Below are 55,520 nucleotides of genomic sequence, written 5' to 3'. Positions count from 1 at the left end.
GGGGCGACCCCCGCGTGCCGCAGCGCGCGCTGCCACGGCCACAACGGGGGCGCCACCGCATCCCGGGGGCAGTGGCCCCGTACGACAGTGAGGCCCGCTGGCTCGGCGTGGCGGCGCAGCGCCTCGGCCGCGAGGGTGCTCTTGCCGATGCCCGCCGGACCCGCGAGCAGCAGCACCGATCCGGTGCCGTGCGCCGCGGCCTCGATCCGCCGGGCCAGGGACGCGAGCTCGGCCGCCCGCCCGACGAAGTCGCCTGCCATCCCAGCAGTATCCCGCGAGCGGGGGCGGTCAACACCGCTTCTGCGTACCGGGGTTCAGTACCAGTACTGACGCCCCGGGCGACGTACGGGGGCCATCGTGGGCGTACCGAATCCGGGGCCCCGCCTTTGCCGGAACCCCGCCGTCCGTCACTCGAAAGGAACCCCTCATGAGCATGAGCCCCGCCGCCCGACGCACCGGCTACGGCCTGGGCGCAGCCGCCTCGGTCCTCCTCGCCATGGCCCTGGTCAACTCGTCCCCGGCCGACGCCGCGGTCTCCCACCCGCTCGTGAAGTCGAAGTACTTCACGACGGGCAGCGCGACGATCACCTGCCCCGCCGGCTGGGTGGCCACAGGCGGGGGCATCGGCGCCGACCTCACCGCGAGCATGTACGTCGCGCGCACCGAGCCCTTCCGGAACTCCTCCGGCACGCCCGTCGGCTGGAAGGGCACCGTCACGAAGAAGGCCAACGGCTCCGGGGGCAGCGGCACCCTCTACGTCGTGTGTGCCCGCTGACGCGCCGACGGGTGCCGACCGGTCACGGCCGGAGCGATCCTGCCGTGACCGGCCTCGTCGTCATCGCGAATGACCGCCGCGGCGATGCCGGTCTCACCGGCTGGGCGGTTCCAGCATGGGGTTCCACTCCGTGACGCCTGTGACGTCGTGCTCGCGCAGGGCCTGCAGGTATGTGCCGATCTTCGCGGTCTTGACGCTTCCGTGGTGGCAGGCGAGCGTCCGCGGATGGACCGCCTCGATCTTGTCGAGGGCGCTGTCGAGGTGGGCTCGGGAAGGGAAGATGCCCACCGTCTTGTACGTCTCGATCATCGCCTCGGTCTGATCGGCATCGGTCATCGCACGCCCTTCTTCAGGGCCGATGAAGACGTCCGAGCAGAAGATCGTGCCGGTGGTGGGGTCGTACGGGAGCATCGACTCCCACGTGTGGACGTATGGCGTGATCAGGAAGCGGAGCCGGTGCGTGCCCAGGTCCAGTTCGCTGGAAGCGTCGACCGGGAGCGGGTCGCGCAGGGCGAAATCGCCGAGGTTGACCGCCACGCCGATCGGCGAGGCCACGGGGACGGCATGCGGCGCTTGGTCAAGGTAGCGGTTGAGCGCCCCGCACTCGTCACCCTCGAAGTGAGGGACGACGAGGTAGCGCAATGTGGAGGGGTCAACGACGCGGGACAGGGCTTGCCGGGTCTCGTCGAAGGAAAGCCGGAATCCGGTCTCGACGAGCGTCGGGGCCTCGTCTCGGATGACGAAGAAACTGGTCGTGAAGTCCTGGTCCGGCTCGGTCATCACCGTGATGCGGAAGATGTCCGGTGCGATCTCATCGACGGCGGCCATGGCGGCCTCCTCGCTGAGGGGTTTTGTTCAACGGTAGTCCCGGATCGCGTCGCCGGCCCATGGGGGGCTGAAACGGTGGTGGGCGGACGGTCGGGCTACGCCGTCGCGCCGGGCTTCGTCGGTCGTCGGGGTGTCCGGCGGATGAGAGCGCTGCAGGGCCTTTACGCATCAGGGAGGGACGCGGGGGGATCCGGCGGCCCATGGTCGTCCGGTCGGAGGTGGTCGGTGACGGCGACGGCCGTCAGGACGGCCGTCATGGCCGCCATGGGTGCCCAGCCGGCGAACGAGGTGGCCCAGCCCAGGGGGACCGCGGCAGTGGCGCCGAGGAGTCGGTCCCTGACCCGCCCGGTACCGAGTACGGCTCTGAGCGCGGCGTGGCCCAGGAGGAAGAGGGCGGTTCCGCAGCCGAGCCACCACGGGTGCGCGTGGCCGCTGAAGTGGTGGAGCGCGTCGGTGATCCCCGCGGCGATCAGGACGATCCCGATCACCATCACGAGCAGGACGATCCCGAACAGCCAGGCCATCGTCTGCCGCCGTGACAGGCCGGCTCGTTCCAGCGCCACGGCGACGCGGTCCTCGTCCTCGTCGAAGTACACCCACCAGACCCCCGCGGCGAGCGCGATGCCGAGGGTGACACCGATGGCCAGCCGGAGGCCGACGGCCTGTCCGCCCGCTCCGATACCGATGGCGACGAGGGATTCGCCGAGGACGATCAGGAGGATCAGTCCGTACCGCTCCACGAAGTGGCGGGGTTCGACCACGAAGCCCTGCATGCGGACGAGGACGGGCTGGAGGTAGAGGACGAGGACGGCGATGCCCCAGCACGCCCACGACCAGGCGGGCGGCACGTACAGCGCCAGCAGGATCAGCAGCCCGGCCGCCGTGTTGAAGGGGAAGCTGTAGCGGATCGCGCGACGTGCGGAGGGCTCGCTGGAGGTGAGGTAGAGCAGGAGGTGGATGAGGACGACCGTCAGATAGGCGAGGGGGAAGGCGAGGCCGCTCCGGTCGAAGGCGAAGGGCAGGTCGAGGCCCAGAATGAAGAACGCGACCATGGCCAGCGTCAGGACGAGCCGCACCTCGACGGCGTCGGGTCGCACCGCGTTGGTGAGCCAGCCGAAGCCCAGGAAGATCCACCACACGACCACCAGCGGCAGCAGGGCGTGCAGGAGCCCTTCGGCGCCAGGATGCGCTTCCACCTCGTGCGTCACCTGGGTGATGACGAACACGAAGACCAGGTCGAGGAACAGCTCGGCTCGGGTCACCGTGCCCTGGGCCGCTTCCGAGCGCCACCGGGGGCGCCGGGGTGGGTGCGCGTGCATGTGCCAGTCCTCGTCCACTCCCGTATCGCGTGGTGCTGCGGCCCGTGGGACGCCTCAGTGCTGTATCTCTACGTGTCCGGCGAGGCGGCTTGTCGCTCCCGCCCGGCTTTTCCCACGGATGGCTCCAGCACTGCTCTGCGCCGCCGGCACAGACCCGCGGTGTCCTTTTGGCCTTGCGGACCGAGAGCCGCAGCCGGGCGCGCGGGTTGACTCGTGCCACATTCCGAGTGACGGGTGAGGCATCGATGGACGACCTGATTGGCGCGTGGGTCCTCAAGGAGTTCTCGGCCGGACGCGAAGGCGGGATCACCCGGCCCCTCGGCGAGCGGCCCGGCGGGGTGCTGCTGTACACGGCGGGCGGCTGGATGAGCGCCCTGCTGACGGCGGACCCGGCTCTGCCGGGTGGGGCCGCCGGTGTGCCGGGGGAGCCGGGAGGGACCGTGGCGTACGCCGGGCGGTGGGAGCGGACCGCGAACGGGGCGGTGCTCCATCACGTCGAGGCCAGCCACCACTCCCCGTGGGCGGGAGTGACCCTGGAGCGCGCCGTCCGTCTGAGGGGCGACGACCTGGAGTTGAGCGCCCTCACGGCGAAGGGCTCCCGGCTGCTCATGCGCTGGTGCCGGGCCTCGGACCGATAGCCCCGCACGCGAATCTCTCAGCCCCCTTTCCCAAGACTTTCCCAAGCCCGACTCCCGCGGAGGTGTGCCATGCGCACAGCCAATCTCGATGGCCGACTCGTGCTCGTCGACGACGACGGTGCCGTGGACGTGCACGATGCCAGCGGCGGACTGTTCCCGTCCGACCCGCAGGCCGTGTTCGACCGCTGGGCCGAGTTCCTGGACTGGGCCCGGTCGCCCGGGACGGCCGGCCACGCGCGCGTACCGTTCGAGGAGCGGCGGCTCGGCGCCCCGGTGCCGCGGCCGCGACAGGTCTTCGCCGTCGCGCTGAACTACTCCGACCACGTGGCGGAGTCGGGGTTCGACACCCCGGCCCAGCCGTCCGTCTTCACGAAGTACCCCACGTCCCTCGCCGGTCCCTACGACACGATCGCGCTGCCCAGCGCGCTCGTGGACTGGGAGGTCGAGCTGGTCGCGGTGATCGGGGCCGAGGCGCACCGGGTCGCGGCGGCGGACGCGTGGCGCCACGTGGCCGGGCTCACGCTCGGCCAGGACCTGTCCGAGCGCCGGATCCAGTTGCAGGGACCGGCGCCGCAGTTCGCGCTGGGCAAGTCGTTCCCCGGGTTCAGCCCGACCGGTCCGGTGCTGGTGACCCCCGACGAGTTCGACGACCCCGATGACCTCGCCCTGGGCTGCGCGGTCGACGGGGAGACCATGCAGGAGTCCCGCACCAGCCGGATGATCTTCTCCGTGGCCGAGCAGATCGCCTGGATCTCCCGGATCTGCCCGCTCCTGCCCGGCGACCTGGTCTTCACCGGCACCCCGGCCGGTGTCGGCGGCGCCCGCGACCCGCGACGGTTCCTCGCCCCCGGTGAGGAGCTGCATAGCTGGATCGACGGCATCGGCTCCCTCCGCAACCCGCTGGTCGCCGGCCCCGGCCACCCCGACGGCCCCCACGCACTCTGACCCCCGAAGGAGCCTGCCATGGCCCTGCACCGCCTCGCCCGCATCACCATGGGCGTGCCCGAAGTCGACGCGACCGCCGCCTATTACGCCGACTTCGGCCTCACCGACCTCGGCGGCGGCCGTTTCGCCTCCACCGACGGAGGCGAGCAGTTGAAGATCGTCCACGCCGCCCGCCGCCGTCTGGAGGAACTGGTCGTCGCCGCCGACGACCCGGACGACCTGGGCCGCATCAGCGCCGCCCTGGGCAAGCTGGAGGTGCCCTTCGTCCGCGACACCCACGCCCTGCGCGCGGTGGACCCCGGCACCGAGGTCACCGTCACCGTCGAGGTCCAGCCCCGCGTCGTCCAGCCCGCGCCCGCCCCGGTCCCGTACAACTCACCGGGACGCCCCGAGCGGCCCGACGTCCGCGCTCCGGGCGTGCTCCGCGAGGGCGCCGTGCGACCGCGCAGGCTGGGGCACGTGGTGCTCGGGTCGACCGACCAGGAGGCGTCGCAGCGGTTCTTCACCGAGGGGCTGGGCTTCAAGGTGAGCGACCTCGTGCCCGGCGCGGCGTTCCTGCGCTGCTCGACCGACCACCACAACGTCCTGGTCCAGCAGGCCCCGATCGCGTTCCTGCACCACTCCTCCTGGCAGGTGGACGACGTCGACGAGGTCGGCCGCGGCGCCACCCGGATGCTGGAAGGCCGCCCGGAACGGCATGTGTGGGGGCTGGGCCGGCACCACCTGGGCTCCAACTTCTTCTGGTACCTCAAGGACCCGGCCGGCAACTTCTCCGAGTACTTCGCCGACATGGACTGCATCGTCGACGACCAGTTGTGGACCCCGCGCGTATGGGAGGACGTCCGCGCCCTCTACAACTGGGGCCCGCCCGTGCCGCCCTCCTTCCTCCACCCCGAAGACCTCGCCGCGCTGATGACCGGCTCCCACGACGCAGGCTGACGCGGAGGAACGAAATGCAAAACGCATACGACTACGACGTGCTGGTCGTCGGCGCGGGTCCCGTCGGGCTCACCACGGCCATCCAGCTCGGCTCGCGCGGCCGCCGGGTCGGCGTCGTCGAACGCTGGCCCGAGCCCTACCCACTGCCGCGCGCGGTGGTCTTCGACCACGAGGTCGCCCGCATCCTGGCCTCACTCGGGCCGGCCGACGTGCTGCCCACGCTCAGCGAGCCCGCCGAGGACTACGAGTGGCGCAACGGCGAGGGTCAGACCCTGCTGCGCCTCGCCTTCGACGACACCAGCCACTCCGGCTGGCCGTTCATGAACGTCTTCACCCAGCCCCGCCTCGAAGCCGCCCTGGAGGACCACGCCCGCGCCCTGCCCGGCGTCGACATCCTGCGCGGCTGGGAAGCCGTGGACATCGACGAGCGGCCGGCCGCCGTGCACCTGACCGTGGCGGCGAGCGCCGGGGACGAGCCGCTGCTCCGCGACGGGGTCCGTGAGCGCCGCACGCTGCGTGCGGCGTACGTCGTCGGCTGCGACGGCGCGAACAGCTTCGTACGGTCCCGCATGCGCACCTCGATCACCGACCTCGGGTTCCAGTACGACTGGCTCGTCCTCGACGTCGTCCCGCACGACCGGGACCGGGTGTGGTCGCCCCGCAACCTCCAGGTCTGCGATCCGGCGCGGCCCAGCACGGTCGTCTCCGGCGGACCGGGCCGCCGCCGCTGGGAGTTCATGCGGCTGCCCGGCGAGACGATCGCCGAGCTCAACCGGGCGGACACCGCGTGGAAGCTCCTCGCGCCGTGGGACCTGCACCCCGGAAACGCCACGCTGGAACGCCACGCCGTCTACACCTTCCAGGCCCGGTGGGCCGACTCCTGGCGCGAAGGGCGCCTGCTGCTGGCCGGTGACGCCGCCCACCAGATGCCGCCGTTCGCCGGCCAGGGCATGTGCTCGGGCATCAGGGACGCCGCCAACCTGACGTGGAAGCTGGACCTCGTGCTGTCCGGAAGCGCCGACGAGGCGCTGCTGGACACGTACACCACCGAGCGGTCCCAGCACCTGCGGCACGCCATCGAGCTCTCCGTCCACCTGGGCCGGATCATCTGCGAGCCGGACCCGGCCGCCGCGGCGGAGCGCGACGCCCGGATGCTCGCCGACCAGCGGGCCCGGCGCGACCCGCTGGCCGGCATGCCGCCGCAGACCCTCACCGGCGGGCTGCTCGCCCGCGGCGCCGACGGCGCCCCGCAGGAACCGGCGGGCCGGCTCGGCCGGCAGGGACGGGTGTGCCACCAGGGCCGTACGGGCCTGTTCGACCAGGTCGTCGGCACCGGCCTGACACTGCTCGCGACGGGCGACCCCCGTGGCGTGCTCGACGACGAAACCCGCGCCCGGTGCGAGCGGCTCGGCATCCGCCTGCTGACGGTCACCGGCGACCCCACGGCCGACGGCCCGGCCGATGTCGTCGACCTGGACGGCACCTACCGTTCGTACCTGGGCGGGATGGGCCAACAGGCTCTGCTCCTGCGCCCCGACCACTACGTCTTCGGCGGCGCCGCCCGCATGGAGGACGTACCCGGCCTGGTGGCGGCGTTCTGCGACCAGCTCTCCATGGGCACGCTCGCTGGCCGGGCCGCCGCCGACGTGATCACCTGACGGTAGCGGTACGCGACAGAGGGATGGGAGGGCACGGCTCGTGACCCGGCAATGGATCCTGCGGCTTCGTCCCGACCCGCGTCGGGAGGTCCACCCCGTACTCCCGGCGACGACCGGGGCGACGACCGGGGCGGCGGCGCGGGCCCTCGGCGCGGGCCCGGTCGGGTGGGCGGTGCGGACCGCCGACGCCATGGCGGCCGAGATCCTCGAACAGGTCCCCGAGCACGGTGGTGGCCCGTCCGCTGTGACGACCCTGCGGCGCTCCACCGAGTCGGCCGTACTGGGCGCGCTGCGGCTGCTGCTGGCCGAATCACCACCGCGCCTGGTCACGCTGACCGACGAAACGGCGGAGGGATGCCGCGAGTTCGCCCGCCGCGGCATCCCCCTCGACCGGGTCCTGCGCGGTGTGAGGCTCGGGCACGCGCGGCTGGCGCACGACCTGGCGGCCGCCATCGAGGAACACGTACCGGACGACATGCGCCTGGCGGAGCTGCGGCGCGTCAGCGACCTGCTGTTCACCTACGCCGACGCACACGCCAGTCTGATGGCCGAGGAGTACATCGCCGAACGGGACCGCTGGCGCGGCAGCGACGAGGCCGCCCGCCGCGCGGTCGTCGACGACCTGCTCGCCGGACGCCCGGTCGACGCCGGGGCCGCCACGCGCCGGCTGCGCTACGACCTCTCCCGTACCCATGTCGCGGCCGTGCTGTGGTGCGACGACGACACGGGGGCCACCGTGCCCGCCGCGCAGCGGCTGCACCGTACGGCGACGGCGATGGCCCGCGTCATCGGCTCGGCCGGAATGCTGCTGATCGCGGCCGGTGACACGAGTGCGTGGGCGTGGTTCGCCCTCGCCGGCGAAGACGCCCCCGACCGGGCCGAGCGGCTCAGGGCGGGGGTCGAGGCCCCGCACGGGGTGCGCGTCGCCCTCGGCCCGGCGGCGCAGGGCCCCCAGGGGATGCGCCGCAGTCACCTGTGCGCCCTCCAGGCCCAGCGCGTCGCCCTCCTCGCGGCCGGTGACGACTGGCTGTTCGACTACCGCCACCACCGGCTGGTGGCCCTGGCGACCGCGCAGCCCGAACAGGCACGCTGGTTCGTCCAGGACGTCCTCGGCCCGCTCGCCTCCGAGGGCGCCCGGATGCGGGAGCTGCGCGAAACACTGCGCGTCTACATCGACGAGGAGCGCGGTCTGAAGGCGGCCGCCGAGCGCCTTCACGTCGCCCGCAACACCGTCACCTACCGCGTCAAGCGCGCGGAGGAGCTCCTCCCCGCGTCATCCGCGCCGCGCAGCACCCTGGAACTGCGCATGGCACTGGAGATGGCGCAGACGGCCCCCTGGCCGGGTGACCTCAACTGATGTGTACGCATGGCGACTTGTAGCCATGCGCGGTCCGTCGCAGGCTGCTCCGCGGCACGTTCGCCTTGCCCCCGCTGTCAGGAGGACCTGTCCTACTGGAATTCTATTAATCCCAACGAGTGGCTCGAATTCAGATTGTCGGCGGCCACGCACAAGAATGACGAACCTCCCGGCCGTTGGAGGTCTCGTGTCCCGTCCCACCTCGTCCCCGTCGAACATGACCACCCTGGGGTGCGCCCTGTTCGCCACCCGGTGGCTTCAAGCGCCGCTGTACTTCGGGCTGGTGGCCGCGCAGGGCGTGTACGTCTACAAGTTCTTCAACGAGTTGTGGCACCTCATCCACCACGTCATCAGCGGGCACGCGGACGAGACGCACGTGATGCTCGCGGTGCTCAAGCTGGTCGACGTGGTGATGATCGCCAATCTGCTGATCATGGTGATCGTCGGCGGGTACGAGACCTTCGTCTCCCGGATCGGCCTCCAGGGGCACCGCGACCAGCCCGAGTGGCTGTCGCACGTCAACTCCAACGTGCTGAAGGTCAAGCTGGCGACCGCCATCGTCGGGATCTCCTCGGTGCACCTGCTCCAGATGTTCGTCGACGTCCACCACACGCCCCGGCACGACCTGCTCTGGGGGACGGTCATCCACATGGCGTTCATCGCCTCCGCGGCGATCCTCGCGTACATGTCCGGGCCCATGGCCGCGCACGAGGCGAAGGTGCACACCGTGAAGGAGGCGCCGGCGGCGGTGGTCATCCCCGGGCAGCGGGACAACCGCGCGGAGGGGTCCGAGGCCGGGGCGGAGGCGCGGATCGAGGCGGCCGGGTTCCCGGCCCGGAAGGTGCTGGAGATGTTCGACGACGGGCATCTGCGGGCGCCCGGGCCGCAGGTGATCGCCCGGCTGGGGAAGGTGGACTTCGTCGAGCGGAAGGCGAACGTGGTGCTGCTCGGCGGCCCCGGCACCGGCAAGACGCACCTGGCCATCGCGCTCGGCGTACGGGCCTGTCAGGCCGGCCACCAGGTGCTGTTCGGCACCGCCGCCGAGTGGGGCGCCCGGCTCGCGGACGCCAAGGCCGCCGGGCGGTTGCGCAAGGAGCTGGCCCGGCTGGACGCGTATCCGGTGCTCGTCGTGGACGAGGTCGGCTACGTGCCCTTCGAGCCCGAGGTGGCGCACCTCTTCTTCCAGCTCGTCTCGCGCCGCTACGAGCGGGCCTCGCTGATCGTCACCAGCAACCGGCCGCTCGGCCGCTGGGACGAGGTGTTCGGCGACAGCGCGACGGCCTCCGCGACGGTGGACCGGCTGGCCCACCACGCGGAGGTCATCACGCTCGACGGCGACAGCTACCGCACGCGCCGGCTGGACATGACCGTCACTCGATGACGAGCTGGACGGGGATGTTGCCGCGCGTGGCCTTGGAGTAGGGGCAGTACGCGTGCGTCTTCTCCAGCAGGTCGCGGCCGGCCTCGCCCTGGAGGTGGTCCGGCAGCTCGACGCGCATCACGACCGCGAGGCCGAAGCCCCCGTCGGTGTCCTTGCCGATGCTGACCTCGGCGGTGACGGAGGCGTCCTTGACGTCGATCTTCTCCTGGCGGCCTATCGCGCCCATCGCGCTCGCGAAGCACGCCGCGTACCCGGCGGCGAAGAGCTGCTCGGGGTTGGTGCCCTGGCCGTTGCCGCCCAGGGCCTGGGGAAAGCCGAGCGGGAGGTCGATCTGGCCGTCGGAGCTGACGGCGCGGCCTTCGCGGCCGTTGGCGGTGGCGACTGCGGTGTAGAGCGCGTCCATGAGGGGTGTCCTCTCGCGGTGGGACTTGGTTGCGTGCCGCATTATTTGTAGCGCACTATTTAGTTGTGCACAACTGAATCGCGTCGCGTTACCCTGAGACCATGGACACACTCGGCACCGTGCGGGACGAAGACTTCCTCCGCCTCGACCACCAGATCTGCTTCTCGCTGCACGCCGCCACGCGCGCCTTCAACGGCGTCTACCGCACCGTCCTCAAGGACCTCGGCCTGACCTACCCCCAGTACCTGGTGATGCTGGTCCTCTGGGAGCACGGCGAGCTGCCCGTCAAGCAGATCGGCGAGCACCTGCGCCTCGACTCCGGCACCCTGTCGCCGCTGCTCAAGCGGCTGGAGGCGGCCGGGTACGTCGAGCGGCGGCGCAGCGCCGAGGACGAGCGGTCCGTCACCGCACGGCCCACCGCCGCCGGGACCGGGCTGCGCGAGCGGGCCCTCGGCGTGCCGCGCCGGATCGCCGCCGCGACGGGGATGCCGCTGGAGGAGGTCCGCGAGCTGCGCGCCCGCCTCGACGCACTGACCGCCGCCCTCGACGTCGCCGGGGCGGGCGTCCTGGCCGAGGACTGCGTCACGGAGGGGTGAGGGCGGGGGCGCCCGTCACACGATGCCGCGTACGATCCCCAGTTCCACCAGGTCCTGGGGGCGCAGGCGGAGCTGCTCGGCCGTGCGCGGGGCCTGGTCCGGCGGGCGCTTGAGGATGGCCGCCGCCGACTCCGGGGCGATCACCGAGAAGTAACTGTCCGGCGTGGCCCACGTGTTGCCCGGCGCCGCCAGCGCCAGCGCGCCGCCCGAGCCGCCCTCGCCGATCAGGAGCGTCGTCACCGGCACCCGCGCCCCCGCGACGGCCGCGAACGCCTCCGCGATGGCCGCCCCCGCGCCCGCCAGCTCCGCCTCCGCGTCGTTCGCGGCGCCCGGAGTGTCGACGAGGGTCAGCACCGGGACGCCGAGCCGGTCGGCGAGGCGGATCACCCGGGCGGCCGTGCGGTACCCGGCCGGCCGGGTCGCCGTGCCGCACTGCGCCACGTACGCCACCGCCCCGCCCCCGGGGCGCAGCCCCACGCCGCACAGCAGCCCCGGGTCCGTACCGCCGCAGCGGTCACCGGTGAGCGGCAGCCGGTCCGTGAAGTACGCGTCCAGGTACGCCTCCGCCCGGGGCCGCCCGGGATCGCGGGCCTGGAGCACCGCCTCCCAGCCGCTGCCGGGCAGGGGCGTGTCCGAAAGGGCGGCGGGCGGCGGGACCTCCGGGGCGGGCCCGGTGAGCGCCGCCACCCACGCCGCGACCACCCCGCGCAGCTCCTCCGGCCGTACGACCGCGTCGACGTGCCCCGCCGCCGACTGGCCCTCGGCCGTGTACGCGGCCGGGTCGGCGTCCGGCGGCCGCACCCGCGACCCGGCGAACCCGATCTGCGCCCCGGGCAGCGCCAGGATCACATCCGCGCCCGCACCCACCGTCGCCCAGCCGCCGCCGGTCGCCGGGTCGCGCAGCACTGCGATGTGCGGTACGCCCGCCTCCCGAAGCAGCACCGACTCGCGGGCCACCCGCTGGAGCTGGGTGAGCGCGACCATGCCCTCCTGCATCCGGCTGCCGCCGGTCGCGACCAGCGAGACCAGCGGGACGCGCTCCTCGCGCGCCAGCCGGTACGCCGCCTCCAGCCGGTCACCGGCCCGCTCGCCCAGGGAGCCGCCGAGGAACCCGAACTCGAAGGCCAGGACCGCGCAGCGGCGGCCGCCGACGGTCGCCGTGCCGTACACGACCGACTCCGCCTCGCCCGTGCGGTCGGCCGCGCGGGCGCGCGAAGCGCCGTAACCCTCCCAGCCCAGCGGCCCGTCGGGCGCGCACGTCCGGGCGGGCGGCGTGTGCTCCGCGAAGGAGTCGGTGACCAGCGCGATGACCTCGCGCGCCGAGCTGCGCTCAGCCATGAAGCGCCCGCTTCATGATCTTGCCCATGTCGTTGCGGGGCAGGACGTCGAGGTAGCGGACGGTCCGGGGCCGCTTGTGCGGGGCGAGCTGCGCCGCCACATGGCCGGCCAGCTCCTCCTCGGACGGGGGCCGCGAGGGGTCGGCGGGGACCACCCACGCCACGATCCGCTCGCCCAGGTCGGGGTCCGGTTCGCCGGTCACGGCCGCCTCACGCACGCCCGGGTGGTCGAGGAGGGCGTTCTCGATCTCGCCCGCGCCGATCTTGTACCCGCCGCTCTTGATCAGGTCGGTCGCCTTGCGCCCCACGATCCGTACCGACCCGTCCGCGTCCCGGACCGCCATGTCTCCGGTGCGGAACCAGGTCCCGTCGAAGGCGGCGGCCGTGGCGTCGGGGCGGTTGAGATAGCCGGTGAACAGGTTCGGGCCGCGCACCTGGATCTCGCCGACCGTCTCCCCGTCGTACGCGGTGATCTCGGCCCCGTCCTCCTCGTCCACCAGCCGCAGCTCGACCCCCCGCAGCGGCACGCCGACCGAGCCGGTGCGCGGCTCCACGTCGTCCGCCCGGACGCTGGTGTTCATGAGCGTCTCCGTCATGCCGTACCGCTCGATCACCCGCCGCCCCGTCAGCGCGGCGATCCGCTCGTGGTCGTGAAGGGGCAGCGCCGCCGAGCCGGACACCAGCAGCCGCGCGCCCGCGAGCGCCTTCGCCAACTGCGGGTCGTCGTCCAGGGCTTCGGCGATGCGGTGGTACATCGTCGGGACGCCGAACAGCATGGTCCCGCCGCCCGCCAGCTCCCGCGCCACGCCGCCGGTCGTGAACCTGCCCAGGTGGCGCACCGATCCGCCGCGCCGCAGCGGGCCCAGGACGCCCAGGATCAGCCCGTGGACGTGGAAGAGGGGCAGGGCGTGCACGAGGACGTCGTCGGACGTCCACGCCCAGGCGTCCTCCAGGGCGTCGAGCGTGGTGGCGATGGCGCGGCGGGGCAGGACGGCGCCCTTGGGCGGGCCGGTGGTGCCGGAGGTGTAGACGACGAGCGCGGCGGCCTCCGGGTCGGCCGGCTCGGCGGGCAGGGGCCCGTCCCCGGCCACGTCCGGGGTGACGTCGATCCGGGCCAAGCCCACGATGGGGTCCGGCAGTTCGTCGCCCGGCGCGGCCAGGACGAGTGCGGGCCGGCTGTCGGTGACGATGTGCGTCAGTTCCCGCTCACCCGTCTTCGGGTTGAGCGGTACGGCCGGTACGCCGGCGAGCAGCGCGGCGACCACCGCGACGGCGGTCTCCAGCGTGGGCGTGGCCCATACGGCGACGCGTTCCGCCCCGTCGAGCCGGGCGGCCAACGAGCTCGCGGCGGCGCGCAGCTCGCCGTACGTCAGCGAGCGGTCCCCGAACCGCAGCGCGGGCCGTCCGGAGCCGGCGTCCAGGGCCGGAAAGAGCGAACTCACTCGTCGTCCTCCTCGCATCGCTGCACAAGCCTGTTCATCCGTGGTCACGGGCCCCACCATTCTCCCCGCCGACGCCCGGGGGGAAGCGATGCCACCTGTGCTTTTCGCCGCAGTTCCAGCGCCGCTCATCCCGGGTACGGCCCGCCTTCGAGCACCCCTCCAGGTACCAGAACCGCGAGCGCCGCTCAGTCCGGTTCGGCGCCGTCGCACTGCTCAGTCCCGTTCGGCGTCCGCCCCGTCGTGCGGGGACTGCCACGTGACCGTCGTACCCCGGGTGCCGTCGTCCCGGGTGCCGTCGTCGGTGACCGTGAGGCGGACGCCGGGGCGGCCGTCCGGGAGGGTGGCCGTGGCGTCGACCTGGACGTCCACCGACGTCAGGCCCTCGCGGCGGTGCGCCGCCGCCAGGGCGCCGCGCAGGGCGGCGAGGAGCCGGTCGGCCACCGGCCCGGTGACCAGGGTGTCCACCGGGCCGGTGAAGTGGACCGACGGCTGGAAGCCCAGCGGCACCGCCGCGCCGCCGGTCTCGCGCAGCACCCGGCCCCGGAAGGAGCGGGGCGCCTCGGCCGGGGGCTGTTGGAGCGCGAAGATGGCCGTGCGGACCTCCTGGATGGTGGAGTCCAGCTCGTCCACCGCCCGGCCCAGCAGCTCCGCCGTCTCCGGGGCCGCCCGCCGCCGCGTGGACTCCAGCATCATCTCCGTGGCGAACAGCCGCTGCACCACCAGGTCGTGCAGGTCACGGGCGATCCGGTCGCGGTCCTCGTACACGGCGAGCCGCTCCCGGTCGGCCTGCGCGTCCGCGAGGACCAGCGCGAGCGCGGCCTGGGAGGCGAACTGCGACGCCAGCAGCCGCTCCACCGCCGTGTACGGGGGGCCGCCGCGCCGGCGCGGCAGGGCGAGGGTGCCGATGAGCTGCCCGCCGCTCTGCAACGGCAGCATCATCGACGGCCCGAACCGGGTGCGGACGTGGGTCGTCATACGCGGATCGGTGGCCGAGTCCTCGATGAAGACCGGCTCGCCGCCCAGCAGTTGGACCAGGACGGGCGAGCCCGGCTCGATCGTCGTGCCGACGAGGTCGCCCGGGTCGTGCGGCGTCGAGGCGGCGACGATCTCCATCCCGCCCTCGGTGGTGGGCTGGAGGACCACGCCCGCCGCCGCGCCGGCGAGCAGCCGGGCCCGCTCGGCGACGGTGGTCAGCGCGTCGGCGGCCGCCTCACCGGTCAGCAGCGCCGTCGTCACGGCCGCCGCGCCCTCGATCCACCGCTCGCGCTGCCGGGCCGTCTCGTACAGCCGGGCGTTGCCGATGGCGATGCCCGCCTGCGAGGCCAGGACGCGCAGCATCGCCAGGTCCTCGTCGGTGAAGGGCCCGCCGCGCTTGCCGGTGAGGCGGAGGTGCCCGAACACGTCGGTGTGGACGCGGATCGGTACGGCGAGGTCGCCCGGCTTGTCGGGCAGCGAGTCCGCCTCGCTCATGCCCACCCTGTACACGTCGGCCGGCCGGCCGCGGTCGGGGTCGGGGTCGACGACCGTGAGGGTGCCGGTCCGCGCGTCCGTCAGTTCGGCGGCGGACTCCACGATGCGCTGGAGGGTGGTGCGCAGCTCCAGGTCGGTACCGACGTTCAGTACCGCTTCGAGCAGCGCCGGGAGCCCGCCCGCGGTCACTCGGTGGTCACTCGTCCGTCACTCGCGTCACTCGGCCTCGGCGAGCGGGTCCAGCGTGAGGGGCTCGATGCGGCCCTCCAGCATGGCCCCGAGCCCCAGGACGGCGCAGATGTCGGGCCGTTCCGCGATCCGCACGGGCATCCCGGTCGCGTTGCGCAGCATCTGGTCGAGGCCGGGCAGCAGGGCGCTGCCGCCGACCATCATGATGCCGCGGTCGACGAGGTCGGCGACCAGGTCGGGCGGGCAGTCGCGCAGCACCTTCCCGATGCCGTCGAGCACGGCCGTCAGCGGGGTGTGCAGCGCCTGGCGTACGGCGGCGGTGTCGACGAGCACGGAACGGGCCAGTCCGGTCGCCACGTCCCGCCCGTGGATCTCCGTGGACGCCGGGCCGCCCGGAGTGAGGCCGTTGCCGTGCAGGGCGAGCTGGAGCGGGCGTACGGACTGGCTGGGCAGCATCAGCTCGTGCTGGTGGCGCAGGTACTGGATGACGGCGTGGTCGATGGCGTTGCCGCCGACCGGGATGCGCTCGGCGGTGACGATCGCGCCCAGCGACAGCACGGCGACCTGCGTGGTGGCCGCCCCGCACACCAGGATCATGGTGGCGGTCGGCTGCTCCACCGGCAGACCGCAGCCGACGGCCGCCGCGATCAGCGTGTCGACCAGCTCGACGCGGCGGGCGCCGAGCCCGACGAGCGTCTCGACCGTGGCGCGCTGGGCGAGCGGGTCGCTGTCGTGCGGGGTGCAGGCGGCGGCGCGCAGCATCGGCTTGCGGCGCAGTTGGCGGCGGAGCTTCTCGCCGAGGAGGTGGCGCAGCATCCGCTGGGCCATCTCGATGTCGACGACGCTGCCGCCGGAGACGGGGCGTACGACGCGGATGTAATCGGGGGTGCGGCCGGTCATCTTCTCCGCGAACTCGCCGACGGCGATCAGCGCCCCGGTACGGGTGTTGACGGCGGCGACGCTCGGCTCGTCGACGACGAGCCCGACACCCTTGACGAAGACCCGGGTCCTGGCGGCCCCCAGGTCGACGGCGACATGGCAGCGGCGCAACTGCTCGAGACTGACGGTCACGGTGCGGATCCTCCCAGGAGCGGTACGTCCTCGCATCGTGCGATCACGGGGCGTGCGGCGCGCGCCGGGGGAGCTGACGGGGTGACAGACAGGGGCCGAAGGAGCTACTTCGCGCGGAGCTGGAGGAGCCGTTGCAGCAGCCCCCACGTGAACTCCGCCACGCACGGCTGGCCGTCCGGCGGCGTGAACGCCAGCCGCCACCGCGTCGGCGCGCTGCCCTCCAGCGGGCGGGCCGGCGGGAAGGCGCGGGCCACCTCGTCGACGGTGCAGCTCCAGGGGCGCAGGTCGGCGAGCGTACGCAGCTCGGGACCGGCCGCCCCCGGGGCCCGGACGAGCCACTCGTTCCACACCGGGCCGCCGCCGGGCGCGGCCAGCACCTCGAAGCGGAGGTCCGGCCAGAGCGGCACGGGCCACAGCAGCGCGTCGCACTCCAGGTCGCCGATGGTGCGGCGGGTACGGGACTCGGGCTCGCCGAGCACGGAGCGGTAGCGGGCGAGCGCGCCGCGGGACCTGGGGGAGCGGGTCATGGCCTGCCAGCGGCGGTTGGCCTCCCGCATGTCCGCGATCGACACGCCCAGCTCGCGGCGGGCATCCTCGACGAGGCCGGGCTGGTGGTCGGCCATCCGCCGCAGCAGGACGAGCTGGAAGTCGAGCGGGCCAAATGGGGCGGAGGGCGTGCCGGCGGGCGTCATGCCGACATCCTGCCCGTTCCTCATGAATCGAGCGGCGCGCCGGGCGTTGGCCGTTTCCACACAGGATCCTCACAGGCGCGGGTATCTCCGGTGTCCCGGGGCCGCATAATCTGCGGGCGCCATGGATTACTGCCACCAGTGTCAGAGGCACCTCAACGGCGCCCTGGCCTGTGCCGGGTGCGGTACGCCTGTCGAGGAGCTTCGGCGCGACGAACCGCACGTACCCGCGGCGGAGCACGTCTACGAGCTGGACCGGGACGAGGAGCATCCGCCTGCGGGGCCTCGTCGTGCCCGTGGCCAGGCGCGCCGCGCCCAGCCCGACCGGCGGACGCGCTCGGCGGGGCGCCGGGCCCGCAGGCGGCGGGGGCGCAAGGTGCTGATCGGGGTGGTGTCCCTGATCCTGGCGGCCGGTCTGCTGAGCCTGGCAGAGCTGGCGATCGAGCACCCCGGAGAGAAGGGCGCGGCCACGGCCGTACGGCAGGAGGACCCGGCCGTGCCGGAGCCGCTGCCCGAGCAGCCGGAGGGCTCCCAGGCGCCGGACGGCCCGAGCCCGGTGAACGAACCGGTGTCGACGACCTCCGCGCCGGACGACCCCGAGGACGGCCCCGGCACCGATGGCGAGGCGTCCGGCGCCCCGTCGCGCGCGCCCGGCGCGTCCGTCCCGGGGCGCTCCGGCGAGCCGGGCACCGGCTCGTCGGCCCCGCAGCCGTCGGGCGACCCCGACGAGCCGGGCGCCCCGGACGCCCCGGCGCCGGACGAGCCCGCCCCGGCGGACCCGCCCCCGGACAACCCCGGCAACCCCGACAACCCGGACGACCCCGGAAACCCGGACGACCCGGCCCCGGACGACCCGGCCCCCAATGACCCGCCCCCGGCGGAACCGACCCCGGACCCGACACCGACCGAGTCGTGCGACTGGTTCCTGTGGTGGTGCGTCTAGCGCCCGGTCGGTAGACCCTCCGTCCGCCCCGGGATGCGCCGGCCGGCCCCTACGCCCCCTCCGCCCCCACCATCCGCCGCAGCAGGTCGCGCAGGGCGGTCCGCTCCTCCTCCGAGAGGGCGGCCAGGGGTTCGCGGGCGAAGTCGAGGGCGTCCCGGAGGCGGCGGGCCGTCGCGCGGCCCTCGTCCGTCGCGGCGGCGATCTTCACCCGGCGGTCCGCCGGGTCGGGGCGGCGCTCCACCAGGCCGCGCGCCTCCAGCCGGTCCACGATGCCGGTCACGTTCGACGGCTCGCACCGCAGCGACTGCGCGATGCGCCGCATCGGCGTGGGCTCCAGGGCGAGCAGCCCCAGGACGCGTGCCTGCGCGCCGGTCAGCGCGTGCTGCGCGGCGGCCTGCTCGTACTCCTCGTGGTAGCGGGTCACCACCGTGCCGATGAGCTCGACCACTTCGAGGGTGAGCGGGTCTGTGCGTCTGCTGGACATGCACACCAGGATACCCACTTACTTGACAACCTGAAATATCCAGGCGCATTGTTGTTTCAGGTAATGAAATAACACCTGAAGCAATCCCAGGAGGCACCGCAGCATGTCCGCTCTTCCCGCGTCCGGCCGCGAATGGCACCTCGTCGCCCGCCCGCACGGCTGGCCCAAGCCCGAGGACTTCGCCCTCCGCGAGGCGCCCGTCGCCGAGCCGGCCGAGGGCCGGATCCTCGTGCGCAACCTGCACTTCTCGGTCGACCCGTACATGCGCGGCCGCATGAACGACGTGAAGTCGTACGTGCCGCCGTTCCAGCTCGACCAGCCCATGGACGGCGGCGCCGTCGGTGAGGTCATCGCGTCCCGCGCCGAGGGCTTCGCGGTCGGCGACCACGTCCTGCACGGCCTCGGCTGGCGCGAGTACGCCGAGGTGAACGCCAAGCACGCCACCAAGGTCGACGCTTCCCTCGCCCCCCTCTCCGCCTACCTCGGCGTCCTCGGCATGACCGGCCTCACCGCCTACGCCGGCCTCTTCGACGTGGCGTCCTTCAAGGAGGGCGACGTCGTCTTCGTCTCCGGCGCGGCCGGCGCCGTCGGCAGCCAGGTCGGCCAGATGGCGAAGCTCAGGGGCGCCTCCCGGGTCATCGGCTCGGCCGGCTCCGACGAGAAGGTCAAGCTCCTCACCGAGGAGTACGGCTTCGACGCCGCCTTCAACTACAAGAACGGCCCCGTCGCCGCCCAGCTCAAGGAAGCCGCCCCGGACGGCATCGACGTCTACTTCGACAACGTCGGCGGCGAGCACCTGGAGGCCGCGATCTCCTCCTTCAACGTGCACGGCCGCGCCACCATCTGCGGCATGATCGCCCAGTACAACAGCACCGAGCCGACCCCCGCGCCGCGCAACCTCGCCCTGGTCATCGGCAAGCGGCTGCGCCTCCAGGGCATGCTCGTGAACGACCACCGCGAGCTCCAGCCGCAGTTCGTCAAGGAGGTCGCCGGCTGGCTGGCCTCCGGCGAGCTCAAGTACCGGGAGACCGTCGTCGAGGGCATGGAGAACGGCGTCGAGGCGTTCCTCGGCATGCTGCGCGGTGAGAACACCGGAAAGATGATCGTTTCGCTCACCCGATAGGCTCACCTCCAGTCCGCCGCGATCGTGGGCGCGAGTCGCGGCGCATCACAGGAGGAAACCTCTTACATGTCGATCCAGCAGTCCGACGTCCTGTACACCGCCGTCGCCACCGCCGAGAACGGGCGTGACGGCCGCGTCGCCACCAACGACGGCAAGCTCGACGTCGTCGTGAACCCGCCCAAGGAGATGGGCGGGTCCGGCGAGGGCACCAACCCCGAGCAGCTCTTCGCCGCCGGTTACAGCGCCTGCTTCCAGGGTGCGCTCGGTGTCGTCGCCCGCCAGGAGGGCGCCGACATCTCGGGCTCGACGGTCACCGCCGAGGTCGGTATCGGCAAGAACGCCGAGGGCTTCGGGATCATCGTCAAGATCTCCGCGAAGATCCCGAACGTGAGCGCCGCCACCGCCAAGGAGCTCGTCGAGAAGGCCCACCAGGTCTGCCCGTACTCCAAGGCCACCCGCGGCAACATCACGGTCGACCTCGACGTCGCCTGATCACGCGCCTCGACGCGCTCCCACGTGCGCGTACGCGCCGGAGGGCCGCACCCACCCCGGGTGCGGCCCTCCGCCCGTCCGGCAGGGCCGGACGTCCCGATAGGGTGCACCCATGCGTGATCTCGGGGTGGGCTTCGGCTACGTGATGAAGGGTCAGCGCTGGGTCGGCCGGCACGGCCGGTGGTTCGGGTTCGGGCTGCTGCCCGGACTGGTCACCCTGGTGCTGTACGCGGCCGCGCTGGCCGGTCTGGCGTACGGCGCGGACGACCTGACCGCGTGGGCGACGCCCTTCGCGGACGACTGGTCCTCGCCCTGGCAGGGCGTCTTCCGCGGCTTCCTGACCGCGCTGCTCTTCGCCTTCGGCCTGTTCCTGGCCGTCGTCACCTTCACCGCCGTCACCCTCCTCGTCGGCCAGCCCTTCTACGAGTCGCTCTCCGAGGAGGTCGACCGCACCGAGGGCGGCGACGTGCCGGAGTCCGGCCTGCCGCTCTGGCGCGAGCTGTGGATCTCCGCCCGCGACAGCCTGCGCGTCCTCGTGCGCGTCGCGCTGTACGGCGTCGTCCTCTTCGCGCTCGGCTTCATCCCCGTCGTCGGCCAGACCCTCGTCCCCGTGCTCGGCTTCTGCGTCTCCGGCTTCTTCCTGGCGGAGGAGCTCACGGCGGTGGCGCTCCAGCGTCGTGGCGTCGAGCTCAAGGAGCGGCTCGCGATGCTGCGCGGCCGCCGGATGCTCACCCTGGGCTTCGGCGTCCCGCTGACCGTCGCCTTCCTGGTGCCGTTCGTCGCGGTGTTCCTGATGCCGGGCGCCGTCGCGGGCGCGACGCTGCTGGTCCGCGACCTGGAGGCGCCGCAGGACGCGCCCGCCGACGTGGACGGCGACGCCATCGGGACCCCGCGCGCCTGAGCTGTTCGCCGTCGCCGTCATCACGGCCTCGCGGTCACCGGCCCGTCCTGGTCCGGCCCGGTCCGGCCCGGTGGTGCTCTCCTTCTCCCGCTCCCGGCCGCGCACACCGACGCTGCGTGCCCGGAAGGCCCCCGACCGCGCCATCGGCGCGACGCCGGTGGGGCTGGGGATCACGCCTGGGCGTGGCGTGACGGCCCGCAGCGGCTGAATCCGGCCGTCTCCTTCCGCACGGCCATCCCGTCGGGGAAAGTTGGGCATAAAGAGCGGGACGACGACGGTGCCGGTCGGCATGCCTCGCGGGAGGGCCAGCTCGGATGAACACAGCGGGGACGGGCACCGAGCCGTTGCATCTGCGAGCGCGCCTGGACCGGCGGCCCGCCGCCCTGCTGGAATCGGGCGGCCCGTTCCTCCGCGCGCTCGTCGACGCGCTTGGCTCGCCCCTCAACGTCGTGCTGCCGGACCAGATCGCCGAGAACGTGGAGCGCTTCCGCGCCGTCTTCCGCGGCCACCGGCTCACCGGCCGGATCTTCTTCGCGCACAAGGCGAACCGGTCCAGCGCGCTCGTCCGGCACCTCGTCACCACGGACGCCGCCCTCGACGCCGCGTCGCTCGGCGAGTTACGGCACGCCCTCGCCTCCGGCTGGACGGGTGACCGGATCATGACGACCGGCCCCAAGGACCCCGAGTTCCTGTGGCTGGCCGCCCGCACCGGGGCGATCGTCAACGCCGACGGGCCGGGCGAGGTGGAACGGGCCGCCCGTCTCGTACGGGCGTACGGCCTGCCCCGCCTCCGGGTCGTGCTGCGCCTGTCCGAGTTCGAGGCGACCGGCACCACCCTGCTGTCCCGCCGCAGCCGCTTCGGCTCCCCGGCGAAGTCCCTGAAGGACCTGCTCGGCATGGTCGACCGCCACCGGGACGCGCTGGAGCCGATCGGCGTCGGCTACCACCTCGACACCACGAGCCCGGACGAGAAGGCGGCGGCCCTCGAAGGGTGCCTGAGGGCCATGGAGGAGCTGTACGCGCACGGCTTCACCCCGCGCGCCGTCGACGTCGGAGGCGGCTTCGGCGTCAACTACCTCGCCCACGCCGAGGAGTGGGCCACGTACACCACCGAGCTGACCCACGCGGTCATGGGCCGGCGCCCGCCCATGACCTGGGGCGGCCACGGCTACGGGCTGCGCATGGAGAACGGCACCGTCAAGGGCTCCCTGGGCCTCTACCCGGCCCACCGCCCCCTCGCCGGCGCCGACTACCTGGACGACCTGCTGTCGCGCCCCGCCCCTTCCCTCGGCGGCCGGCCGCTCGGCACCCTGCTGCTGGAGAGCCTCCACGAGCTGTACGTCGAGCCCGGCCGGGCACTCGTGGACCAGTGCGGGCTCACCCTCGGCAAGGTCCTGGACGCACGGCCCACTGAGACCGGGGAGCACCTGGTGACGCTGGCGATGAACGCCGGCGACGTCAGCCTGGAGGACCACGGCGTCCTCATGGACCCGGTCCTCCTGCCCCGCGACGGCACCCCGGCGGAAGGCGAGCCCGCGGTCGTGTACCTCATGGGCAACCTCTGCCTGGAGGCCGACCTGATCACCCGCCGCGCCGTCCACCTGCCCAGGCTGCCGCGCCCCGGCGACCTCCTCGCCTTCCCCAACACCGCCGGCTACGTCATGGACTTCGGCGCCACCCACGCCCAGCGGCAGCCCCTCGCGCGCAAAGTCGCCGTCTTCCAGGAGGAGGGCTCCCAGGAGGAGGGCTCCCAGGAGGAGAGCTCCCGGGACGGCTCCTGGCACTGGTGCCTCGACGAGCGGTACTGGCCGATCACACGACCGGGGGGAGAGCGCACATGAGGTACGACAGCATCACCGACGCCATCGGCGGAACCCCGCTGGTGCGCATCGACCCGGACGTCCACGGGCTGCGCAACATCGACCTGTACGCCAAACTCGAAATGCTCAACCCCTTCGGTTCCCTGAAGGACCGCGCCGCCTGGAACATGGCCCGCCGGGGCCTGGCCGCCGCCAAGGAGCGCGGCGAGACGGTCGTCGAGCTGTCCAGCGGCAACACCGCCAAGGCCCTGGCCCTCATCGCCGGGCTGCACGGCCTGCCGTTCAAGAGCGTCACCAACAGGATGCGCATCCCCGAGATCAAGGACCTGCTCCTGCTGCTGGGCGCCGAGATCGAGGAGCTGCCCGGGCAGTCCGAGTGCCTCGACCCGACCAACACCGACGACCCGCTGACCCTCTTCCACCAGCGGCTGAACCGGCCCGGCAGCGCCCACTTCCACACCGACCAGTACTTCAACGCCCTCAACACCGAGGCCCACGCCTCCGGCACCGGCCCGGAGATCATCGCCGACCTGGACGGCCGGGCCCCCGACTGGTTCATCGCCTGCGTGGGCACCGCCGGCTCGTCCACCGGCGTGGCCCGCGCCCTGCGCGCCCACGACGCGGCGGTGAACGTCGTCGGCCTCGTCGGGGAGAAGACGGACTTCATCCCCGGCATCCGCAACGCCGACGAGGTGCAGGAGGTCGGGCTGTTCGACCCGGCCACGTACGACACGATCGAAACGGTGAGCGCCGACGAGGCCATCGACGGCATGGTGACCCTGCTGCGCCGCTGCGGACTGCTCGCCGGACCGACCGGCGGGGCCGCCTACTACGGTGCCGTACGCCATCTCCGGGCACTGGACGAAGAGCTGACGGACCGGCGGACGGCCGTGTTCATCGTCTGCGACCGGGTGGAGAGCTATCTGGGGTACGTACGGCAGCGGCGGCCCGAACTGCTGGGGCGGCCGCCGGTGAAGAACTCCGTGGCCACGCTGACCGACACGGAGGCCCGTACGGCCACCGTCATCGACGTCGCCGGGGCCCAGAAGTGGATCGCGGAGCAGCGGCCGCTGGTGATCGACCTGCGCGGGCCGTTCGCGTACGCCGCACTGCACATCGACGGCTCGGTGAACATCGTCGACGAGCTGTTCGACGAGCTGCTGCGCGGCGGCCTGCCCTTCGGCAAGCGGCAGCCGGTGCTCCTGGCCTGCCCGGTGGGCGAGAAGTCCGCCCGGTACGCCGCCCTGCTCACCCGCATGGGCCACCCCGACGTGCGCAGCCTGGCCGGCGGTATCGTCGCCTGGCGGGACGCGGGCGCGCCGCTGGTGCGTGACTGACATGTCCGCGTACCACACGGAGATCGAGGAACTGGGGTCCTGGCAGCGGGAGTTGCGCGCCCAGTTCCCGATCGTCACCGGCCATCCGGATCTGGCGTACCTGGACGCCGCGGCCACCGCGCAGAAGCCGCAGCCCGTCCTGGACGCCGTGCGGCGCTACCTCACCACCTCCAACGCCAACGCGGGGCGCGGCTCCTACCCGTGGGCCAACGCAACGACCGCGCTGGTGGAGGGTGCCCGCGACCGGGTCAAGCGGTTCCTGGGCGATCCGGACCCGGACGGGTCGGCCGTGCACTTCACCAGCGGTACCACGGAGGGGCTGCGCACGGTCGCGCGGGACTGGCTGCCCGGGCTGCTCACCGACGGGGACGAGATCGTCGTCCCGTTCCACGACCACCGGGCGAACCTGTCACCGTGGCTGGAGGCCCAGGAGCTGCTGGCCCGCCAGGGGGTCGGCATCCGGGTCCGGGAGCTGCCCTACCAGGCGGGCTCCGGCGACTACGACCCCGACGCGCTCGCCCGGATCGCCGGCCCGCGCACCCGGTTCGTGGCGGTCACGCACGTGCACCACGTGTACGGCGCCGACATGAACGTGCACCGTGTCCGCCGGGTCGTCGGGCCGGACGTCCCCATCTGCCTGGACGCCGCGCAGAGTGTCGGGCACCTGCCGGTGTCCGTGGCGGACCTGGACGTGGACTTCGTGGTGTTCTCCGGCCACAAGGCGCTGGCCCTGCCGGGTACGGGCGCGGTGTGGGCCCGGCGCCGGCGCGGCCCCGACTTCCGGCCGGGCGGCTGGCAGGGCACCCCGAACACGGTCGGCATCGCCTCCCTGGTGGCCGCGCTCGACTGGCTGGACGCGGCCGGGACCGACCGGATCGAACGCTGGACGGTCGCGCTGACGTCCCTGCTGACCGACGGGCTGAGCCGGATGGAAGGCACCTACGAAGTCCTGGGCTGCCGTACCAGCCTCGCCGCCGGCTCAAAGGTGCAGCGCCGGCGGAGCCTGGTGACCTTCCGGCACCGGGGCATCGACGCCCACGACCTGGGCTTCATCCTCTACAGCCACGGCTTCATGGTGCGGTCCGACGGCCACTGCCAGGCCGGGACAGGGGACAAGGACGGCTCCGTACGCGTCAGCCTCCATGTGCACAACACCCCCGAAGAGATGGAAAGGCTGCTCACCGCGCTCGCCAGTCTGCAATGATTTTCAATAGCAGCAGTGAGTCGTGAGGTGCGGAGGACACGAGCGGCCATGGGTGTGAACGCGGTGACGGCCGCGCGATGGGTGGAGCGCTGGGAGGACCAGCAGCAGCGGTACGCGGTCGACCGCGAGGAGAGCTTCACCGTCATCGCGGACGTGGTCGAGCACGTGACGCGCGGCCAGGCGGCGCCGCTCGTCCTGGACCTCGGGAGCGGTCCGGGGTCCCTGGCGGCGCGGCTGGCCGGCCGCCTCCCGGACGCCGAGGTGCTGGCCGTCGACGGCGACCCGCTCCTGCTGGAGCTGGGCAGCGCGTACTACGGCTCGGCGTCGCTGCGCCACGTCGAGGCGATGATCGGCGAGCCGGGCTGGCTCGACGCGCTGGCCCTGGACCGCCCGGTGGACGCGGCGGTGTCCACGACGGCCCTGCACTACCTGGACCGCCGCACCCTCACCCGGGTGTACCGGGAGCTGGCCGAACGGCTGCGTCCCGGCGGCGTCCTGGTCAACGGCGACCACATCAGCCCGGACTCGGCGAAGGTCTCCGAACTGGCCCAGGACATCGGGCGCCGCCACGCCGAACGGCACAAGACGCTCAGCCACGACGACTGGGAGTCCTGGTGGTCGGGCGCGGCGTCCGACCCGGAGCTGGCACGTTTCCTCGCACAGCGCGGGAGCCACCGGCACCCGCGCTGCGAGGGCAACGACCTCACCATCACCAGCCACGCCGACCTGCTGCGGGAGGCCGGGTTCGAGCACGTGGGCGTGGTGTGGCAGTACGGCCACAGCCACATCCTGGCCGCCGTGCGCTGAGCTACCTGCCCGCGGCCGCCACCGCGATGATGGCCCTGACCTGGGAGGTGATGTCCGCCCGGTTGCGCAGGAACTCCTGGTCCGTCACCGCGTCCGTGTTGCCCGCGCCGAACTGGAGCACCGGCGTGTGCACATGCCCGCCCGGCAGGCCCGGCAGGCCCAGCCGGTCGCGCAGCAGCGTGGCGCGGTAGGCGATCTCGTTGGACAGGTAGTCCCCGCCGCCGCCCGCGCGGGCCGCCGAGCCGGGCGTCGGGCCGTCGGGGCGGACCACCGGGGCCGTGCCGCCCGCCGGGACCTCGGTCACCGACGTGTTGTCGTACACCGGGAACCGGCCCGTGCCCGCCGCCACGATCTTCGCGTACGGCAGGGTCGTCGTCGTCCACTGCGGCTGCGTCGCAGGATCGGCGACCGGTACGAGGCCCTTCTCCGAGAGGTTCTCGTTGTCGCCGAACCCGCCGCGCCAGGCCCCGTTGAAGCGCTCGACGTCGAAGCGGCCGACCCGGCCCTGGCTCACCGTCGTGAAGGCGTCCACGCGCGGCAGGTGCGGCCGCAGCGTCCGCTCCACCTCGCCGTCCGCGAAGTCCGCCCAGCGCACCGGGAACACCGCCGTCTCCACCCGGGCGAGCCGGCCGTCCGCCGTGCGGATCAGCGTCCCGTCCAGCGCCAGGGCCGCCGCGCCCGACGGGTTGCTGATCCGGATGTCCCGGTCGAGCGTGAACGGGTCGAACCCGGTCATCAGCACCCGCTTGACGCCCTTGCCGACCGGGTAGCGGATGGCGTCCTGGCCGCGCGAGGACGTCTCCAGCCGGTCCAGCAGCCGGGCCCGCGCCTCCGGCGACAGGGCGAAGTCCGGCTCCCAGGCGCGCAGTTCGCGGGTCATGGCCAGCCGCGCCCAGTACAGCGGCCGGTCGTCGTCCCGGGCGAGGTCACCCCGCGCCGGGCCCCGCCCCTGCACCCGGTCCACCGCCCGCTGCCACAGCCGCGACCCGTGCCGCCGGACGGCCCGCTCGGCCGCCGCGTACGACCCGGCCCCCTCCAGCGCGGCGGCGAACTCGGGCGCCACCGTGTCGAATCCGCTGCGGCGGAGGAGCTCCTGCGGTACGGCCCGGTCGAGGCGGGCCTCCTCGACGGTGGGTGCCGCCTGGGCGGGGACCGTGGAAACCGTCAGTGCGGCGAGCACCAGAACGAGGGTCGTACGCAACCGTATCCGGGACACGAGCGGCAGTCCTTCCGTAGGGTCCCGGAACGCTACCGCGCCCCCAACAGCCGCAGAAAGTCCCGGAAGGCGGCCGGCATGTCCACCGCGTCCGGATCGAGCAGCCACTGGTACTGGAGCCCGTCCATCACGGCCGTCATCAGCGGCGCCGCCTGCTCGGGCGTCAGCCCGCCGGGCAGCCGGTCGCCGTACTCGGCCCGCAGGACGGCTCCCATCTCGGCCCGCACCTGGGCGTAGCGGCGGGTGAAGAACTCCCGCGCCGGGTGACCCTCCGTCACGCTCTCGCCGAGCAGCGCCGAGAAGGTCTGCACGATGCCCGGCCGCATCGCGTTGTACTCGACGAGCGAGTCCAGCAGGTCGAGCCGCCAGCCCTCACGCGCCCCGCTGCCGCCCGTGTCCCACTGGTCGCGCTCCTCCAGCACCGCGACGAGCAGCGCCTCCTTGGTGGGGAAGTAGTGCAGGAGCCCCTGCTGGGTCAGGCCGACCCGCTCGGCGACCGCCCCGAGCGACGCACCCCGGTAGCCGCGCTCGGCGATCACTTCGAGGGCGGCGCGCACGATCTCGGCGCGCCGCTCCTCACTCCTGGCCCTGGCCGCTGCCATCCTCACCCACTCCGATCGCTGAAAATCACGAAAACATAACGAACCCTACCGGTCTACAGGTAATGCCGTCACCATGGACACCCCGCACGCCGACACGGAGGTACGACAGTGACAGACCCGACCGGCACCCGGTACGAGCAGGTCGTCGAGGCGGCGCTCCGCAAGCTCGACCTGGACGCCAAGACCCGCCTGCTGGCCGGCCAGGACATGTGGTCGCTTCCCGCCCTCCCCGAGATCGGCCTGACCTCGCTGGTCATGTCCGACGGCCCGATCGGCGTACGCGGCGTCCGATGGACCGCCGACGACCCCTCCATCGCCCTGCCGTCCCCGACCGCGCTGGCCGCCACCTGGGACCCGGCCCTCGCCCGCCGCGCCGGCCGGCTGCTCGCCCAGGAGGCCCGCCGCAAGGGCGTCCACGTCCTCCTCGCCCCCACGGTCAACCTCCACCGCTCGCCGCTGGGCGGGCGCCACTTCGAGGCGTACAGCGAGGACCCGTACCTCACCGGTGAGATCGGCACCGGATACGTCCTGGGCGTCCAGGACGGCGGCGTCGGCACCACCGTCAAGCACTTCGTCGCCAACGACGCCGAGACCGACCGCTTCACCGTCAACAACGTCGTCGCCCCCCGCCCGCTGCGCGAGCTCTACCTCGCCCCCTTCGAGGCGATCGTCAAGAACGCCCGCCCCTGGGGCATCATGACCGCCTACAACCAGGTCAACGGCCGCACCATGACCGAACACCACCACCTGGTCAACGAGGTCCTGCGCGGCGAATGGGGCTTCGACGGCATCAACGTCTCCGACTGGATGGCCGCCCGCGACACCAAGGGGGCCATCGAAGGCGGCCTCGACCTCGCCATGCCCGGGCCGCGCACCGTCTACGGCGAGGCCCTCGCCGCCGCCGTCCGCGCGGGCGACGTCGACGAGGCGGTCGTCGACGGGGCCGTACGCAACGTGCTGCGCCTCGCCGCCCGCGTCGGAGCCCTCGACGGCACCGAACCGGCCGTCACCACCCTCCCGGACGCCATCGACGGCGACGCCCTCGCCCGTGAGATCGCCCGGCGCTCCTTCGTCCTCGTACGGAACGAGGGCGCTCTGCCGGTACGGCAGGGAAGCGTCGCCCTCCTCGGCGCCGCCGCCCGCGACGCCCGCGTCCTCGGCGGCGGCTCCGCCCAGGTCTTCCCCGACCACACCGTCTCCCCGCTCGACGGCCTCACCGCCGCCCTCCCCTCCGGCGCGCTGACGTACGCCATCGGCGCCGACCCCAGCGACGAACTCGTCCCCGCCGGACAGGGCTTCACGCTGCGCGCCGTCTGCCGCGACGCCCACGGCAACCTCCTCGGTGAAGGCTCCCTGCCCAGCGGCCAGGTCCAGTGGATCGGCGACGACCTGCCCGAGGGCGTCACCTACGACCAACTGCACAGCATCGAGGTCACCGGCACCTTCACGCCCCGCGAGAGCGGCGACCACGCCTTCGGCACGCGCGGCCTGGGCGCGTTCACCCTCACCGTCGCGGGCGAGACGCTCTACGACGGCGTCCAGGAGATGGGCGACGAGGCCGACCCCTTCGAGGCGTTCTTCGGCGCCCCGCTGGAGCGCGGCAAGGTCGCCCTCACCGAGGGCGTCCCCGTCGAGGTGTCCCTCCTCCACCCGCTCGGCCAGGAGCACGCGGCGCCCCTGCCGGGCGTGATGTTCTCCCTCGTCCACCTCGGGCCGCGGCGCGACCCCGACGAGCTGATCGCCGAGGCCGCCGAGGCCGCCCGCGCCGCCGACACCGCGATCGTCGTGGTCGCCACCACCGAGCGCGTCGAGTCCGAGGGCTTCGACCGCGCCGACCTGAGGCTGCCAGGCCGCCAGGACGACCTCGTCCGGGCCGTCGCCGCCGCCAACCCGAACACCGTCGTGGTCGTCAACGCGGGGTCGCCCGTCGAGATGCCCTGGCGCGACGACGTGGCGGCCGTGCTGCTGAGCTGGTTCCCCGGCCAGGAGGGCGGCGCCGCCCTCGCCGACGTCCTGCTCGGCGCCGAGGAGCCGGGCGGCCGCCTGCCCACCACCTGGCCGGCCGCGCTCGCCGACGCACCCGTCACCGAGGTCACCCCGACGGGCGGCGAACTCCACTACCGCGAGGGGCTCTTCACCGGCTATCGCGCCTGGGACCGGGCCGGCACCGTCCCCGCGTACCCCTTCGGTCACGGCCTCGGCTACACCACCTGGGAGTACGAGACCCTGGAGCTGTCCCCGGAGAGCGCCACCGTCCGCGTCCGCAACACCGGCACCCGCCCCGGCCGCGAGGTCGTCCAGCTCTACGTGGCACCCGTGGACGACCCGGTGGAGCGCCCGGCCCGCTGGCTGGCCGGCTTCGCGAGCGTGGAGGCCCGGCCCGGCGAGACCGCCGAGGCGGAGATCCGGCTCCCGAGGCGGGCGTTCGAGATCTGGGACGAGGAGATCGGTGCGTGGAGGCCGATCCCCGGTACGTACGAGATCCAGGCGGGCCGCTCACTCACCGACACCCGGCTGCGCGCGACACTGACCGTCGACGGCACGGACTGGCGGAACGGACTGGCGAATCCCGAACGCGTACACGGTCTGTGACGCGTACACCTCGCCCGGCCGCAGGACCGTACTCGGGAACTGCGGCCGGTTCGGGGAGTCGGGGAACGCCTGGGTCTCCAGGGCGATGCCGTCGAGGTGGTCCGGCGCGTACACCTGGAGCCCCGGCTCGGTCGTACGGACCGTCAGCAGCCGTCCCGTGACCGGCGAGTACAGCTCGGCCGCCGGGCCGTCGGTGCCGGCGTCCAGCACGAAGTTGTGGTCCAGGCCCGTGCCGACGGGGCGCGAGGTCCGGAAGTCGAGCCTGGTGCCGTCCACCTTCGCGATCTCACCCGTCGGGATCGCGGCCTCGTCCAGCGGCGTGAAGTGCCCGGCCGCGAGCCGCAGCTCGGGCGCGCCGCCCAGGTTCCAGTACGTGTGGTTCGTCAGGGCCACCACCGTCGGCGCGTCCGTCACCGCCTCGTACGCGATCCGCAGCGCGCCCGACGCGTCCAGCGTGTACGTGGCGGAGACCTCCAGTTGCCCGGGGAAGCCCTCCTCGCCGTCCGGGCTCACCCGGGACAGCCGCACCCCGCCGTCGACCGCCTCGGCGTCCCACACCCGCTTGTCGAACCCGCGCTCGCCGCCGTGCAGGCTGTTCGGGCCGCCGTTGCGGGCGAGGCGGTGGGTCCGCCCGTCCAGGGTGAACACCCCGCCCGCTATCCGGTTCGCGTACCGCCCCACCAGCGCCCCGAAGTACGGCCCCGGATCGGCCTCGTACCCGGCGGGCGAGGCGTACCCCAGCACCACGTTCGCGACCGCGCCGTCCCGGTCGGGCACCTCCACCGACTGCACGATGCCGCCGTACGTCAGCACGCGTACGCGTACCCCGGCCCGTTCCAGGACCCAGCGGTGGACGGCCGTCCCGTCCGCCAGCCGGCCGCACGGTTCACATGCAGTTCTCATGAGGTGATGATCCTGTACGCGATCTCCGCCAGCCGCCCCTGGCCGTTCGTGCTCGGATGGAACCAGTCCCACGGACTCAACTGCTCACCGGTGAACCGGTAGTCGAACACCGCCCCGCCGTCGTACCGGCACAGCCGGTCCTTCGCACACACGTCCCGGAGCACCCCGTTGTACGCCACCACCCGCTCGTACACCTGCTCGCGCCGCTCCTCGGCCGCCGCGCCCACGTCGTCGGCGTCACCCAGCATCGACGCGCAAACGCCCAGTTTCCACACCTGCTTGCCGAGCGCGCTGCCCTGCCCCGTCGACCAGAGCCGTTTCAGGTCCGGCACGCTCGACACGTACACCTGGCTCTTCGGCGACACCGAGCGCAGCTCGCGCATCGCCTCCTCGAACGAGGCACGGAAGGCGGACACCGGCGTCATCAGGTCGGCGCTGCCGCGGCAGGCGTCGTTCGCGCCGACCAGCACCGTCACCAGCCCCGGCTTCTTCGCGCCCGCCGCCGCCATCTGGCCCGGCAGCTCCGCCATCCGGGCCCCGGACCGGGCCAGGTTCCAGGTGCGGGCCGGCAGCGCCGACGCGCCCAGCAGCCGCCGCGCGAGGCTGTTCACCCGTGCGTCGCTGCCGGTCGCCCAGGACACCTCCGGGCAGTCGGCCAGCACCCCGCAGGCGTCGAACCCGCGTGTGATGGAGTCCCCGACGGCCGCGACCGACGCGGGGCTCGGGTCCCACGCGGGGGTGGGCCTGGGGGTGGGGGAGGGGCTCGCGGAGGGGCGCGACGCCACGCCCGGCCCGCCCCCCGGTGCCGCCTCGCACCCGGACAGCGCCGCGCCCGACACCAGGGCGGCGGCCGCCGTCCACACGGCGAGAGTTCGTATACGGCCTCGTCGGCCGGCAGCCATCCGGTAGCCCTTTCGTCGGCGTCCTGGCGAGTGAAAGCTTGGTGTCAACGTCCCCCGGGCAGACCGTACGTCATCCCAAGCGCCCCGGCGCACGGTAGCTTTTCCCCGTCGAACCGTCAGGCGCCTTCGCCAACCGGCTCCGGTAAATTACATCACGTCACATGCTGTCCCTTTTGCGGAGTTTCACTCCCGATGCTGTTTACTGAGGCCGCTGGGAAAGGCGAACCTCGTCCCACACTGGAGGTCCCGGTGACGACACGTGGAGTCCTGTACGTACACTCCGCACCGCGCGCGCTGTGCCCGCACGTCGAATGGGCGGTGGCGGGAGTGCTCGGTGCGCGGGTCCAGCTCGACTGGATCCGGCAGCCGGCCTCCCCGGGCACGTGGAGAGCGGAGTTCTCCTGGCAGGGCGAACCGGGCACCGCCTCCCAACTGGCCTCCGCGCTGCGCGGCTGGCAGATGCTCCGCTTCGAGGTCACCGCCGAGCCTTGCTCCACCGCCGAGGGCGAGCGCTACAGCGCCACGCCCGAGCTGGGCATCTTCCACGCGGTCACCGGCATCCACGGCGACATCCTGATCCCCGAGGACCGCCTCCGCGCCGCCCTCGCCCGCTCGGCCCAGGGCGAGACCCAGCTCGAAGCCGAGATCGCCCGCCTCCTCGGCAAGCCCTGGGACGACGAACTCGAACCCTTCCGCTACGCCGGCGAAGGCGCCCCGGTCCGCTGGCTGCACCAAGTCGTCTGACGCCCTCGACGGGGCCACGCCGGACACCAGGACATGGGTGTGGGGCCCGCCCCCCGAAGGGGCGGGCCCCACACCCATGTCCTACAGTCGCCGACCGCCAGGTCAGACCGTCCGGAAGGCCAGCACCACGTTGTGCCCGCCGAAGCCGAACGAGTTGTTGATCGCCGCGATCGTGCCCTCGGGCAGCGCGCGCGGCTCGTCGCGGACGATGTCGGCGTCGACCTCTTCGTCCAGGTCGTCGACGTTGATCGTCGGCGGGGCCGTGCGGTGGTGGAGGGCCAGGACCGTGGCGACGGTCTCGATGCCGCCCGCGCCGCCCAGCAGGTGGCCGGTCATGGACTTGGTGGCCGAGATCGCCACGTGGTCGAGCTCCTCGCCGAGCACCTTGCGCAGCGCCTTGACCTCGGCGACGTCACCCTGCGGGGTGGACGTGGCGTGGGCGTTGAGGTGCACGACCTCGGCCGGCTTCAGGTCGGTGGTGTCCAGCAGGTTCTGGAGGGCGGCGGCGATGCCGCGGCCCGTCGGCTCCGGCTGGGCGATGTGGTGGCTGTCGGCCGACAGGCCCTGGCCGAGCGCCTCGCAGTAGACCTTCGCGCCACGCGCGGCGGCGTGCTCGGCGGACTCCAGGATGACGACACCGGCGCCCTCGCCGAGGACGAAGCCGTCACGGCCCTTGTCGTACGGGCGCGAGGCCTTCTCCGGCTCGTCGTTGTTCTTGGACATCGCCATCATGTTCGCGAACGCGGCGACCGGCAGCGGGTGGATCGCCGCCTCGGTGCCGCCCGCGACGACCACGTCGGCGCGGCCGGTGCGGATCATCTCGATGGCGTAGCCGATCGCCTCGGCGCCCGACGCGCACGCCGAGACCGGGGTGTGGACGCCCGCCCGGGCGTTCACCTCCAGGCCGACGTTGGCGGAGGGGCTGTTGGGCATCAGCATCGGCACGGTGTGCGGGGAGACGCGGCGTACGCCCTTCTCCTTCAGCACGTCGTACTGGTCGAGCAGGGTCGTCACGCCGCCGATGCCGGAGGCGATGACGGTACCGAGCCGGTCGGGGTCGATCGCCGCGTCCTCGCCCGCCGGCGCGGTGAAGCCCGCGTCCGCCCACGCCTCACGGGCCGCGATCACGGCGAACTGCGCCGAGCGGTCCAGCCGCCTGGCCAGCGGGCGCGGCAGGATCTCGGCCGGGTCGACGGCCACGGGGGCCGCGATGCGGACGGGCATGTCGGCGTAGCGGTCGCCGTCGAGGGGCTTGACGCCGGAGCGTCCCGCCAGCAGACCTTCCCAGGTCGCGGCGGAGTCGCCACCCAGCGGTGTGGTTGCGCCGATACCGGTGACGACCACGGTGCGATTGGTCGAGTTCACAGGAATTCTTTCTCCACGTCTATGAGGTATGCGGGGAATGCGGCGCCACCGCCGGGTGGCGATCCGATCAGCCCTGGTGCTTCAGGATGTAGTCGGCAGCGTCGCCGACCGTCTTGAGGTTCTTGACGTCCTCGTCCGGGATCTTGACGTCGAAGCGCTCTTCGGCGGCGACGACGACCTCGACCATGGAGAGCGAGTCGACGTCCAGGTCGTCGGTGAAGGACTTGTCCAACTGGACGTCCTCGACCGGGATGCCGGCGATCTCGTTCACGATGTCGGCGAGACCGGCGACGATCTCTTCCTGAGTGGCGGCCATGTGGCGCTCCTTCGGTGTGTATCTCAGAGGTGTTTCTCAGAGGGTTTTTGAGGCTGGTCGTCCGGAAAGTTCTGGGAACGATCCGAACGGTGCCTAGGGGAGGGTAACGACCGTCGCGGCGTACACGAGACCCGCCCCGAAGCCGATGACGAGCGCGGTGTCACCGCTCTTCGCCTGACCGGTCGCCAGGAGCCGCTCCATCGCGAGCGGAATCGAGGCGGCCGAGGTGTTGCCGGTCGTCTCGACGTCACGGGCGACCGTGACGTGCTCCGGCAGCTTGAGAGTCTTCACCATCGAGTCGATGATCCGCATGTTGGCCTGGTGCGGAATGAAGACGTCCAGGTCGGCCGCCGTGATGCCGGCCGCGTCCAGGGCCTGCTGGGCGACCTTCGCCATCTCGAAGACGGCCCAGCGGAACACCGCCTGGCCCTCCTGCGTGATGGCGGGGAACTTCTCGACCGTGCCGTCGCGGTAGTCGGTCCAGGCGACGGTCTGCTTGATGGTCTCCGACTTGTCGCCCTCGGAGCCCCACACGGTCGGGCCGATCGCCGGCTCCTTGGCGGGGCCGACGACGACGGCGCCCGCGCCGTCACCGAAGAGGAAGGCCGTCGCGCGGTCCTCCAGGTCGGTCAGGTCGCTGAGCCGCTCGACGCCGATGACGAGCACGTGCTCCGCCGAGCCCTCGACGACCATGCCCTTGGCGAGCGTCAGGCCGTAGCCGAAGCCGGCGCAGCCCGCCGAGATGTCGAACGCGGCCGGCTTGTTAGCGCCGATCTTGTCCGCGATCTCGGTGGCGACGGCCGGCGTCTGCTTGAAGTGCGAGACGGTGGACACGATCACACCGCCGATCTGCTCGGGCGTGATCCCGGCGTCCGCGATGGCCTTGCCGGCCGCCTCGACCGACATCGCGGTCACGGTCTCCTCGGGGGAGGCCCAGTGGCGGGTGGCGATGCCGGAGCGCGAGCGGATCCACTCGTCGGACGAGTCGATCGTCTCCAGGATCACCTCGTTGGGCACGACACGGGTGGGCCGGTAACCGCCCACACCCATGATCCGCGCGTACGGGGCGCCCTGGCTGGGCTTGATCTTCGCCATGCTCTATGGCTCCTTGTCAGGCGGCGGGCGCCGCGTGCTCGGCGATGAGCGCGCGGGCCGCGTCGAGGTCGTCCGGCGTCTTCAGCGCGAGCGTCTTGACACCCTTCAGAGCGCGCTTGGCGATGCCGGTGAGCGTGCCGCCGGGGCACACCTCGACCAGGGCGGTGGCGCCGAGCCGCTGGAACGTTTCCATGCACAGGTCCCAGCGGACGGGGTTGGCGACCTGCCCCACCAGGCGGGCGACGACGTCGGCGCCCGTGGCGACGGTCGCGCCGTCCTTGTTCGAGACGTACGTCACGGTGGGGTCGGCGACCGTCAGGCCGTCGGCGGCCTTCTGGAGCGTGGCGACCGCGGGCGCCATGTGGTGCGTGTGGAACGCGCCGGCGACCTTGAGCGGCACCACGCGGCGTACGCCCTCGGGCTTGTCCTCCGCCAGCGCGGCCAACTGCTCCATGGTGCCGGCGGCGACGATCTGGCCGGCGCCGTTCACGTTCGCCGGGGTCAGGCCCAGTTGCTCCAGGTGCGGGACGGTGACGTCCGGCTCACCGCCGAGCAGCGCCGACATGCCGGTCTCGGTGACGGCGGCGGCCTCGGCCATCGCCAGTCCGCGCGTCCGTACGAAGCCGAGCGCGGCCGTGTCGTCGAGGACACCGGCGAACGCGGCCGCCGTGATCTCGCCGACGCTGTGGCCGGCGACGGCACCCGGGGTCACATCGCCGAGCGCCGACGCGGACAGCAGGCCGGCCGCGACCAGCAGCGGCTGGGCCACCGCCGTGTCGCGGATCGCGTCCTCGTCGGCCTTGGTGCCGTAGTGGACGAGGTCGAGCCCGATGGCGTCGGACCACGCGGCGACGCGGTCGGAGGCGCCGGGGAGGTCGAGCCAGGGAGTCAGGAAGCCGGGCGTCTGAGCGCCTTGGCCGGGAGCGACGAGTACGAGCACCCTCACACTCTCTCTTGTGGACGGCTCCCACCGCCCGTGGGGACAGGGACGAAGAACCGTCAGGGGAATTGTTGACGTTCGACAAAAGTCTAGGACTGGGGATCTCCGTCGGCCAGACGCCCCAGGATCAGCGCGATCCGCAGCGTGAACGCGGAACGGACATCGGAGGGTGACCATCCGGTGACGTCGGTCACACGTCGGAGCCGGTAGCGCACGGTGTTGGGATGCACAAAGAGCATCCGGGCGGCGCCCTCCAGACTGCTCGCCTGCTCCAGGTAGACGCTCAGCGTCTCCAGCAGCGCCGAGCCCGCCTCCTCCAGCGGTCTGTAGATCTCCTCCACCAACTGCTCGCGCGCCGACGGGTCACCGGCGATCGCGCGCTCCGGCAGGAGATCGTCCGCCAGCACCGGGCGCGGCGCGTCCTGCCAGGCCGAGCACGCCTTCAGGCCCGCCGCCGCGGCCTGCGCGGACCGGGTCGCCGCCAGCAGGTCCGGCACGATCGGCCCCGCGACGACCGGCCCGGCGGCGTACGGGCCGATCAGCGCCTTGGCGACGTGCAGCGGGTTGTCGCTGCCGCCCGCGATGACGACCAGCCGGTCGCCCAGCACCCCGGTGAGGACCTGGAGCTTGGCGTGCCGGGCCGCTCGCCGGATCGCCTCCACCGTCAGCTCGCTGTCGCCGTCCGGGGCCGTGCCCAGGATCACGCACACGTGCTCCGGCGAGTTCCAGCCGAGTGCCGCCGCCCGCGAGACGGCGCCCTCGTCGGCCTCGCCGGACAGCACCGCGTTCACCACCAGCGACTCCAGCCGGGCATCCCACGCACCGCGCGCCTCGGCGGCCTGCGCGTACACCTGGGCCGTCGCGAAGGCGATCTCCCGCGCGTACACCAGCAGCGCCTCGCGCAGCACCGACTCGTCGCCGGGGGCGGCGACCTCCTCGATCGCCGACTCCATGACCTCGATCGTCGTACGGACCATCTCCACGGTCTGGCGCAGCGTGATCGCCCGGGTCAGCTCGCGCGGAGCCGTCCCGAAGACGTCGGTGGAGATCGCCTGCGGGGTCTCCGGATGCCGGAACCACTCGGTGAACGCGGCGATACCGGCCTGGGCGACCAGGCCGATCCACGACCGGTTCTCCGGCGGCATCGCCCGGTACCAGGGCAGCGTCTCGTCCATGCGGGCAATGGCGCTCGCCGCGAGGCGTCCGGAGGACTGCTCCAGGCGCTTCAGGGTGGCGGCATGGGGGTGGGTGTCGTTCGCTGCGGGTTCAGGCACGGGACAAGACTGCCTCATCAGGGCGGCGGAGTGCGGCGGCGGGTCTACGGTGGTCCCGTGAGTTCCTGGCATCCAGACGGCGCGGCGCCCGCCGCGCGGCCCGCGACCGGCCCACCGGCGTGGTCCGTGCGACGGGCCGCCGAGCGCTACCGCGGCGGTGAGGCGACGGCGGGCATAGAGACGCTGCACGCCTTCTCCTTCGGCCGCTTCTACGACCCCGACAACCTCCGGTTCGGCACGATCCTGGCCTGCAACGAGGAGCGGCTCGCACCGGGCTCCGGGTTCGACGAGCACCCGCACAGCCACACCGAGATCGTCACCTGGGTCGTCGAGGGCGAGCTCACCCACCGCGACTCGGCCGGGCACACCTCGCGCATCGGCCCGGGTGACGTACAACACCTCAGCGCCGCCGCCGGCGTCCGGCACGAGGAACGCAACGACGGCGACGCCCCGCTGGTCTTCGTCCAGATGTGGCTGGCCCCCAAGGAGCCCGGCGGCGACCCCTCCTACGAGGTCGTCCGGGGCATCGCGGACGCGACACCGTACGCCCTGCCGGCCGCGGGCGCGATGCTCCACGTCCGCCGCCCGGCGGGCGCCGGCGAACGGATCGCCGTCCCGGACGCCGCCTTCGTGTACGTCCACGTCGTCCGCGGGGCGGTCCGGCTCGCCGGCGACGACCTGGGCCCCGGGGACGCGGCCCGGATCACCGGCGCGGAGGGCCTGGAACTGATCGCACTCGGGCCGGCCGAGGTGCTGTTGTGGGAGATGAGCGGCTGATACGGCGGCGCCGACCGCTCACTGGTCGGAGTAGCTGAAGTCCCCCACCGTCCAGGCGCTCACGTCCTTGATGGCGATCCGGTACATCCCGCCCGTCTCGGGGATGCCCACCGGACCCTGGAGGATTCTGGCGACGTGGAAGTGCAGATGCGTGGGCGCCCCGGCCGGCCGGGACCCGGTGCCCCCGGGCGGCGCGAAGGTACCGGCGAACGGACCGAGCCGGTCCGAGTCCCTCAGGACCTCGGCCACCCGCTGCCGCCATACGGACTCGGGCGCCAGCCGGCCCGTGATGACGGCTCCGTGGACCACGACGGTGAGGGACATCTGAGTGGTGTGCTCCGACTCCACCGTGGCGGCGATGTCGACGAGCAATTCGTCAGGATGCGACATGGGTGTTGATTCTAGAATCCGGCTCGCCCTTCCGGGCCCCCGAGGTCATCCGTGGGCCGCCGTGCCGCCCAGCAGCGCTGTCGCTGTCTGGAGCGGGGTGAGGACGGTCACGGGCGTGACCGCGGGGTCGTGGCAGGTGAAGCCGAGCCGGGTCAGCGCCCTGGTCACCTCGCCGGAGGTGAAGTCCCGGCGGTCCTGCCTGGTGATGACCTCCCCGACCTGCTTGACGGGGTAGGTGCGGCGTCCGATGGTCACGGACGGCCCGGCGACGGGTTCGGGTTTGACCCCCTTCATCGCCTGCTGCACGTCGCTCTTGAACAGGTCGAAGGGGAAGTGGGCGATGACGCAGCGCATGGGGCCTCGGCAGGGGAGAGGGGCGGTCAGGGGGTGAGGGCCAGGATGCCCAGGGTGTAGCCGTGCTCGTCGACCACGGGGGACACGTCCAGCGCCCGGATCCGCATGGCGGCCTCCGCGTCGCCGAGGTGCGCCGCCGAGCTGGTGAACGGCCCCCGGTCGAGGGGGATGTCGCGCAGCCGGGTGCGGTCGCTGTACCAGGAGCCGCCCCGGTGGGCGGCCAGTTCCGCCCGGGTGACCAGGCCCGAGCAGCGGCCCGCCTCGTCATGGAGGAGCAGGTGGTCGACGCGGGCGCTGATGAGTACGGACAGGGCCACGTCGACCATCATGTGGTCGTCGACCTGGGGCCCGGGCGCGGCCATGGCGTCACAGGCGGTCAGGCCCGTGCCGCTCGCTTCTCGGACCAGGGTCTGAAACGGTGTCAAAGGCTTCTCCTCTTCGGTCGGGCACGGCGAGCGGGGCGGTGGCTAGGCGGCCGTGCCGGAGGAGGCCTGGCGGCCCCAGCGGGAGGGGCGGCGGCGTCGGCCGCGGGCGGCGGAGCCGGGGCTCTTGGGCCGCTCGGAGGCCGGAGCCGTGATGGTGACGGGGACGCCCGAGGGCGCCTGGGCGCCGGTGATGCGGCTCAGTTCGGCCTCGCCGGAGCGGACCCGGGTCACCCGGGCGGTGATTCCGGCGTCGGCCATCAGGCGCTCCATGCCGCGCCGTTGGCCGGGCAGCACCAGGGTCACGACCGTGCCGGACTCGCCGGCGCGGGCGGTGCGGCCGCCCCGGTGCAGGTAATCCTTGTGGTCGGTGGGCGGGTCGACGTTGACGACGAGGTCGAGGTCGTCGACGTGGATGCCGCGCGCGGCGACGTTGGTGGCCACCAGGACCGTCACGTGACCGCTCTTGAACCGGTCGAGGGTGCGGGTGCGCTGCGGCTGGGTCTTGCCGCCGTGCAGCGCGGAGGCGCGCACCCCGACGGCCAGGAGGTCCTTGGTCAGCCGGTCCACCGCGTGCTTGGTGTCCAGGAACATGATCACCCGCCCGTCCCGGGCGGCGATCTCCGTGGTGGTGGCGTGCTTGTCGGCGCCGTGCACGTGCAGCACGTGGTGCTCCATCGTGGTGACCGCTCCCGCGGAGGGGTCGACGGAGTGGACGACCGGGTCGGTCAGGTACCGGCGGACCAGGAGGTCGACGTTCCGGTCCAGGGTGGCCGAGAAGAGCAGGCGCTGCCCGTCGGGCCGCACCTGGTCGAGCAGGTGGGTCACCTGGGGCATGAAGCCCATGTCCGTCATCTGGTCGGCCTCGTCCAGGACGGTGACGGCCACTTGGTCCAGTCGGCAGTCGCCCCGGTCGACGAGGTCCTTGAGGCGGCCGGGTGTCGCGACGACGACCTCGCTCCCGCCGCGCAGCGCGCCCGCCTGGCGGCCGATCGGCATACCGCCGACGACCGTGGTGAGCCGCAGGTGCAGCGACCGGGCGTAGGGGGTCAGCGCGTCGGTGACCTGCTGGGCCAGTTCCCGAGTGGGTACGAGGACGAGGGCCAGCGGCTGCCGGGGCTCGGCCCGCTGCCCGGCGGTACGGGCCAGCAGGGCGAGGCCGAAGGCGAGCGTTTTGCCCGAGCCCGTGCGCCCCCGGCCCAGCACGTCCCGGCCGGCCAGCGAGTTCGGCAGGGTCGCCGCCTGGATGGGGAACGGCACGGTCATGCCTTCGGAGCGGAGCGCGGCCAGCAGGCGGTGGGGCAGGTCGAGCTCGGTGAACGTCTCGACGGGCGGCAGCGACGCGGTGCTGCTGACGGGCAGGGCGAACTCCCCGCGGAGCGCCGCGGGACGGCGTCGCGGGCCGCCGCCGGGTCGCCCGGCGGCCGAGGGGCGGGGCGCGGCGGTCTGGCGAGCCTGCGGGCGGCCATGGTTTCCGCGGCCGGAGCCGGAGCCGGCGGTACGGGAGCGGGAGGAGCCGTCGTTCGTGCGAGCAGTGCGGTTCATGCGGAACCTTCCTCGATGCGGCACGTGTCGAGGAATTCCTCCCGGCGGCACGGGGCCGCACGAGCACGAGGATTTCGCAAGAACGAACCGAAGAAAAAAGACGAACCGATGCCGGCCGTAAGGCGTGACCGGTTCGTCGAAAGGCGCCGGAGTACGAGCCGAAGAGAGCGGCGATCGTCATTCGGGCGCGAGGGCCGTGACGGGATTCCCCGTCCGGTGGACGTGCGGTGACCCGGCGGGCGGAGCCGCCGGCCCACGGGACCCGTCGCGTGGGACGGGCCGGGCAGCAGAAACGAGCCGGGGCCCGCACGCATGGTGCGGGCCCCGGCCGCGTCGTAACGCGTAGGCGTCAGCGTCAGGCGGGAACGATGTTCTCGGCCTGCGGGCCCTTCTGGCCCTGCGTGACGTCGAAGTTCACCTTCTGGCCTTCCTGAAGCTCGCGGAAGCCGGAGGCGGCGATGTTCGAGTAGTGGGCGAACACGTCAGCGCCGCCGCCGTCCTGCTCGATGAAGCCGAAGCCCTTTTCCGCGTTGAACCACTTCACGGTGCCAGATGCCATATTGAATCTCCCTTTGGGGCAGTGCCCGGAGTGCACACCTTGCGCACCCGGAGTCGCTGGGATGATTTCCCCTCCGGAAAACACCGGAAATGAACTGTTGAAAGTCTCTGGGAACCACAACTGCAACTGACGCAACCGTAGCACGGGGCGAGCGGAAAGGTGCGGTACGTTTTTCCGTCCGGGTCGGCGGGGTCGAAAATCTCACCGCGCATTTCCTGAATTTCTGCAACGGCGACGAGAGATATTCGTTGTCCGCCGCTCGGGTCGGCTGAGGGCGGCTCCGGTCAGGAGCCCTCGGCGCGGCGGCGCATCTCCTCGTTGAGGCGCAGGGCCTCCTCGAGCTGGTCCTCCAGGATGATGATGCGGCAGGCGGCCTCGACCGGAGTGCCCTGGTCGACGAGCTCGCGGGCCCGGGCGGCGAGGCGGAGCTGGTAGCGGGAGTAGCGGCGGTGGCCGCCCTCGGACCGCAGCGGGGTGATGAGCCGGGCCTCCCCGAGAGCCCGGAGGAAAGCGGGCGTCGTGCCCAGCATGGCGGCCGCCCGCCCCATCGTGTAGGCGGGGTAGTCGTCGTCATCGAGGCGGTCGACGGCGGTGGGCTTCTCAGGGGGCATGGCACCTTCGTTTCGGAGACGCGTCGAGGGGCCCATGCGTACGGCAGAACCCTACGCCCGGCACCGAAGCGAATCTATCGTCGCCGGAGAAGCTTCTGCGGTCGCGGGGCCGCTCCCGCCCGTACCTCAGCGCGTCGCGCGCAGCTCCGCCAGCACCGCGTCCGTGAAGGGCGGCCACGCCTCGATCGCCCACGGCCCGAAGGCCCGGTCGGTCAGGGCGACGCACGCCGCCCCCGCGTCCGGGTCGACCCACAGGAACGTGCCCGACTGGCCGAAGTGGCCGAAGGTGCGCGGGGAGGACGAAGACCCCGTCCAGTGCGGGGACTTGGCGTCGCGGATCTCGAACCCGAGGCCCCAGTCGTTCGGCTTCTGGTGCCCGTACCCCGGCAGGATGCCGGTCAGCCCGGGGTGGACGACCGACATGGCCTCCAGCACGGTGCGGGGGTCCAGCAGGCGCGGCGCCTGCACCTCGGCGGCGAAGCGCGCCAGGTCGTCGACCGTCGAGACGCCGTCCTTCGCGGGCGAGCCGTCCAGCGTCGTGGCCGTCATGCCCAGCGGCTCCAGCACCGCCTGGCGCAGGTACTCGGCGAACGGGATGTCGGTGGCCTTCGCGATGTGGTCGCCCAGCACCTCGAACCCCGCGTTGGAGTAGATCCGCCGGGTACCCGGCGCGGCCATGACCCGGTGCTCGTCGAACGCCAGCCCCGAGGTGTGGGCCAGCAGGTGCCGCACCGTGGAGCCTTCCGGGCCGGCCGGCTCGTCGAGCTCGACCGCGCCCTCCTCGTACGCCACGAGCACGGCGTACGCGGCGAGCGGCTTGGTCACCGAGGCCAGCGGGAACGGCCGGTCCGTGGGACCGTGCGCCCCGGCGACGGTCCCGTCCGCCCGTACGACGGCCGCCGCCGCGGTCTCCACCGGCCAGTTCTCGATCAACGCCACGCTTCGCATGCGTACGAGCGTATCTCCCCGGTCCGGGCTTGCTTGGAGTGCACTCCAAGGTCCTAGCGTGGAGGCCATGACGGTGATCGAGAGCACTCCCGTACGGACCGAGCGCCCCGACATCTGCGCCTCCGCGCCACCCGCCCACCCGCGCCCCGACGGGCAGGACCGCTACACGATCAGCGAGGTGTCGGCCTGGACCGGACTCACCGCGCACACGCTGCGCTGGTACGAGCGGATCGGGCTGATGCCGCACGTCGACCGGTCGCACACCGGTCAGCGCCGGTTCACCAACCGGGACCTGGACTGGCTCGTCTTCGTGGGGAAGCTGCGGCTGACCGGCATGCCGGTGGCGGACATGGTGCGTTACGCCGAGCTGGTGCGGGCGGGCGAGCACACCTTCGAGGAGCGGCAGGAGCTGCTGGAGTCCACGCGGCGCGACGTGCGCGCCCGGATCGCGGAGCTCCAGGACACGCTCGCCGTACTCGACTACAAGATCGACTTCTACGCGGGTGCCCGCCGGGCCCCGGAGAGGACCACATGAGCATCGAGAAGATCGCGACGGTACGCCTCGGCACGGACGGCCCGCTCGTGGGCGTCCAGGGCTTCGGCGCCATGGGCATCAGCGAGTTCTACGGCGACACCGACGAGGCCGCCGCCCGGGACACCCTGGACGCCGCGCTGGAGGCGGGCGTCACGCTGATCGACACCGCCGACATCTACGGGCGCGGCGCCAACGAGGAGTTCCTCGCGCCGTTCGTCGCCCGGCACCGTGACGAGATCACCCTCGCCACCAAGTTCGGCATCGTCCGCACCGACGACCCCACCTACCGGGGCATCCGCAACGACCGCGCCTACATCAGGTCCTGCGTCGAGGGCAGCCTGCGCCGCCTGGGCGTCGACGTCATCGACCTCTACTACATGCACCGCCGCGACCCGGCCGTACCGCTCGCCGAGACCGTCGGCGCCATGGCCGAACTGGTCGAGGAGGGCAAGGTCAAACACCTCGGGCTCAGCGAGGTGACCGGCCCCGAGCTGCGCGAGGCGCACGCCGTGCACCCCATCGCGGCCCTCCAGTCCGAGTGGTCGCTGTTCTCCCGGGACGTCGAGCGCAGCGCGGTGGGCGCGGCGGCCGAGCTGGGCGTGGCGTTCGTGCCGTACTCGCCGCTCGGGCGCGGATTCCTCACCGGGGCGTTCGTGGACGCGGCCAAGGACCTGGCGGACAACGACTTCCGCAAGAACCAGCCCCGCTTCTCCGGCGAGAACGCCCAGCGCAACGCCGCTCTCCTGGAGCCGGTGCGCAAGGTCGCGGAGGCCCACGGAGTGACGCCCGCGCAGGTGGCCCTCGCCTGGGCGCAGCAGCGGGCGGAGGTGCACGGCCTGACCGTCGTGCCGATCCCCGGCACCCGCAAGCGCGCCCGCCTGCTGGAGAACGCCGCCGCGACCCGTATCCGCCTGGACAGGGACGAACTGGCCCTGCTGGAGCCGGTCGCCGCCCAGGTGGCCGGCGACCGGTACCCGGACATGACGTTCACGTCGGCGGCCAGGGACCACGCCTAAGGTCTTTCGTTTGGATCAGGCTGGATCAGTGAGTGGCGTCTGGCGCCGTGCATCGCAAGGCGGAGGAGGGAGCCACTGCGGTGGGGGCACCTCCCGTGCCCGAAGGGCTACGGGGGACATTGGCGACCGACGACAACGCCGCGAGGTGCGGTGTCCAGGCGTCACGAGCCCAGCAAGATCCGAACGAGAGGCCCTAGCCCAGGGCGTAGACCGCGAAGCCCGCCGCCAGCAGCCCCGCTGCCGAGCGGCGGGCCACGGTCGCCCGCGTCCACGGGGTCTCGAACCCGCGCGCGTACCGCCCGATCAGCAGCAACAGCCCCGCGAACAGCGGCAGCCACGCCAGCCGCGCCACGATCCAGCCGAGCGTGTCGGGCGCGGTCGTCAGCCCCGCCACCGGGCCGAGGAACGACGCGGGAACGGCGGCGGCCAGCATCGCCGTCTGGTGCCAGCACAGGATGGTCATCGCCGACAGGTTGATCACGACGACCGGCGCCCACAGGGCGGGACGCCGCAGCAGTCGGCCCAGCCGGTCGCGCAGCAGGATCGCCGCGCCGCTCTGCGCGGCGGCGAGCGCGAGGACCAGCAGCGACGGCGGGTGCGAGTTGGTCCGGGCCTCGCCGGGGACGCCGACCATCGAGGCGGGGTAGTGGAAGGCGAGCAGGAGCGTGGCGAACAGGACCGCGCCGCCGGCCAGCAGCGCCCACGCCTCCCTGGCACGGATGCGCTTCTCGCCCCAGGAGACGCCGAGTTGGTACGCGAAGAGCCAGCCGGGCAGGACGTTCAGCACGCTCAGCCAGGACGGCATGGCATCGGCGTACGGCCCGTACCGGAGGAAGTCGACCACGGCGACCGAGCCGAGGAGCGGGGCGGCCGCCCAGGCGCCGAGCCGGCGGGCGGCGCGTACGCAGTACGGGGTGAGCGCCGTGACGACCGTGTACACCCCGACGAACCACAGCGGCTGGACGACCAGCGTCGATGCGGTGCGCAAGGTGTCGTTCGGGACGCCCAGGACGTACAGGACCGGCACCAGGACCGCCCACACGGCGGTCACTCCGAGGACGGGACGGCCGAGCCGGGCGATCCGGCCCCTGAGCCACGCGCGCGTGGAGCCCTGGCGCTTGTTGTACGACAGGACGGACGCGTACCCGCCGACCAGGAAGAAGATCCCCAGCATTTGCAGCACCCAGCTCAAGGGTGCGAAGAACCCGAAGGTGCTGAGCGGGCTGGCGTTGTGGATCGCCCCGTCGCCGTCGAGCGTGAAGCCGCCCAGGAGCCAGTGGCCGGTGGGGACGGCGAGCAGCGCGAGGGCGCGCAGCCCGTCGATGGCGCGGTCGCGGTGGGCGGGGGTGCGCGCCTCGATGCGCTCGGCGAGACTCATCGGACCTCTCCCCGGGCGATGGCGGCGAAGGTACGGAGGGACTCGGTGCCCGGCGCGAAGTAGCCGGTGTGGCCGTGGGCGCCGGCGGCGGGCACGGGACGTGCGCCGAACGCGGGGTCGGCCGGGTCGGTGCCGTGGCCGAGGCCGAGGAACCGGACGTTCGGCACCTTGGAGATCCAGTCGGACGGGTCCTTGGCGGCCCACACGCGGGCGCTCGTCCGCAGGTCGGCGACGTTGCCGGCGCGCATGCCGGGGGAGCCGAGGACGACGAGGTCCCGGGCCTTCAGGTGCGGGGCGGCCAGCCCGCAGACGACGGAGCCGTAGCTGTGGCAGAAGACGGCGGGCGCCGGCGCGCCGAGGGCGGCCAGCCCGTCGGTCAGCCGCGCCAGCCGCGTCGCGCCGGCCTCGGCGAGGTCCCCGGTGGCGGCGTCGACGCCCACGCCGACGGGGGTGGTGTAACCGGCCCAGGCGATGACGGCGGTGTCGCGGGCGCCGTCCTGTGCCGCGGCCCGCAGTTGCCTCGCCATCCCGGCGGGCGTGCCGTACGGGTCCGTGGGGCGGTCGTACGTCCCGGCGTCGATGTCCGACCCGGGCACGACGACGGCGACGTGGCGGCTGCGCGCCAGGTCCCCGTACACCTCCGCGACCTGGCCCCGGCCGCGCGGGTCGAACGCGAGGATCTGCCGCCCGGGCTCCGCGAGGTGCGCGTACCGGGCGTCGCGGCGCAGCGCGGTGGCGTTCGCCTCGTAGCGGAGGGCCACCGGCGCGCCGTCGAGGTTGCCGACGACGGACGGGTGTCGGCGGGCGAGGTCCCGCTGCCGGTCGCCCGTCAGGGTGCGGAAGAAGGCGGCGACCTCGCGGGGCGTCGCGCTCGCGGGATCGGGCAGCGCCCGCCCCAGCGAGCCGTCGGCCCGCCAGGCCGCGCTCCCGGGCGGTGGCCCGGTCACCGCCTGCTGCCCGCTCCCCGCTGCCCATCCGGCCGTCCCGGTGACGACCGCCGTCGCGAGTGCCACGGCGGTCAGGGTCCTCTTCCAGCGGCGCATGACGCCCCCCTCTTCTTCCTTCGTCCTGTGCGGCGAGAGGAAGGTAGGAGGACGGTCCCTGAGGGAGCGTCACCCCGCGGAGCCAACCGCGGGGTGATACCGGGGTAGGGGGTGGGTCACCCCGGACACGCCTACGCGTCGCCCGGGGTCACCAGCCCGGACTCGTACGCGAAGATCACCGCCTGCGCCCGGTCGCGGAGGTCCAGCTTCGACAGGACCCGGCCGATGTGGGTCTTCACCGTCTGCTCGGCCAGCACCAGGTGGTCGGCGATCTCCTGGTTCGAAAGGCCCCGGGCGATCAGCTCCAGCACCTCCGTCTCACGGGGCGTCAGGCCGTTGAGGCGCAGCGAGCGGTCCCGGCGCGGGGCCGGGCGGGCGGCGGCGAAGTCGGCGATCAGGCGCCGCGTCACGGAGGGAGCCAGCAGCGCCTCGCCGGCCGCCACCACCCGTACCGCGCCGATCAGGTCGGCGGGCGGGGCGTCCTTCAGCAGGAACCCGGACGCGCCGGCGCGCAGCGCCTCGTACACGTAGTCGTCCACGTCGAAGGTGGTGAGCATCAGCACCTTCGGCCGGTGGACGTCCACGCCCGGCGGCGGCGACAGGATCTCGCGGGCCGCCGCCAGGCCGTCCATCTCCGGCATGCGTACGTCCATGAGGACGACGTCGGGGTGCGTGGAGCGGGCCACGGAGATCCCCGCACGGCCGTCCGGCGCCTCGCCCACCACGTCGATGTCCGGCTGCGCCGACAGCAGCGCGGCGAACCCGGCACGTACCATGGCCTGGTCGTCGACGATGATCACGCGGATGGTCACGCGGGTTCCTCCGTGTCGAGTGCCTCCGTGCCGAGTTCCTCCGTGTCGAGGGCGAGGGGCAGGCGGGCCGCGACCCGGAAACCCCCGTCCGGCAGCGGCCCGGTGTCCAGCGTGCCGCCGGTCAACCGTACGCGCTCCCGCATCCCGACCAGCCCGTGCCCGGTGCCGGACGTCTCCAGGGGCGAACCGGCCGACTCCGAGGGCCCGTTGACGACCAGCACGGTCAGCCGGCCGTCCGCCGACGTCACCGACACGCGCGTCGGCGCGCCCGGTGCGTGCCGCACCACGTTGGCGAGCGCCTCCTGCACGATCCGGTACGCGGACAGGTCCACCGCCTGCGGTACGGGACCCAGCTCGGCCGGCATCGACAGCTCGGCCGGCACGCCCGCCCGTACCGTCGCCTCCACCAACTGCTGCACCCGCTCCAGGCCCGGCTGCGGGGCCCGTTCGCCCTCCGAACCGTCGCTGCGCAGCACCGCGAGCAGCCGCCGCATCTCGGTGAGGGACTCGCGGGCGGACGCGGCGATCGTCGAGAACTCCTCACGCGCCGCCTCCGGCAGCCCCTCGATCCGGTACGGCGCCGAATCCGCCTGCACCGTGATCACCGACATGTGGTGGGCCACCACGTCGTGCAACTCGCGCGCGATCCGCGCCCGTTCCTCCAGCAGCGTCCGCCGGGCGCGCTCGGCCTCGCTGATCGTCTCCTGCTCGACCAGCCGCCGCTGCGCGTCCCCGCGCTCCCGGAGGGACGCGGTCAGCAGCAGCACGGCGCCGCTGAGGATGAACAGCAGCAGATTGATGCCGTCGCCGCTGCCGGGCACCGGGAACAGCTCGAAGGCGAACCCCGCCGCGCCGGTCGCCAGCCATACGCCCACCAGCGTCCGGCGCGGCTCGCGCAGCCCCACGGCCACCATCAGCGCCAGGTAGCCGACCACGATCATCGGCGTCCACGGCCACGGCCGCCCCGCCACCCCGTCCGCCGCGTGCAGCACCACCGCGCCCAGCACATCGGCGGCCAGGATGATCCACCAAGCCTGGAGCGGCCGGGCCACGGCGAGCAGCAGAGGCGCGGTCTGCCCGGTCGCCAGCGCCCCCGCGAGGGCGCCGTTCACCCCGTAGTCGTTGACGAGCACGGTCACGGTGACCGGCAGCAGCGAGGCGACGAACGCGAAGGCGACGGCGTACGGGAGCCTGCGCAGCCACGGCGACGACACCTGCGCGAGCAGCGGCTCACCGGGCCGGGTGGGCGTGGCGAGGGCGAGCCCCAGCGCGCGCAACGAGGCACGCACGCGGGGCGACGGGAGTGGGGTACGCATGGTCCCGCCAGCCTAGGCAGCGCACGGCCGCCCCGGCGTCATACCAGGGTCCCGGGCCCGGCGTCGTACCGCGGTACGAGCACACGGGCCCGGCCGGGCTTACAGCTCGGCCAGCAACTGGGCCTTCTTGGCCGCGAACTCCTCGTCCGTCACCAGACCCGCCTGGTACAGCTCGCCCAGGTGCCGTATCCGCTCGGCGATGACCGCCGGGTCCCGGCCGGCCGTCACGGCGGCGGGCACCGGTACGGGCGCGGAGCCCGCCTCCCGTACCGCCGCGAGGACCGCGGCCGCGAAGGGCAGCGACTCGTGCACCGGCCCGTACCCGAGCCCGAAGACGACCGCCGCCGGGTCCTGGTCCGCCTGCGCCGGCTGGGCGTCGCCCGCGTGCCCGCGCCGCAGCAGCCGCAGGTAACCGTCGAAGACGTCGGGCGAGCGCCACTCGACGCCGCTCAGCTCCCGCACGGGGAAGGTCTGGTCGCCGGCCTTCCACTTGGCGGACGACGCACCGGTCCAGAACCACCGGAACGCCACCTGGCTGCCGTCGAAGGACGCCTTGCCGTCGTACGCCTTGAACTGGAGCGGCGCCTCGGGGACGGCCACCAGGAACCGGTCGGCCGGTTCCTTCGCCTCCGGACCGAGCGCGGCGCGCAGCTCGTCGGCGTAGTACTCGGCGAGCGTCTCCCGCTCGGCGGGCAGCACCAGCCGGTAGGGGTCGCCGGAGTCCTTGAGCTGACCCGCGGCCGCTTCCATCAGCGGATCGGCGCCCGCTCTCGGCACCGCGTGCAGCACGACCGTGCCGCGTCTGCCAGGGGAGAGGGTCACCGACGCCAACGCCTCGTGCGGGATGCGTCGCTCGCGCAGCGCCTGGTAGAGCTTCGGTGCGCGGATCCCCCGTTCGAAGCGGATGAGCACGGCGTCGGGTTCGAACTCCCAGGTGGCATGAATTCCGGCCAGCACATCACCCATGCGCCTCATCGTATGCGGCGGGCGCCCGCGCGTCGCCCCCAGAAGACTTGTGAGCTTCGGCGGCGCTCCACGCGCCTCTACGCGCGTCAGAGCGCGCCCGTGCCGGAGATTCCGCTGCGGCAGGCGTCCTGGCCGCCCGCGCAGCGCACGGTGCGATACGAGCCGACACCTATCTCCGCGAAGTTGCGGAGGCTCTCGGTGCCCGGTTCGAAATATCCGGCGTGCCCGACGGCGCCCGCCGCCGACAGCACCCGGGCCCCGAACTCCGGGGCCACCGGATCGGCGCCGTGGCCCAGTCCGCCGACGTCCAGGTACGGCACGTCGGCGATCCAGTCGTCGGCGTCACGCATGGCCCACACCCGGGCGCGGGTGCCGAGCCCGGCGGCGTTCTCGGCCCGCATCCCGGGGCTCCCGGCCACCGCGACGTCCGCCACCCGGGCGGGCAGCTCGCGCGCGGCGACGCCGCACACCACGGAGCCGTAGCTGTGGCAGAACAGGGCGACGCGGGAGTCGCCGGGCAGCGCGGAGGTGAGCGAGACGAGCCGGGCCGCCCCGGTCTCGGCGAGCCGCCCGATGGCCGCGTCCATGCCGACGCCGACGGGCGCGGTGTAGTCGGCCCAGGCGATCACGGCGGTACGGGTGGCGGGCGCGGCGGCGCGTTCGGCGGCGTACAGCGATTCGGCCATGCCGACGGGTGCCGTGTACTTCCGCGCCGTCTTCTGGAACGTCAGCAGGTTCGTGTCGACGCCCGGGACGACCACCGAGACGCGCTGCGCCCGGTCGAGGTCGCCGAACACCTCGGCGACGCGGCCCTTGCCGGACGGGTCGAAGGCGAGGATCTGCCGGCCCTCGCGCATCAGGGAGGCGAACCGGTGCGTGCGGCGGACGGCCTCCTGGTGGCCGTCGGGCGACAGCCGCTGGTCCTCCACCCGCTTGCGCTCGGCGTCGTACGCGGCGCGCAGCGCGATCCGGTTGGCGCGGTAGCGGAGGGTCACGGGCACGCCGTCGAGGTTGCCGACGACGAGCGGGTACTCGGCGGCCAGCCGGTCGCGCTGACGCTCGGTCAGGGAGTGGAAGAACGCGGCGAGTACGGTCGGCGGCGACGCGGGATCGGGAAGGTCCCGCGTGCCTATCCGGCCGTCCCGCCACGCGGCGAGTGCGGCCTCGCGCGGCTCTCCTGGCCCGCGGTGATGCCGGACGGCCGTCCAGCCGGTGGTCATCAGGAGGACGAAGACCACGGCGAGGGCGAGCAGCGCGCGCCACACCTGGAGCGTGGGGGAGGAGTCGAAGGAAGTCACTGCGGGACACCCTAGGAGACACGTGTGGGGCGCCGCGAAGAGGGTGAGGTACATCACGCGTGAGAGTGGCCGGTTGGGGGAAGCTCGATCACTCTCCGTGCGCGCCGGGCACACGCAACGGTGCGCCGGTGCGCCCCGGCGCGCTGCACGCGCGCGCGTGCAGGGGCGTACGGGGGGCGTACATGGGTGCCGTGACCGGTGACCCGTGACCCGCGCCTGGTGACCTGTGCCCGTGCCCGGTGACCTGTGAGCGTTACGCCGGTGCGTCGCGCCAGTCGGCGGCGAGGGCCGGTCCGAGGTGGTCGAGGTAGGCCTCGGTGAGCGCGCGGATCGCCTCCAGGGAGGGGTCCTCGCCCCGGCCCCACAACTGTCCGGTGACCCGCATGACCCCGCTGAACGCGGCGACGGCCACCCGGGGGCGCGGGTCGGCGTCCACGTCGAGGCCCTCCCGCTCGGCGATCAGCCGGGCGATGTTCTCCTCCATCTCGATGGAGCGCCGGAGGTGTACGGCCAGCAGCGCGGGCGTCGACTCGATCACCTGGAAGGTGCGGAGGTACAGCTCGACGGGGACGACCTCCATGATCGCCTCGCCGATGGTGTCCCAGGCGGACAGGACGGCGTTGCGCATCGCCTCCAGGGGAGCCTCGTGGGCGGGGCGGTCGCGCAGGGCGGCCACGAAATGCTGCTCGACCATCTGCTGGACGGCGAAGGCCACCTCTTCCTTGCTGGTGAAGTAGCGGAAGAAGGTGCGCTGGGAGACGTCGACGGCGTCGACGATCTCGTCCACCGTCGTCCGCTCGTACCCCTGGGTCGTGAAGAGCTCCAGCGCGGCGCGCAGGAGTGCGTCGCGGGTGCGCCGCTTCTTGCGCTCGCGCAGCCCGGCGGGGGCCGGCGTCCCTGTGGTGGTCGGCTGCTCGGCCGTCACTTCATGGTCCTCTTTCCGCCATTTCTGGCTGCTCAGGCTACCTGTGAGCTACGCGACAGTTACCGGCGTATGAAATGCTTTGTCAATTGTCAGTGACTGACATTAGCCTCGCGGTATGACTAGTCAGACCACCATCGAGAAGCGGCCGCAGGGCTCGGAACCCGTGCCCGCACCGGCCAAGGGGCTGCGCGGCCACCCCTGGCTGACACTGTTCGCCGTGGCGGTCGGCGTGATGATGGTCGCGCTCGACGGCACGATCGTCGCGATCGCCAACCCGGCCATCCAGGTGGACCTCGGCGCCTCCATGGCCGACGTCCAATGGATCACCAACGGCTATCTGCTCGCCCTGGCCGTCGCGCTGATCACGGCCGGCAAGCTCGGTGACCGCTTCGGCCACCGTCAGACGTTCCTCATCGGTATCGCCGGCTTCGCCGGCGCGTCCGGCGCGATCGGCCTGTCCGACTCGATCACCCTCGTGATCGCCTTCCGGGTGCTCCAGGGCCTGTTCGGCGCGCTGCTCATGCCGGCGGCGCTCGGCCTGCTGCGCGCCACCTTCCCGGCCGAGAAGCTGAACATGGCGATCGGCATCTGGGGCATGGTCATCGGCGCCTCCACGGCGGGCGGGCCGATCCTCGGCGGCGTGCTCGTGGAGCACGTGAGCTGGCAGTCGGTGTTCTTCATCAACGTGCCGGTCGGTGTCGTCGCGCTCGCGATGGGCCTGGTGATCCTCAAGGACCACCGCGCACAGAACGCGCCGCGCTCGTTCGACGTGATCGGCATCGTGCTGCTGTCGGCCGCGATGGGCTCCCTGATCTGGGGCATCATCAAGGCCGGCGAAAGCTGGGGCTGGGGCAGCCTCAACACCTGGGGCTTCCTGGGCGGCGCGCTGGTCCTGTTCGCCGTGTTCGCCATCTGGGAGACGAAGGTCCGGGAACCGCTCATCCCGCTGGGCATGTTCCGCTCCGTACCCCTGTCGGCCGGCACCGTGCTCATGGTGCTGATGGCCTTCGCCTTCATGGGCGGCCTGTTCTTCGTGACGTTCTTCCTCCAGGGCGTCAAGGGGCTCAGTCCGGTCGACAGCGGCCTGCACCTGCTGCCGCTGACGGCGATGATGATCGTCTCCTCGCCGCTGGCGGGCGCGCTCATCACCAAGTTCGGGCCGCGCGTCCCGCTGGTGGGCGGCATGGTCTGCACGGCGGCCGCCATGTTCGGCATGATCACCCTGACGGCGGACACCGGCACGCTGGCGATGTCCCTCTGGTTCGCCCTGCTGGGCCTCGGCCTCGCTCCCGTCATGGTCGGCGCCACCGAGGTCATCGTCGGCAACGCCCCGCTGGAGCTCTCGGGTGTGGCCGGTGGCCTCCAGCAGGCCGCGATGCAGGTCGGCGGCGCGCTCGGTACGGCGGTGCTGGGCGCGGTCATGTCCTCCCGGGTGAGCTCCGAGTTCGCGGCCAACTGGAAGGACGCCGGAATCCCGGTCCCGGCCGACCCGCGGCTGGAGCAGGCGGCGGAGTTCGGCAGGGTTCCGGCGGAGCTGGCGAAGGCGCCCGGCATGACCCCGGACCTCCTGTCGAAGATCGGCGGCGTCATCCACGACACCTTCCTTTCCGGCATGGGCCTGGCCTTCACGGTCGCGGGCATCGTGGCGGTCGGCGCGGCGCTGGTGGCCACGCTCACCAAGCGCGGCCAGAACGCGGAGGCGGGCGCGGGCGGCGCCCACATCTGACCGCCGGCTCCGAAGGCCCCGCAGCAGGCGCTGCGGGGCCTTCGGTGTTGCGCTGCGTCACCCGTCCGGGTGGATCGGACCAGGAAGCCTTCCCCTGATGGTCACGCTGCGTCACGATGGGGGCATGTGATCGTCACGCCGCAGACGGGGGTTTCCATGCGTTCCACGACTGTCCTCACCACCGCCACCACGACCGCCGTTCTCGGCGTCGGCGCGCTCGCCGCCGCCGTGCTCGGGGGCGCCGTCCCCGTGGCCGCCGCTCCCTTGGCCGCCGTCCCGGTCGCCGCGGCGCCGCCGCCCCGGCTCGGGCCCTGTGACACCGGGCAGTTGTGCCTGTGGGCCAAGGAAGGGTTCAGAGGTACCCGGCACACCCACGAGCTGACCGGCGTCGACATCGAGGCGTGCGTCCCGCTGCCTGCCGGGACCACCGCGGCCGCCCTCGCCAATCGCACCGGACGGCCCGTCACCACCTACCAGTCCGCCGAGTGCGCGGAGACCGGCGAGTTCGAGACGTATCCGGGCGGCGGCACCTGGGTCCCTCAATCGCCTTACCAGGTAAGGGCCTTCAAGGTGTGGGAGAGCTGAACCAGGGCACCCGGGGGCCATGGACGGTTTCGGGTACACCTCACGTTCGCGCAGGAGCCCCCGCTCACGCGGCCGGATGTGGTCGCGGACCGGGCCGGATCGCGCGACACTCGGGATCGTCGGGCTGGTCTGCGCGGTCGCCGGATTCTTCGTACTGGGCATCATCCTCGGCCCGGTGGCGATCGTCTGCGGCTGGCTCGGCATGGGCCGGCGCTGG

57 protein-coding genes (2 of these 57 cut by a window edge) are annotated in these 55,520 nt (G+C 72.9%); 24 read left to right on the top strand and 33 right to left on the bottom strand.

Translation table 11 applies throughout. The features are described 5' to 3' along the window. Positions 1-260 carry the 5' end (the start) of an AAA family ATPase gene (locus AB0J57_RS19380; protein ID WP_366129428.1) on the bottom strand. Its footprint begins 2,539 nt before the window's first position, so the window shows 260 of its 2,799 coding nt (coding positions 1-260); its start codon is at positions 258-260; the stop codon falls past the left edge of the window. A 167-nt stretch (positions 261-427) separates the two neighbouring features. Between AB0J57_RS19380 and AB0J57_RS19375 the strand changes: the two genes are divergently transcribed. Then, complete coding sequence (locus tag AB0J57_RS19375) at positions 428-775, top strand: hypothetical protein (protein ID WP_366129427.1); 348 nt, start codon at positions 428-430, stop codon at positions 773-775. Between the two features lie 93 nt (positions 776-868). Here AB0J57_RS19375 and AB0J57_RS19370 read toward each other — a convergent pair whose 3' ends face one another. Together AB0J57_RS19370 and AB0J57_RS19365 are read right to left on the bottom strand one after the other, a co-directional pair. Then, complete coding sequence (locus AB0J57_RS19370; protein ID WP_366129426.1) at positions 869-1,603, bottom strand: hypothetical protein; 735 nt, start codon at positions 1,601-1,603, stop codon at positions 869-871. Positions 1,604-1,764: 161 nt separating this feature from the next. Beyond that, positions 1,765-2,922: a low temperature requirement protein A gene (locus AB0J57_RS19365; protein WP_366129425.1), complete on the bottom strand. Its 1,158-nt coding sequence runs from the start codon at positions 2,920-2,922 to the stop codon at positions 1,765-1,767. Positions 2,923-3,167: 245 nt separating this feature from the next. On the opposite strand from AB0J57_RS19365, the gene AB0J57_RS19360 reads away from it, so the two are divergent. From AB0J57_RS19360 to istB, 6 genes are all read left to right on the top strand, one after another. Further along, positions 3,168-3,560 carry a lipocalin-like domain-containing protein gene (locus AB0J57_RS19360; RefSeq protein WP_366129424.1) on the top strand — a complete coding sequence of 131 codons (393 nt, stop codon included), beginning with the start codon at positions 3,168-3,170 and terminating at the stop codon, positions 3,558-3,560. Between the two features lie 69 nt (positions 3,561-3,629). Continuing rightward, a complete protein-coding gene (locus AB0J57_RS19355) occupies positions 3,630-4,505 on the top strand; it encodes a fumarylacetoacetate hydrolase family protein (RefSeq protein ID WP_366129423.1) in 876 nt (291 codons plus the stop codon). Positions 4,506-4,523: 18 nt separating this feature from the next. Beyond that, positions 4,524-5,444, top strand: a complete 921-nt coding sequence (locus tag AB0J57_RS19350) for a VOC family protein (protein ID WP_366129422.1) — start codon at positions 4,524-4,526, stop codon at positions 5,442-5,444. A 14-nt stretch (positions 5,445-5,458) separates the two neighbouring features. Beyond that, entirely contained in the window at positions 5,459-7,102 is a 1,644-nt protein-coding gene (locus AB0J57_RS19345) for a bifunctional 3-(3-hydroxy-phenyl)propionate/3-hydroxycinnamic acid hydroxylase (RefSeq protein ID WP_366129421.1), read from the top strand. Between the two features lie 40 nt (positions 7,103-7,142). Further along, complete coding sequence (locus AB0J57_RS19340; protein ID WP_366129420.1) at positions 7,143-8,459, top strand: helix-turn-helix domain-containing protein; 1,317 nt, start codon at positions 7,143-7,145, stop codon at positions 8,457-8,459. A 187-nt stretch (positions 8,460-8,646) separates the two neighbouring features. Further along, positions 8,647-9,840 carry an IS21-like element helper ATPase IstB gene (gene istB, locus AB0J57_RS19335; RefSeq protein WP_366129419.1) on the top strand — a complete coding sequence of 398 codons (1,194 nt, stop codon included), beginning with the start codon at positions 8,647-8,649 and terminating at the stop codon, positions 9,838-9,840. Here the strand turns inward: istB and AB0J57_RS19330 are convergent. Continuing rightward, positions 9,830-10,243: an organic hydroperoxide resistance protein gene (locus AB0J57_RS19330; protein WP_366129418.1), complete on the bottom strand. Its 414-nt coding sequence runs from the start codon at positions 10,241-10,243 to the stop codon at positions 9,830-9,832. The two genes, istB and AB0J57_RS19330, sit on opposite strands and share 11 nt — an antisense overlap. Before the next feature lie 101 nt (positions 10,244-10,344). Between AB0J57_RS19330 and AB0J57_RS19325 the strand changes: the two genes are divergently transcribed. Beyond that, positions 10,345-10,839: a MarR family transcriptional regulator gene (locus tag AB0J57_RS19325; protein ID WP_366129417.1), complete on the top strand. Its 495-nt coding sequence runs from the start codon at positions 10,345-10,347 to the stop codon at positions 10,837-10,839. A 15-nt stretch (positions 10,840-10,854) separates the two neighbouring features. Here AB0J57_RS19325 and AB0J57_RS19320 read toward each other — a convergent pair whose 3' ends face one another. The 5 genes from AB0J57_RS19320 to AB0J57_RS19300 form a co-directional block, all read right to left on the bottom strand. Continuing rightward, a complete protein-coding gene (locus AB0J57_RS19320; protein WP_366129416.1) occupies positions 10,855-12,177 on the bottom strand; it encodes a carboxyl transferase domain-containing protein in 1,323 nt (440 codons plus the stop codon). After that, entirely contained in the window at positions 12,170-13,618 is a 1,449-nt protein-coding gene (locus AB0J57_RS19315) for an acyl-CoA synthetase (protein WP_366129415.1), read from the bottom strand. The genes AB0J57_RS19320 and AB0J57_RS19315 overlap by 8 nt, the downstream gene beginning before the upstream one ends. 213 nt (positions 13,619-13,831) lie before the next feature. Continuing rightward, the gene (locus AB0J57_RS19310; RefSeq protein WP_366129414.1) at positions 13,832-15,277 is read right to left on the bottom strand and encodes a GAF domain-containing protein; all 1,446 of its coding nucleotides are present in this window, start codon (positions 15,275-15,277) and stop codon (positions 13,832-13,834) included. A 27-nt stretch (positions 15,278-15,304) separates the two neighbouring features. After that, entirely contained in the window at positions 15,305-16,348 is a 1,044-nt protein-coding gene (locus AB0J57_RS19305) for a rod shape-determining protein (RefSeq protein WP_366129413.1), read from the bottom strand. A 104-nt stretch (positions 16,349-16,452) separates the two neighbouring features. Next, positions 16,453-17,040 (bottom strand): hypothetical protein, encoded by a 588-nt coding sequence (locus AB0J57_RS19300; RefSeq protein ID WP_366129412.1) that lies wholly within the window; start codon positions 17,038-17,040, stop codon positions 16,453-16,455. A 121-nt stretch (positions 17,041-17,161) separates the two neighbouring features. On the opposite strand from AB0J57_RS19300, the gene AB0J57_RS19295 reads away from it, so the two are divergent. After that, positions 17,162-17,980 carry a hypothetical protein gene (locus AB0J57_RS19295; RefSeq protein ID WP_366129411.1) on the top strand — a complete coding sequence of 273 codons (819 nt, stop codon included), beginning with the start codon at positions 17,162-17,164 and terminating at the stop codon, positions 17,978-17,980. Positions 17,981-18,029: 49 nt separating this feature from the next. Here AB0J57_RS19295 and AB0J57_RS19290 read toward each other — a convergent pair whose 3' ends face one another. Next, positions 18,030-18,464 carry a MarR family transcriptional regulator gene (locus AB0J57_RS19290; protein ID WP_366129410.1) on the bottom strand — a complete coding sequence of 145 codons (435 nt, stop codon included), beginning with the start codon at positions 18,462-18,464 and terminating at the stop codon, positions 18,030-18,032. A gap of 103 nt (positions 18,465-18,567) precedes the next feature. Between AB0J57_RS19290 and AB0J57_RS19285 the strand changes: the two genes are divergently transcribed. The 7 genes from AB0J57_RS19285 to AB0J57_RS19255 all read left to right on the top strand — a co-directional run bounded on the left by AB0J57_RS19285 (position 18,568) and on the right by AB0J57_RS19255 (position 26,148). After that, a complete protein-coding gene (locus tag AB0J57_RS19285; RefSeq protein WP_366129409.1) occupies positions 18,568-19,587 on the top strand; it encodes an NADP-dependent oxidoreductase in 1,020 nt (339 codons plus the stop codon). 66 nt (positions 19,588-19,653) lie between these two features. Further along, entirely contained in the window at positions 19,654-20,079 is a 426-nt protein-coding gene (locus AB0J57_RS19280) for an organic hydroperoxide resistance protein (protein WP_366129408.1), read from the top strand. Between the two features lie 112 nt (positions 20,080-20,191). Next, a complete protein-coding gene (locus AB0J57_RS19275; protein ID WP_366129407.1) occupies positions 20,192-20,980 on the top strand; it encodes an EI24 domain-containing protein in 789 nt (262 codons plus the stop codon). Between the two features lie 314 nt (positions 20,981-21,294). After that, on the top strand, positions 21,295-22,821 hold the full coding sequence (locus AB0J57_RS19270; RefSeq protein ID WP_366129406.1) for a Y4yA family PLP-dependent enzyme: 1,527 nt from the start codon (positions 21,295-21,297) through the stop codon (positions 22,819-22,821). Next, positions 22,818-24,137 (top strand): pyridoxal-phosphate dependent enzyme, encoded by a 1,320-nt coding sequence (locus AB0J57_RS19265; protein WP_366129405.1) that lies wholly within the window; start codon positions 22,818-22,820, stop codon positions 24,135-24,137. The genes AB0J57_RS19270 and AB0J57_RS19265 overlap by 4 nt, the downstream gene beginning before the upstream one ends. 1 nt (position 24,138) lies before the next feature. Then, entirely contained in the window at positions 24,139-25,341 is a 1,203-nt protein-coding gene (locus AB0J57_RS19260; RefSeq protein WP_366129404.1) for an aminotransferase class V-fold PLP-dependent enzyme, read from the top strand. Positions 25,342-25,389: 48 nt separating this feature from the next. Further along, a complete protein-coding gene (locus AB0J57_RS19255) occupies positions 25,390-26,148 on the top strand; it encodes a class I SAM-dependent methyltransferase (protein WP_366129403.1) in 759 nt (252 codons plus the stop codon). 1 nt (position 26,149) lies between these two features. Here the strand turns inward: AB0J57_RS19255 and AB0J57_RS19250 are convergent, their stop codons facing one another. Beyond that, complete coding sequence (locus tag AB0J57_RS19250) at positions 26,150-27,331, bottom strand: pyroglutamyl peptidase (RefSeq protein WP_366129597.1); 1,182 nt, start codon at positions 27,329-27,331, stop codon at positions 26,150-26,152. A 65-nt stretch (positions 27,332-27,396) separates the two neighbouring features. After that, positions 27,397-27,966: a TetR/AcrR family transcriptional regulator gene (locus AB0J57_RS19245; RefSeq protein ID WP_366129402.1), complete on the bottom strand. Its 570-nt coding sequence runs from the start codon at positions 27,964-27,966 to the stop codon at positions 27,397-27,399. A 108-nt stretch (positions 27,967-28,074) separates the two neighbouring features. On the opposite strand from AB0J57_RS19245, the gene AB0J57_RS19240 reads away from it, so the two are divergent. Further along, positions 28,075-30,558, top strand: a complete 2,484-nt coding sequence (locus AB0J57_RS19240; RefSeq protein ID WP_366129401.1) for a glycoside hydrolase family 3 C-terminal domain-containing protein — start codon at positions 28,075-28,077, stop codon at positions 30,556-30,558. Here AB0J57_RS19240 and AB0J57_RS19235 read toward each other — a convergent pair. Then, a complete protein-coding gene (locus tag AB0J57_RS19235; RefSeq protein WP_366129400.1) occupies positions 30,463-31,461 on the bottom strand; it encodes an aldose epimerase family protein in 999 nt (332 codons plus the stop codon). The genes AB0J57_RS19240 and AB0J57_RS19235 overlap by 96 nt on opposite strands. Further along, a complete protein-coding gene (locus tag AB0J57_RS19230) occupies positions 31,458-32,363 on the bottom strand; it encodes a GDSL-type esterase/lipase family protein (RefSeq protein ID WP_366129398.1) in 906 nt (301 codons plus the stop codon). Before AB0J57_RS19230 ends, AB0J57_RS19235 begins: the two co-directional genes overlap by 4 nt. 249 nt (positions 32,364-32,612) lie before the next feature. Here AB0J57_RS19230 and AB0J57_RS19225 point away from each other — a divergent pair, with 249 nt between their 5' ends. Further along, positions 32,613-33,107, top strand: a complete 495-nt coding sequence (locus AB0J57_RS19225; protein WP_366129397.1) for a DUF3145 domain-containing protein — start codon at positions 32,613-32,615, stop codon at positions 33,105-33,107. Between the two features lie 102 nt (positions 33,108-33,209). On the opposite strand, the gene fabF is transcribed toward AB0J57_RS19225, so the two are convergent. The 5 genes from fabF to AB0J57_RS19200 form a co-directional block, all read right to left on the bottom strand. Further along, the gene (fabF, locus tag AB0J57_RS19220; protein ID WP_366129396.1) at positions 33,210-34,472 is read right to left on the bottom strand and encodes a beta-ketoacyl-ACP synthase II; all 1,263 of its coding nucleotides are present in this window, start codon (positions 34,470-34,472) and stop codon (positions 33,210-33,212) included. Positions 34,473-34,539: 67 nt separating this feature from the next. Beyond that, the gene (locus AB0J57_RS19215) at positions 34,540-34,788 is read right to left on the bottom strand and encodes an acyl carrier protein (RefSeq protein WP_084897295.1); all 249 of its coding nucleotides are present in this window, start codon (positions 34,786-34,788) and stop codon (positions 34,540-34,542) included. Between the two features lie 93 nt (positions 34,789-34,881). Then, the gene (locus tag AB0J57_RS19210; RefSeq protein WP_366129395.1) at positions 34,882-35,883 is read right to left on the bottom strand and encodes a ketoacyl-ACP synthase III; all 1,002 of its coding nucleotides are present in this window, start codon (positions 35,881-35,883) and stop codon (positions 34,882-34,884) included. A gap of 16 nt (positions 35,884-35,899) precedes the next feature. Beyond that, the gene (locus tag AB0J57_RS19205) at positions 35,900-36,823 is read right to left on the bottom strand and encodes an ACP S-malonyltransferase (protein ID WP_366129394.1); all 924 of its coding nucleotides are present in this window, start codon (positions 36,821-36,823) and stop codon (positions 35,900-35,902) included. Between the two features lie 89 nt (positions 36,824-36,912). After that, positions 36,913-38,115, bottom strand: coding sequence for a helix-turn-helix domain-containing protein (locus AB0J57_RS19200; protein ID WP_366129393.1), 1,203 nt, complete (start codon positions 38,113-38,115; stop codon positions 36,913-36,915). A gap of 108 nt (positions 38,116-38,223) precedes the next feature. Between AB0J57_RS19200 and AB0J57_RS19195 the strand changes: the two genes are divergently transcribed. Continuing rightward, entirely contained in the window at positions 38,224-38,874 is a 651-nt protein-coding gene (locus AB0J57_RS19195; RefSeq protein WP_366129596.1) for a pirin family protein, read from the top strand. A gap of 18 nt (positions 38,875-38,892) precedes the next feature. Here AB0J57_RS19195 and AB0J57_RS19190 read toward each other — a convergent pair whose 3' ends face one another. The 7 genes from AB0J57_RS19190 to AB0J57_RS19160 all read right to left on the bottom strand — a co-directional run bounded on the left by AB0J57_RS19190 (position 38,893) and on the right by AB0J57_RS19160 (position 43,703). Next, positions 38,893-39,264: a hypothetical protein gene (locus AB0J57_RS19190; RefSeq protein ID WP_366129392.1), complete on the bottom strand. Its 372-nt coding sequence runs from the start codon at positions 39,262-39,264 to the stop codon at positions 38,893-38,895. Positions 39,265-39,309: 45 nt separating this feature from the next. Continuing rightward, entirely contained in the window at positions 39,310-39,618 is a 309-nt protein-coding gene (locus AB0J57_RS19185) for an SCO5918 family protein (RefSeq protein ID WP_366129390.1), read from the bottom strand. A gap of 26 nt (positions 39,619-39,644) precedes the next feature. Continuing rightward, positions 39,645-39,980: a CBS domain-containing protein gene (locus tag AB0J57_RS19180; RefSeq protein ID WP_366129595.1), complete on the bottom strand. Its 336-nt coding sequence runs from the start codon at positions 39,978-39,980 to the stop codon at positions 39,645-39,647. A 105-nt stretch (positions 39,981-40,085) separates the two neighbouring features. Beyond that, a complete protein-coding gene (locus AB0J57_RS19175) occupies positions 40,086-41,585 on the bottom strand; it encodes a DEAD/DEAH box helicase (protein ID WP_366129389.1) in 1,500 nt (499 codons plus the stop codon). A gap of 355 nt (positions 41,586-41,940) precedes the next feature. Continuing rightward, positions 41,941-42,144: a cold-shock protein gene (locus tag AB0J57_RS19170; RefSeq protein ID WP_033176054.1), complete on the bottom strand. Its 204-nt coding sequence runs from the start codon at positions 42,142-42,144 to the stop codon at positions 41,941-41,943. A gap of 284 nt (positions 42,145-42,428) precedes the next feature. Continuing rightward, a complete protein-coding gene (locus AB0J57_RS19165) occupies positions 42,429-42,755 on the bottom strand; it encodes a MerR family transcriptional regulator (RefSeq protein ID WP_366129388.1) in 327 nt (108 codons plus the stop codon). A 126-nt stretch (positions 42,756-42,881) separates the two neighbouring features. Continuing rightward, positions 42,882-43,703, bottom strand: coding sequence for a serine hydrolase domain-containing protein (locus tag AB0J57_RS19160; protein ID WP_366129387.1), 822 nt, complete (start codon positions 43,701-43,703; stop codon positions 42,882-42,884). 67 nt (positions 43,704-43,770) lie between these two features. On the opposite strand from AB0J57_RS19160, the gene AB0J57_RS19155 reads away from it, so the two are divergent. After that, complete coding sequence (locus tag AB0J57_RS19155) at positions 43,771-44,238, top strand: MerR family transcriptional regulator (RefSeq protein WP_366129386.1); 468 nt, start codon at positions 43,771-43,773, stop codon at positions 44,236-44,238. Then, positions 44,235-45,254: an aldo/keto reductase gene (locus AB0J57_RS19150; RefSeq protein ID WP_366129385.1), complete on the top strand. Its 1,020-nt coding sequence runs from the start codon at positions 44,235-44,237 to the stop codon at positions 45,252-45,254. The genes AB0J57_RS19155 and AB0J57_RS19150 overlap by 4 nt, the downstream gene beginning before the upstream one ends. A gap of 193 nt (positions 45,255-45,447) precedes the next feature. Here the strand turns inward: AB0J57_RS19150 and AB0J57_RS19145 are convergent, their stop codons facing one another. From AB0J57_RS19145 to AB0J57_RS19115, 7 genes are all read right to left on the bottom strand, one after another. Then, the gene (locus tag AB0J57_RS19145; protein WP_366129384.1) at positions 45,448-46,632 is read right to left on the bottom strand and encodes an acyltransferase; all 1,185 of its coding nucleotides are present in this window, start codon (positions 46,630-46,632) and stop codon (positions 45,448-45,450) included. Further along, positions 46,629-47,675, bottom strand: a complete 1,047-nt coding sequence (locus AB0J57_RS19140; RefSeq protein WP_366129383.1) for an alpha/beta hydrolase — start codon at positions 47,673-47,675, stop codon at positions 46,629-46,631. The genes AB0J57_RS19145 and AB0J57_RS19140 overlap by 4 nt, the downstream gene beginning before the upstream one ends. A 131-nt stretch (positions 47,676-47,806) precedes the next feature. Next, positions 47,807-48,487: a response regulator transcription factor gene (locus AB0J57_RS19135; RefSeq protein WP_366129382.1), complete on the bottom strand. Its 681-nt coding sequence runs from the start codon at positions 48,485-48,487 to the stop codon at positions 47,807-47,809. Then, the gene (locus AB0J57_RS19130; protein ID WP_366129381.1) at positions 48,484-49,803 is read right to left on the bottom strand and encodes a sensor histidine kinase; all 1,320 of its coding nucleotides are present in this window, start codon (positions 49,801-49,803) and stop codon (positions 48,484-48,486) included. Before AB0J57_RS19130 ends, AB0J57_RS19135 begins: the two co-directional genes overlap by 4 nt. 99 nt (positions 49,804-49,902) lie before the next feature. Then, positions 49,903-50,769 carry a DUF4429 domain-containing protein gene (locus AB0J57_RS19125; RefSeq protein ID WP_366129380.1) on the bottom strand — a complete coding sequence of 289 codons (867 nt, stop codon included), beginning with the start codon at positions 50,767-50,769 and terminating at the stop codon, positions 49,903-49,905. Between the two features lie 86 nt (positions 50,770-50,855). Beyond that, a complete protein-coding gene (locus tag AB0J57_RS19120; RefSeq protein WP_366129379.1) occupies positions 50,856-52,067 on the bottom strand; it encodes an alpha/beta hydrolase in 1,212 nt (403 codons plus the stop codon). Positions 52,068-52,320: 253 nt separating this feature from the next. Beyond that, a complete protein-coding gene (locus AB0J57_RS19115) occupies positions 52,321-52,992 on the bottom strand; it encodes a TetR family transcriptional regulator (protein ID WP_366129378.1) in 672 nt (223 codons plus the stop codon). Positions 52,993-53,107: 115 nt separating this feature from the next. Between AB0J57_RS19115 and AB0J57_RS19110 the strand changes: the two genes are divergently transcribed. From AB0J57_RS19110 to AB0J57_RS19100, 3 genes are all read left to right on the top strand, one after another. Beyond that, positions 53,108-54,718: an MFS transporter gene (locus AB0J57_RS19110; RefSeq protein ID WP_366129377.1), complete on the top strand. Its 1,611-nt coding sequence runs from the start codon at positions 53,108-53,110 to the stop codon at positions 54,716-54,718. A 156-nt stretch (positions 54,719-54,874) separates the two neighbouring features. Then, complete coding sequence (locus tag AB0J57_RS19105) at positions 54,875-55,303, top strand: peptidase inhibitor family I36 protein (RefSeq protein ID WP_366129376.1); 429 nt, start codon at positions 54,875-54,877, stop codon at positions 55,301-55,303. 19 nt (positions 55,304-55,322) lie between these two features. Then, a protein-coding gene (locus AB0J57_RS19100; protein ID WP_366129375.1) for a small hydrophobic protein crosses the window boundary here: on the top strand, positions 55,323-55,520 show its 5' portion. It continues 111 nt past the right edge of the window; only the first 198 of its 309 coding nucleotides appear in the window; its start codon is at positions 55,323-55,325; the stop codon falls past the right edge of the window.

The organism is Streptomyces sp. NPDC049837 (assembly GCF_040674455.1).
In the GTDB taxonomy this organism is placed as follows: Bacteria; Actinomycetota; Actinomycetes; order Streptomycetales; family Streptomycetaceae; genus Streptomyces.
This window is presented reverse-complemented; position numbering and strand designations above follow the sequence as displayed.

Excerpts from the sequence above, each read along its gene's own strand:
- AB0J57_RS19375 (WP_366129427.1), top strand. The coding sequence starts at position 428 with ATGAGCATGAGCCCCGCCGCCCGACGCACCGGCTACGGCCTGGGCGCA.
- AB0J57_RS19370 (WP_366129426.1), bottom strand. The coding sequence starts at position 1,603 with ATGGCCGCCGTCGATGAGATCGCACCGGACATCTTCCGCATCACGGTG.
- AB0J57_RS19365 (WP_366129425.1), bottom strand. The coding sequence starts at position 2,922 with ATGCACGCGCACCCACCCCGGCGCCCCCGGTGGCGCTCGGAAGCGGCC.
- AB0J57_RS19360 (WP_366129424.1), top strand. The coding sequence starts at position 3,168 with ATGGACGACCTGATTGGCGCGTGGGTCCTCAAGGAGTTCTCGGCCGGA.
- AB0J57_RS19355 (WP_366129423.1), top strand. The coding sequence starts at position 3,630 with ATGCGCACAGCCAATCTCGATGGCCGACTCGTGCTCGTCGACGACGAC.
- AB0J57_RS19350 (WP_366129422.1), top strand. The coding sequence starts at position 4,524 with ATGGCCCTGCACCGCCTCGCCCGCATCACCATGGGCGTGCCCGAAGTC.
- AB0J57_RS19345 (WP_366129421.1), top strand. The coding sequence starts at position 5,459 with ATGCAAAACGCATACGACTACGACGTGCTGGTCGTCGGCGCGGGTCCC.
- AB0J57_RS19330 (WP_366129418.1), bottom strand. The coding sequence starts at position 10,243 with ATGGACGCGCTCTACACCGCAGTCGCCACCGCCAACGGCCGCGAAGGC.
- AB0J57_RS19325 (WP_366129417.1), top strand. The coding sequence starts at position 10,345 with ATGGACACACTCGGCACCGTGCGGGACGAAGACTTCCTCCGCCTCGAC.
- AB0J57_RS19320 (WP_366129416.1), bottom strand. The coding sequence starts at position 12,177 with ATGGCTGAGCGCAGCTCGGCGCGCGAGGTCATCGCGCTGGTCACCGAC.
- AB0J57_RS19300 (WP_366129412.1), bottom strand. The coding sequence starts at position 17,040 with ATGACGCCCGCCGGCACGCCCTCCGCCCCATTTGGCCCGCTCGACTTC.
- AB0J57_RS19295 (WP_366129411.1), top strand. The coding sequence starts at position 17,162 with ATGGATTACTGCCACCAGTGTCAGAGGCACCTCAACGGCGCCCTGGCC.
- AB0J57_RS19290 (WP_366129410.1), bottom strand. The coding sequence starts at position 18,464 with ATGTCCAGCAGACGCACAGACCCGCTCACCCTCGAAGTGGTCGAGCTC.
- AB0J57_RS19285 (WP_366129409.1), top strand. The coding sequence starts at position 18,568 with ATGTCCGCTCTTCCCGCGTCCGGCCGCGAATGGCACCTCGTCGCCCGC.
- AB0J57_RS19280 (WP_366129408.1), top strand. The coding sequence starts at position 19,654 with ATGTCGATCCAGCAGTCCGACGTCCTGTACACCGCCGTCGCCACCGCC.
- AB0J57_RS19275 (WP_366129407.1), top strand. The coding sequence starts at position 20,192 with ATGCGTGATCTCGGGGTGGGCTTCGGCTACGTGATGAAGGGTCAGCGC.
- AB0J57_RS19270 (WP_366129406.1), top strand. The coding sequence starts at position 21,295 with ATGAACACAGCGGGGACGGGCACCGAGCCGTTGCATCTGCGAGCGCGC.
- AB0J57_RS19265 (WP_366129405.1), top strand. The coding sequence starts at position 22,818 with ATGAGGTACGACAGCATCACCGACGCCATCGGCGGAACCCCGCTGGTG.
- AB0J57_RS19260 (WP_366129404.1), top strand. The coding sequence starts at position 24,139 with ATGTCCGCGTACCACACGGAGATCGAGGAACTGGGGTCCTGGCAGCGG.
- AB0J57_RS19255 (WP_366129403.1), top strand. The coding sequence starts at position 25,390 with ATGGGTGTGAACGCGGTGACGGCCGCGCGATGGGTGGAGCGCTGGGAG.
- AB0J57_RS19245 (WP_366129402.1), bottom strand. The coding sequence starts at position 27,966 with ATGGCAGCGGCCAGGGCCAGGAGTGAGGAGCGGCGCGCCGAGATCGTG.
- AB0J57_RS19235 (WP_366129400.1), bottom strand. The coding sequence starts at position 31,461 with ATGAGAACTGCATGTGAACCGTGCGGCCGGCTGGCGGACGGGACGGCC.
- AB0J57_RS19230 (WP_366129398.1), bottom strand. The coding sequence starts at position 32,363 with ATGGCTGCCGGCCGACGAGGCCGTATACGAACTCTCGCCGTGTGGACG.
- AB0J57_RS19215 (WP_084897295.1), bottom strand. The coding sequence starts at position 34,788 with ATGGCCGCCACTCAGGAAGAGATCGTCGCCGGTCTCGCCGACATCGTG.
- AB0J57_RS19210 (WP_366129395.1), bottom strand. The coding sequence starts at position 35,883 with ATGGCGAAGATCAAGCCCAGCCAGGGCGCCCCGTACGCGCGGATCATG.
- AB0J57_RS19200 (WP_366129393.1), bottom strand. The coding sequence starts at position 38,115 with ATGAGGCAGTCTTGTCCCGTGCCTGAACCCGCAGCGAACGACACCCAC.
- AB0J57_RS19190 (WP_366129392.1), bottom strand. The coding sequence starts at position 39,264 with ATGTCGCATCCTGACGAATTGCTCGTCGACATCGCCGCCACGGTGGAG.
- AB0J57_RS19185 (WP_366129390.1), bottom strand. The coding sequence starts at position 39,618 with ATGCGCTGCGTCATCGCCCACTTCCCCTTCGACCTGTTCAAGAGCGAC.
- AB0J57_RS19180 (WP_366129595.1), bottom strand. The coding sequence starts at position 39,980 with ATGGCCGCGCCCGGGCCCCAGGTCGACGACCACATGATGGTCGACGTG.
- AB0J57_RS19175 (WP_366129389.1), bottom strand. The coding sequence starts at position 41,585 with ATGAACCGCACTGCTCGCACGAACGACGGCTCCTCCCGCTCCCGTACC.
- AB0J57_RS19170 (WP_033176054.1), bottom strand. The coding sequence starts at position 42,144 with ATGGCATCTGGCACCGTGAAGTGGTTCAACGCGGAAAAGGGCTTCGGC.
- AB0J57_RS19165 (WP_366129388.1), bottom strand. The coding sequence starts at position 42,755 with ATGCCCCCTGAGAAGCCCACCGCCGTCGACCGCCTCGATGACGACGAC.
- AB0J57_RS19160 (WP_366129387.1), bottom strand. The coding sequence starts at position 43,703 with ATGCGAAGCGTGGCGTTGATCGAGAACTGGCCGGTGGAGACCGCGGCG.
- AB0J57_RS19155 (WP_366129386.1), top strand. The coding sequence starts at position 43,771 with ATGACGGTGATCGAGAGCACTCCCGTACGGACCGAGCGCCCCGACATC.
- AB0J57_RS19150 (WP_366129385.1), top strand. The coding sequence starts at position 44,235 with ATGAGCATCGAGAAGATCGCGACGGTACGCCTCGGCACGGACGGCCCG.
- AB0J57_RS19145 (WP_366129384.1), bottom strand. The coding sequence starts at position 46,632 with ATGAGTCTCGCCGAGCGCATCGAGGCGCGCACCCCCGCCCACCGCGAC.
- AB0J57_RS19140 (WP_366129383.1), bottom strand. The coding sequence starts at position 47,675 with ATGCGCCGCTGGAAGAGGACCCTGACCGCCGTGGCACTCGCGACGGCG.
- AB0J57_RS19130 (WP_366129381.1), bottom strand. The coding sequence starts at position 49,803 with ATGCGTACCCCACTCCCGTCGCCCCGCGTGCGTGCCTCGTTGCGCGCG.
- AB0J57_RS19125 (WP_366129380.1), bottom strand. The coding sequence starts at position 50,769 with ATGGGTGATGTGCTGGCCGGAATTCATGCCACCTGGGAGTTCGAACCC.
- AB0J57_RS19110 (WP_366129377.1), top strand. The coding sequence starts at position 53,108 with ATGACTAGTCAGACCACCATCGAGAAGCGGCCGCAGGGCTCGGAACCC.
- AB0J57_RS19105 (WP_366129376.1), top strand. The coding sequence starts at position 54,875 with ATGCGTTCCACGACTGTCCTCACCACCGCCACCACGACCGCCGTTCTC.